This window comes from Gracilimonas tropica DSM 19535 (assembly GCF_000375425.1).
In the GTDB taxonomy this organism is placed as follows: domain Bacteria; phylum Bacteroidota; class Rhodothermia; order Balneolales; family Balneolaceae; genus Gracilimonas; species Gracilimonas tropica.
Window position 1 is genome coordinate 171,851 of record NZ_AQXG01000005.1, and the last position, 53,109, is coordinate 224,959.

At 42.7% G+C, this 53,109-nt stretch carries 43 protein-coding genes, 1 tRNA gene and 2 pseudogenes (1 of these 46 running past the window's edge); 24 read left to right on the plus strand and 22 right to left on the minus strand.

Annotated features, from left to right (window positions below):
- On the minus strand, positions 1 to 308 hold the 5' portion of the coding sequence (locus B151_RS0110380; RefSeq protein WP_026166612.1) for a porin family protein. It extends 1,417 nt beyond the left edge of the window; 308 of the gene's 1,725 nt are visible here — the first part of the coding sequence; its start codon is at positions 306 to 308; its stop codon lies off the left edge, out of view.
- Between the two features lie 261 nt (positions 309 to 569).
- Positions 570 to 1,679: a quinolinate synthase NadA gene (nadA, locus tag B151_RS0110385; protein WP_020403567.1), complete on the minus strand. Its 1,110-nt coding sequence runs from the start codon at positions 1,677 to 1,679 to the stop codon at positions 570 to 572.
- A gap of 429 nt (positions 1,680 to 2,108) precedes the next feature.
- On the opposite strand from nadA, the gene B151_RS0110390 reads away from it, so the two are divergent.
- The 6 genes from B151_RS0110390 to B151_RS20335 all read left to right on the plus strand — a co-directional run bounded on the left by B151_RS0110390 (position 2,109) and on the right by B151_RS20335 (position 13,727).
- The gene (locus B151_RS0110390; protein WP_169332208.1) at positions 2,109 to 5,105 is read left to right on the plus strand and encodes a sensor histidine kinase; all 2,997 of its coding nucleotides are present in this window, start codon (positions 2,109 to 2,111) and stop codon (positions 5,103 to 5,105) included.
- The gene (locus B151_RS0110395; protein WP_020403569.1) at positions 5,089 to 5,733 is read left to right on the plus strand and encodes a response regulator; all 645 of its coding nucleotides are present in this window, start codon (positions 5,089 to 5,091) and stop codon (positions 5,731 to 5,733) included. The genes B151_RS0110390 and B151_RS0110395 overlap by 17 nt, the downstream gene beginning before the upstream one ends.
- Before the next feature lie 181 nt (positions 5,734 to 5,914).
- Positions 5,915 to 7,267, plus strand: a complete 1,353-nt coding sequence (locus tag B151_RS0110400) for a PKD domain-containing protein (protein WP_040516873.1) — start codon at positions 5,915 to 5,917, stop codon at positions 7,265 to 7,267.
- Between the two features lie 182 nt (positions 7,268 to 7,449).
- On the plus strand, positions 7,450 to 7,809 hold the full coding sequence (locus B151_RS18480) for a response regulator (protein WP_083909899.1): 360 nt from the start codon (positions 7,450 to 7,452) through the stop codon (positions 7,807 to 7,809).
- Between the two features lie 11 nt (positions 7,810 to 7,820).
- On the plus strand, positions 7,821 to 13,295 hold the full coding sequence (locus tag B151_RS18485) for an FG-GAP-like repeat-containing protein (RefSeq protein WP_169332209.1): 5,475 nt from the start codon (positions 7,821 to 7,823) through the stop codon (positions 13,293 to 13,295).
- 24 nt (positions 13,296 to 13,319) lie between these two features.
- Positions 13,320 to 13,727, plus strand: coding sequence for a PID-CTERM protein-sorting domain-containing protein (locus B151_RS20335; RefSeq protein WP_020403573.1), 408 nt, complete (start codon positions 13,320 to 13,322; stop codon positions 13,725 to 13,727).
- Positions 13,728 to 13,859: 132 nt separating this feature from the next.
- Here the strand turns inward: B151_RS20335 and B151_RS0110420 are convergent, their stop codons facing one another.
- From B151_RS0110420 to B151_RS0110450, 7 genes are all read right to left on the minus strand, one after another.
- Positions 13,860 to 14,912: an MBL fold metallo-hydrolase gene (locus tag B151_RS0110420; protein ID WP_020403574.1), complete on the minus strand. Its 1,053-nt coding sequence runs from the start codon at positions 14,910 to 14,912 to the stop codon at positions 13,860 to 13,862.
- A 50-nt stretch (positions 14,913 to 14,962) separates the two neighbouring features.
- A complete protein-coding gene (locus tag B151_RS0110425) occupies positions 14,963 to 17,047 on the minus strand; it encodes a S9 family peptidase (RefSeq protein WP_020403575.1) in 2,085 nt (694 codons plus the stop codon).
- 103 nt (positions 17,048 to 17,150) lie between these two features.
- Complete coding sequence (locus B151_RS0110430) at positions 17,151 to 17,516, minus strand: YraN family protein (RefSeq protein WP_020403576.1); 366 nt, start codon at positions 17,514 to 17,516, stop codon at positions 17,151 to 17,153.
- A complete protein-coding gene (locus B151_RS0110435; protein WP_020403577.1) occupies positions 17,513 to 18,127 on the minus strand; it encodes a GbsR/MarR family transcriptional regulator in 615 nt (204 codons plus the stop codon). Before B151_RS0110435 ends, B151_RS0110430 begins: the two co-directional genes overlap by 4 nt.
- A 52-nt stretch (positions 18,128 to 18,179) precedes the next feature.
- Complete coding sequence (locus B151_RS0110440; protein WP_020403578.1) at positions 18,180 to 18,458, minus strand: FmdB family zinc ribbon protein; 279 nt, start codon at positions 18,456 to 18,458, stop codon at positions 18,180 to 18,182.
- A 98-nt stretch (positions 18,459 to 18,556) separates the two neighbouring features.
- On the minus strand, positions 18,557 to 19,360 hold the full coding sequence (locus tag B151_RS0110445) for a tetratricopeptide repeat protein (protein ID WP_157470894.1): 804 nt from the start codon (positions 19,358 to 19,360) through the stop codon (positions 18,557 to 18,559).
- A 99-nt stretch (positions 19,361 to 19,459) separates the two neighbouring features.
- Positions 19,460 to 19,999: an RNA polymerase sigma factor gene (locus tag B151_RS0110450; RefSeq protein WP_020403580.1), complete on the minus strand. Its 540-nt coding sequence runs from the start codon at positions 19,997 to 19,999 to the stop codon at positions 19,460 to 19,462.
- A 98-nt stretch (positions 20,000 to 20,097) separates the two neighbouring features.
- On the opposite strand from B151_RS0110450, the gene B151_RS0110455 reads away from it, so the two are divergent.
- Both B151_RS0110455 and B151_RS0110460 read left to right on the plus strand, forming a co-directional pair.
- Positions 20,098 to 20,838, plus strand: coding sequence for a segregation and condensation protein A (locus tag B151_RS0110455; protein WP_020403581.1), 741 nt, complete (start codon positions 20,098 to 20,100; stop codon positions 20,836 to 20,838).
- A 23-nt stretch (positions 20,839 to 20,861) separates the two neighbouring features.
- Positions 20,862 to 22,490, plus strand: a complete 1,629-nt coding sequence (locus B151_RS0110460; protein ID WP_020403582.1) for a M28 family peptidase — start codon at positions 20,862 to 20,864, stop codon at positions 22,488 to 22,490.
- A gap of 57 nt (positions 22,491 to 22,547) precedes the next feature.
- On the opposite strand, the gene B151_RS0110465 is transcribed toward B151_RS0110460, so the two are convergent.
- The 3 genes from B151_RS0110465 to B151_RS0110485 all read right to left on the minus strand — a co-directional run bounded on the left by B151_RS0110465 (position 22,548) and on the right by B151_RS0110485 (position 27,499).
- Positions 22,548 to 25,469: a CHAT domain-containing protein gene (locus tag B151_RS0110465; protein ID WP_020403583.1), complete on the minus strand. Its 2,922-nt coding sequence runs from the start codon at positions 25,467 to 25,469 to the stop codon at positions 22,548 to 22,550.
- 473 nt (positions 25,470 to 25,942) lie between these two features.
- A complete protein-coding gene (ftsY, locus tag B151_RS0110480; protein ID WP_020403585.1) occupies positions 25,943 to 26,896 on the minus strand; it encodes a signal recognition particle-docking protein FtsY in 954 nt (317 codons plus the stop codon).
- Positions 26,897 to 26,905: 9 nt separating this feature from the next.
- Positions 26,906 to 27,499 (minus strand): CDP-alcohol phosphatidyltransferase family protein, encoded by a 594-nt coding sequence (locus tag B151_RS0110485; RefSeq protein WP_020403586.1) that lies wholly within the window; start codon positions 27,497 to 27,499, stop codon positions 26,906 to 26,908.
- Positions 27,500 to 27,562: 63 nt separating this feature from the next.
- Between B151_RS0110485 and B151_RS0110490 the strand changes: the two genes are divergently transcribed.
- Positions 27,563 to 28,132: an NUDIX domain-containing protein gene (locus B151_RS0110490; RefSeq protein ID WP_020403587.1), complete on the plus strand. Its 570-nt coding sequence runs from the start codon at positions 27,563 to 27,565 to the stop codon at positions 28,130 to 28,132.
- A 93-nt stretch (positions 28,133 to 28,225) separates the two neighbouring features.
- On the opposite strand, the gene B151_RS18495 is transcribed toward B151_RS0110490, so the two are convergent.
- The 9 genes from B151_RS18495 to B151_RS0110540 form a co-directional block, all read right to left on the minus strand.
- Complete coding sequence (locus B151_RS18495; protein ID WP_157470897.1) at positions 28,226 to 28,702, minus strand: hypothetical protein; 477 nt, start codon at positions 28,700 to 28,702, stop codon at positions 28,226 to 28,228.
- Between the two features lie 16 nt (positions 28,703 to 28,718).
- Complete coding sequence (locus B151_RS0110500; protein ID WP_020403589.1) at positions 28,719 to 31,808, minus strand: efflux RND transporter permease subunit; 3,090 nt, start codon at positions 31,806 to 31,808, stop codon at positions 28,719 to 28,721.
- A gap of 18 nt (positions 31,809 to 31,826) precedes the next feature.
- Positions 31,827 to 33,038 (minus strand): efflux RND transporter periplasmic adaptor subunit, encoded by a 1,212-nt coding sequence (locus tag B151_RS0110505; protein ID WP_020403590.1) that lies wholly within the window; start codon positions 33,036 to 33,038, stop codon positions 31,827 to 31,829.
- Between the two features lie 15 nt (positions 33,039 to 33,053).
- Entirely contained in the window at positions 33,054 to 34,298 is a 1,245-nt protein-coding gene (locus B151_RS0110510) for a TolC family protein (RefSeq protein ID WP_020403591.1), read from the minus strand.
- Between the two features lie 65 nt (positions 34,299 to 34,363).
- On the minus strand, positions 34,364 to 35,680 hold the full coding sequence (locus B151_RS0110515) for a sensor histidine kinase (protein ID WP_020403592.1): 1,317 nt from the start codon (positions 35,678 to 35,680) through the stop codon (positions 34,364 to 34,366).
- Positions 35,667 to 36,362 carry a response regulator transcription factor gene (locus B151_RS0110520; RefSeq protein WP_020403593.1) on the minus strand — a complete coding sequence of 232 codons (696 nt, stop codon included), beginning with the start codon at positions 36,360 to 36,362 and terminating at the stop codon, positions 35,667 to 35,669. The genes B151_RS0110515 and B151_RS0110520 overlap by 14 nt, the downstream gene beginning before the upstream one ends.
- A 61-nt stretch (positions 36,363 to 36,423) precedes the next feature.
- Positions 36,424 to 36,708, minus strand: coding sequence for a hypothetical protein (locus B151_RS0110525; RefSeq protein WP_020403594.1), 285 nt, complete (start codon positions 36,706 to 36,708; stop codon positions 36,424 to 36,426).
- Positions 36,701 to 37,117, minus strand: a complete 417-nt coding sequence (locus B151_RS0110530; protein ID WP_020403595.1) for a helix-turn-helix domain-containing protein — start codon at positions 37,115 to 37,117, stop codon at positions 36,701 to 36,703. The genes B151_RS0110525 and B151_RS0110530 overlap by 8 nt, the downstream gene beginning before the upstream one ends.
- 286 nt (positions 37,118 to 37,403) lie before the next feature.
- Entirely contained in the window at positions 37,404 to 37,616 is a 213-nt protein-coding gene (locus B151_RS0110540) for a hypothetical protein (protein ID WP_020403596.1), read from the minus strand.
- 133 nt (positions 37,617 to 37,749) lie between these two features.
- Here B151_RS0110540 and B151_RS0110545 point away from each other — a divergent pair, with 133 nt between their 5' ends.
- The 15 genes and pseudogenes from B151_RS0110545 to B151_RS20500 form a co-directional block, all read left to right on the plus strand.
- Positions 37,750 to 38,208, plus strand: coding sequence for a thioredoxin family protein (locus B151_RS0110545; protein WP_157470900.1), 459 nt, complete (start codon positions 37,750 to 37,752; stop codon positions 38,206 to 38,208).
- A 21-nt stretch (positions 38,209 to 38,229) separates the two neighbouring features.
- Entirely contained in the window at positions 38,230 to 39,372 is a 1,143-nt protein-coding gene (locus tag B151_RS0110550; RefSeq protein ID WP_020403598.1) for a PQQ-dependent sugar dehydrogenase, read from the plus strand.
- Between the two features lie 147 nt (positions 39,373 to 39,519).
- Positions 39,520 to 40,362, plus strand: coding sequence for a hypothetical protein (locus tag B151_RS18500; RefSeq protein WP_157470903.1), 843 nt, complete (start codon positions 39,520 to 39,522; stop codon positions 40,360 to 40,362).
- 106 nt (positions 40,363 to 40,468) lie between these two features.
- Entirely contained in the window at positions 40,469 to 42,871 is a 2,403-nt protein-coding gene (locus tag B151_RS0110560) for a DNA internalization-related competence protein ComEC/Rec2 (RefSeq protein ID WP_083909901.1), read from the plus strand.
- 115 nt (positions 42,872 to 42,986) lie between these two features.
- A pseudogene (locus B151_RS20405) lies at positions 42,987 to 43,302 on the plus strand (GxxExxY protein).
- Positions 43,303 to 43,438: 136 nt separating this feature from the next.
- Positions 43,439 to 43,645, plus strand: a complete 207-nt coding sequence (xseB, locus tag B151_RS0110570; protein ID WP_020403601.1) for an exodeoxyribonuclease VII small subunit — start codon at positions 43,439 to 43,441, stop codon at positions 43,643 to 43,645.
- Positions 43,646 to 43,657: 12 nt separating this feature from the next.
- Positions 43,658 to 45,571, plus strand: a complete 1,914-nt coding sequence (gene dxs / locus B151_RS0110575) for a 1-deoxy-D-xylulose-5-phosphate synthase (RefSeq protein WP_020403602.1) — start codon at positions 43,658 to 43,660, stop codon at positions 45,569 to 45,571.
- Positions 45,572 to 45,588: 17 nt separating this feature from the next.
- On the plus strand, positions 45,589 to 46,227 hold the full coding sequence (locus tag B151_RS0110580) for a hypothetical protein (protein WP_020403603.1): 639 nt from the start codon (positions 45,589 to 45,591) through the stop codon (positions 46,225 to 46,227).
- A 15-nt stretch (positions 46,228 to 46,242) separates the two neighbouring features.
- On the plus strand, positions 46,243 to 47,244 hold the full coding sequence (gene queA, locus B151_RS0110585) for a tRNA preQ1(34) S-adenosylmethionine ribosyltransferase-isomerase QueA (RefSeq protein WP_020403604.1): 1,002 nt from the start codon (positions 46,243 to 46,245) through the stop codon (positions 47,242 to 47,244).
- A 117-nt stretch (positions 47,245 to 47,361) separates the two neighbouring features.
- Positions 47,362 to 47,435 (plus strand) — tRNA-Arg (locus B151_RS0110590).
- A 358-nt stretch (positions 47,436 to 47,793) separates the two neighbouring features.
- The gene (locus B151_RS18510; RefSeq protein WP_020403605.1) at positions 47,794 to 48,093 is read left to right on the plus strand and encodes a helix-turn-helix domain-containing protein; all 300 of its coding nucleotides are present in this window, start codon (positions 47,794 to 47,796) and stop codon (positions 48,091 to 48,093) included.
- 171 nt (positions 48,094 to 48,264) lie between these two features.
- The gene (locus tag B151_RS0110605) at positions 48,265 to 49,503 is read left to right on the plus strand and encodes a site-specific integrase (protein WP_026166616.1); all 1,239 of its coding nucleotides are present in this window, start codon (positions 48,265 to 48,267) and stop codon (positions 49,501 to 49,503) included.
- A 155-nt stretch (positions 49,504 to 49,658) separates the two neighbouring features.
- Entirely contained in the window at positions 49,659 to 50,453 is a 795-nt protein-coding gene (locus B151_RS0110610) for a hypothetical protein (protein WP_020403608.1), read from the plus strand.
- A 199-nt stretch (positions 50,454 to 50,652) separates the two neighbouring features.
- Entirely contained in the window at positions 50,653 to 51,075 is a 423-nt protein-coding gene (locus B151_RS0110620) for a hypothetical protein (protein WP_020403610.1), read from the plus strand.
- Positions 51,076 to 51,169: 94 nt separating this feature from the next.
- A pseudogene (locus B151_RS20500) lies at positions 51,170 to 51,391 on the plus strand (T9SS type A sorting domain-containing protein); the annotation flags it as partial.
- Between the two features lie 12 nt (positions 51,392 to 51,403).
- Here B151_RS20500 and B151_RS19580 read toward each other — a convergent pair.
- Positions 51,404 to 53,109: BspA family leucine-rich repeat surface protein (locus B151_RS19580; protein ID WP_157470906.1), on the minus strand; the 1,706-nt coding region annotated here is incomplete at its 5' end.

Sequence of the window (53,109 nt, forward strand, 5' to 3'; positions counted from 1 at the left end):
CTTTGGGGTGGCGCGGGACGGTCGAGCTCGGTAACGGAAACATCGGCAACGGCTTCATCACGGTTCTCAATGAAGGGCATGCGATTGGCATCAATTTGATATACGCGGGGCTCGGGATTAAAGCCAAGAATGGATTGGCGCCTTAAACCCGGAAAGCGCGCACGGAATTCACTTCGTATCTCAATATCCTGTGGATTGATTTCCGGCAATAGCGAACCATCCCCTCCGCCCTGTGTGGCCTGGGCAGAAGAAATAGCCGGTAAGAATAATAAAACTAAAAGGGATAAAAGCGGTGTAGATCTCATCATTGAACTGCGTTTCTTGAATGTACTAATTTTTGAAGGAAGGTTTAAGGATTAGCTAACGAAAAGATGTACCGGGAATTACAGGGTGTTGTTCCTTCGCTGGCTGCCGAATTGGAAGGCGGATGAGGCAGTTGCTGCGGATAGTCACGGATTAATTATGATTGGGAGCTACAGACACTTAGTTGAAGTTTATCTGTGAAAATCTGCCCCATCCGTGTCATCCGTGTTCTATTCCAAATACCAATCGAACGAGGATTTATAACACTAAGAGCGTTCCAGCATTCGATTTAGGGCAAGTACGGCGTATTCCGCTACTTCATTTGGAACCGTGATTTGATTGACCACTTCGCCCTGCTCCAGCTTTTCAAGCGACCACAACAGATGCGGCAGGTCAATGCGGTTCATCGTCAAACACGGACACATAAATGGATTCAAGGAAACAATCTCCTTATCGGGATTTTCCTGTGCGAGTCGGTTTACAAGATTCATTTCAGTACCGATGGCCCACTTGCTGCCCGGCTCTGCATTTTCAATCGTGTTTATGATGAAACTGGTAGAACCGTTCAGGTCTGAATTTTGCACCACCTCAAACGTACATTCGGGGTGAACCAGGATTTTCATGTCCGGCTCTTGCTTGCGCAGGTTTTCGATGTGCTTCACATTGAACTTTTCGTGAACCGAGCAGTGTCCTTTCCAGAGGATCACTTTCACGTCTTTGAAATCACCTTCGTACTCAAACTTGCCTTCCAGCGGAGCCCAAACAGCCATGTGTTCTAATGGAATTCCGAGATCGTAAGCGGTATTTCTTCCCAAATGCTGGTCGGGCAAAAACAGGATTCGTTCTTTTTGAGTGAACGCCCATTCCAGCATTTTTTTAGCATTGGAAGATGTAACGGTAGCGCCGCCATGTTTTCCTACAAACCCTTTGATGGCGGCCGTCGAATTCACGTAGGTAAGAGGCAAAATGGTATCGCCCCAAATTTCCTGCATTGTTTCCCATCCTGCCTCCGTTTGGTCGATATCGGCCATGTCTGCCATGGAGCAGCCGGCTCGCATGTCGGGGAGAATTACTTTTTGATCTGGCCCGGTAAGCATATCAGCGGTTTCGGCCATGAAGTGGACTCCGCAGAATGGGATGAATTCAGCGTCCGGTTTGGTAGTACAGATCTGGGCAAGCTTCAGGGAATCTCCACGGGCATCAGCAAACTGGATGACTTCATCTTTTTGGTAATGATGTCCCGGTATAAAAAGCCGCTTCCCAAATTTTGCTTTAATCTCCCGGACACGGCCTTCCATTTCTTCAACAGAAAGCTCGGAATAGCGTTTAGGGAGAGAAACTTCGGACTCAATGTCTAATATGTCTAATACTTCCATAAGTGTATGATTTGCTGAGGAGTCAAGCTAACACCAAAAGATGAAGGTCGGTTCCTAAAGCTGATTTTAACCAGATTATTAAGCAACCATAAAGGTAAGAAAAAATTCAGTGAATATATGTTTGAGTAAACTGCTTGTATAGTGTTAAAGTATACCGGCCAACTTCACTACTGAGGAAAAAGCTTTTGATTAAAGCGTGTAAGGTATAACCAATAAAAAAAGGTCAGGAAAGCTAAATCATTGGTGTACTGTCGATAACGCCCATAAAGTATATATAACGGGCCCGAAGGTTCTTGTAGAAAAGAAAAAGCTTTGTATTTTAGCACGTTCTATTTTGTTAGTGTAAAATACATGGTTGGCTCAAATAAAGGAAAAGTAAGCTTCTCAGTGCTTTCTGTAGTTATTCTATGGATAAGTTTTTGTTCAATCTTGAGCCATGCTCAGGGCGTCAAATTATCTGCAAATAAATCAACAGAAAATTTTGAGAAAAACTTTCAGGACTACGTTGTTACCCATTTCGGTCTGGAAGATGGCCTGCCTCAGAGTTCAATAAATGACATTATTCAAACAAGAGACGGTTATATCTGGTTTGCAACATTTGGGGGGTTAGTACGATTTGACGGTCATTCCTTTACCACCTTCAATCGGTCTAATACACCGGGGTTGGAATCAGAACGGTTGCTTAAAATATTTGGAGATCGAGAAGGCGGAATATGGTTGGTTCCGGAAGATACCCAAACCAGCATAATGCATTTTAAAAATGGAGTATGTACAAAATACAATTTTGGAAATGAGATAACCGTAAACTTTGGAATATATGAGGACGACCGGGGAAACATTTGGGTAACGGCCCTTGAATCGGTTTTTAGATTTACGGGCAATGGATTTGAAAAAGCTGAAATTAGTCAAGATCCCGATTTGGTGGAAAAGGCTTTGCAAGATTCAAAAGGGGTTTGGATCGGTGATGAAAATTACATCCTAAAAACAACCGGACAGAAAGTAGTAGAAGTATATGATTCCATTCCGGGAAATCAATCAAGAATTGTTCAGGTTATAGAACATCCGTTAAAACCAGATAAACTGTTGGTTGGAACTAGTCAAAATGGAATTTTTGAACTATCGAAAGAAAAGAACAAAGTATCTCCTGTCAAGTATTCACTGCCTTATGACTATTTTCTCTCGTTCAGGACGGACCAAAAGCATAACATTTATGTAATGACCGCTGAGGGGGTAATTTATTGGGATGAGGAGAAGTTTAAAATATTTGATCCAATTGCCCCCCAAAAAGATGTAAAGCGGAAGATCGTCTATCAAGACAATGAGGGAAACTATTGGCTGGGAACGGAGGGAGATGGCTTATATAAATTTAAAAAGTCTATTATTTCCATGATAGATGAAAAAGATGGTCTGGATAACGGGAAGATGCTGTCTTTTACCAAACTTAGTGATGGAACCATACTGTTTTCGACAAATTGTGGGGGGATCTTTGAGTGGAAAAATGGAAGGGCTTCAAAGTCAACACTACATTCATATTACGAAAGTGCATGTAATTGGTCCGTATTTCAGGATTCTGACGATAGAATATGGGTTGGAGGAGCGGTTCCTTTTGTAACGGAGGCACTTGATAAGCCCGGTAAGGAATTGGGGGCTGAGCAAGGATACAACGGCTTCGGGGTTTTTGCGATCACCGAGGATTCCGAGGGCAATAGATGGGTTGCCTCATCTAATGGGCTTTATGTTTTTAATAATGAGGATGTGGTTACTGAGGTGTACACCGTCTCTGACGGGTTGTACTATGATCACGCCAGCTCATTATATGAAGATAAAGACGGAGTAATGTGGGTGGGGACAAAGGGTGGCTTAAATACCATAAAGAATGGAAAAGTTACGAAGATCAGATTGTTAAAATACGGAGAGCAGGATGTTTCCGAGCCTTGGGTTAGAGCCATACATAGGGATAAAGATGAGCGGGGAGGTATGTGGTTTGGTACCTATGGCAATGGTTTGTTTTATTGGAAAGATGGAGTGCTCACCAATATCACAACCCGAGAAGGGTTATTTGATGATATTGTATCTCATATTGTGGAAGATGAAAATGGATATTTTTGGATGGGCAGCAATCGAGGAATATCCCGTGTACATAAATCTGAATTGTTAGATTTTATTGAAGGAAAGATTGAAGAGGTACATGCCTATTCTTATGGTAAATTAGATGGGATGAATTCAGCAGAAACAAATGGTGGGTTTCAACCAAGCACCGTTATGGATTCATTAGGGAATATTTATTTTCCCACGGTAGATGGCGTAGCCGTTGTCTCAACCACAGGGGTGACTAAAAATGAAATTCCACCTCCGGTCTATATCGAACAACTTAGAACCAGTGAAGGAATCCGCCCATTTTCACCATCGATTACCCTTCCTTACGACAATGCTTTTTTAGAAATTAACTATACGGCTATTAGTTTTAGAAGACCCGGGGAGGTACAGTTCAAATATAGGCTGAAAGGCCTTGGAGATTCCTGGATCGATGTAAAGAACCAAAGAGTGGCTCTTTACTCTAACATACCCCCGGGGGAATATACTTTTCAGGTGATAGCGAGCAATCATGATGGAGTTTGGAATTATGAAGGAGCTTCTTTGTCCGTCACGGTGATTCCTCCATTTTGGCAAACCTGGTGGTTCTACATCATTTTTGGGGCTTTATTCATATCCATGGGATCGGGAATATATTATTACAAAGTAAATCAACTTAGAAAAGAAAATGAGCGAAAGAAAAGGTTTTCGGAACAACTGATAGAGTCTCAGGAAACAGAGCGGAGAAGGATTGCCAAGGAGTTGCATGATGGTTTGGGGCAACAGATTCTGGTTATAAAAAACCGGGCCGAGCTTGCTCAAAATCACATTCATAAACCGGAGGAGGTTGCAAACCAGTTAAAAGAGATCATGCTAAGTGCAATGAGTTCCATTGGAGACGTTCGAAATATTTCGCATGGGTTACTACCGGTACATCTGGAAAAATTTGGACTCAAAGAAGCTATTATGAATTTGTGTGATCAGCTTCAAAGGACTTCCGCCATAGAATGGAGCTACCATGTTGATGAAATTGACGGCCTGATTCCAAAAGACAAAGAGATCAACTTTTACAGGATCATTCAGGAAGCTGTAAACAATATTTTAAAACACGCGAATGCAACTGAGGCATCGGTGTTAATCAAACGAACGAGTACCGGAGTTAATGCGCTTATTTTGGACGATGGAAAGGGGTTTAAGTCTAAACAAAAAAATTCCTTAAAAGGACTCGGTTTGTTGGGAATGGAAGAAAGAATGGAAAGTTTAGCCGGAAAGCTGGAAATAGAATCTGAACCTGGAAATGGAACCGTAATACGAATATTTATCCCTTCTGAGCAGTATGAAAAAACAGTATGATATTTTAATAGCTGATGATCATTCATTAATAAGAAACGGCCTGCGGCAAATGCTTGATTCCGAGTCTGCATATCGTATCACTGAGGTGAATAATGGTAAGAACGCATTGCAGCTGATTCGGGAGAAAAAGTTTGATATGGCCATCCTGGATATTGAAATGCCGGAGATGACCGGGTTTGAAGTGGCCCAGAAGGTTCATAATGAATCTATACTGATCGATATTATATTTCTGACCATGTTCAAGGATGAGACGTTGTTTAATAAAGCGATGGATATTGGAGTGAAGGGGTATGTTTTGAAAGAGAACACGGTTTCTGAAATTCAAAAATGTGTTCAAACAGTATTGTCTGGATCTTACTATTTAAGTCCGGCTATTTCTGAATTTTTGATCCGACGTAATACCAGGCTCACTTCTGCGGCTTCAGATAAAAAGGGAATCCATCTCCTGACGCCCTCAGAAAAAAATATCCTAAAGCTTGTTGCTGACATGAAGACCAGTCAGCAGATTGCCGAAGAACTGAGCATCAGTGTAAAAACGGTGCAAAATCATCGGCATAATATTTGTAACAAACTGGATCTCAGCGGAACCCATGCCCTTCTTAAGTTTGCCGTTGAGAATGCCTCATAGCCCGTTCTGAATTTTAATTTCGTTACGTGTAGGCAGTAATACCCATACGATTGAGTAGCCCTTCCTATTTATTTATCAGGACAAAATATGGAGTTTGAGTCTGTTGGGGCATAAAGCCCTCTCTTCTATTTGATCTACGTTGACTAGAAGGCTTGACTAACTTCAAATTGGGTATAATACAATGAAATCAATTCAATTCCCTCTGATAAGAGTGTGTTTGGTGGTACTGGTATCCGGACTGATATTAAGTGCCTGTAAAAATAATTCTGTTTCAAATACAGAAGAAGAAATAGAAATGGCTGTGGCCTCGATGGACATGCCGGCTTTATCAAACCAAAGTACAGAAAACTTATTTATAAGCGATGGGTCCGTAAAAACCTGGGATCCTTTATATCCGGATCAATCGGATAATGCTTACTACGATTGGCCAGCCAATATTTGTGTGGAAACTCCCCGTTTCGGCTTGGATGCCGGTTGGGTAAACGAAAAAAATGCTTCCGTCATATCTCAGGTGGCTACTTTTGAAAAGTTTCCCGGATATGGATTTGAAGCTGAGTGGGTCAATGCTTGGCCAAGTCTGTCATCCAGTGGATCTGGTGGGCCAAGTTTCGGGGGATGGAATAATGTTTCGTGGACCAAATATTCAACTACTATTAATGGAGACGCCGGAGACTATGTTGTACAGTTTGTTGCGGACAACTGCTCTTGGATATATTTAGATGGCAATCAAATTGGATTTCAGGATGCCAATTTCACTAATAGTGGAAATAACGGGAAATATCCACTTACCCTGGATGGAACCGACCAAGAGCTTTCTTTCATTATTTTTGATGGAGGCGGGGAAGCAGGTGGTAAGTTCCGATTAGAGACCTTGAGTTCATATACTGATAACGGCGGCTCCGAAGACGACTTCGGAATTCCTTCTAATTCAGCTCCTGTAGCTGATGCCGGAACAGATCAGACGCTGGAAGCGACCGGTCCCACTACCTTTGTGACGTTGACTGGTTCCGGAACTGACGCTGATGGGGACAATCTGACCTATAGCTGGTCTGATGGATCTTTAGGATCTTCAACAACTGTAAGCTTGGGGGTCGGGGTACATTCTTTTACGCTAACTGTCGCCGATACAGACGGTGCAACCGATACCGATGAAGTGATCGTAGAAATCACCGATAATACAGCTCCTCTGCTTTCTTACAGCCAGGAAACCCACAATATTTGGCCTCCCAACCACAAGATGGTGCTGGTTGTTACAGGAATCTCTGCAACAGACCTTGTGATCGGTTCAACGGAAGTAGACATAACCGTAAGCAGCAGCGAATCTTCTAACGGAAAAGGGGACGGTAATACTTCCACTGATTACCGAATTGAGCCGATGCCAGATGGGACCTATGATGTATATGTACGAGCAGAACGAAGTGGAAAAGGTAATGGAAGAACTTACACCATAGTTATGGCATCAACGGATGGGAATAACAGCACTTCACAAAGTTTGCAAGTAGAGGTTTTGAAGAGTCAGGGCAGAGCCAGGTAATCTTTTGATCCTGGTTACAGTGATACCTAAAGAGAAGCCTGATCGCGGGCTTCTCTTTAATCCATAAAGAAAGTTTTTTCTCTGCCCGGTGGTTATCTGTTAGCATCAAATTTTGTTTTCATAACCCATATTTCCACTGTCGGGGTACAACCTTTCTCTTATATCTATCTAAAAAATTATCAATGAAAATAATGATTGTAGAAGATCATGCAGATATGCGGCGCATGCTGAATAATATAGTAACAAGTGCTTTTAATGAACCGATGGAGATCATCGAATGCAGGGATGGGGGTGAATCTGTAAGAGCTTATGCGGCTCATCATCCCGACTGTGTGTTGATGGATCTACAGCTAAAAAATATGAATGGGTTTCGGGCGATCGAAAAGATCTATGAACATGATGCAGAAGCCAAGGTGATCATTGTAACCAGTTTTGACACTCCGCTGTTCAGGGAGCGGGCCAAGGCATTACACACCAAAGGCTTCGTCTGCAAAGACCGGCTTTCCGATTTACAACAACTACTACACAACATCTCAATTTAATGGCAATTACTATGAAACAACTGTTACTAATAACTACGTTTTTGGCTTTAATGGCTGGGGCGGCTATTGCGCAGACACCGACCATATCGTCTTTATCGCCTGCTGCAAATTCGGTGAATGCAGCCACGGATACAGATATTCAAATAACTTTTAGTACTGAAATGGCTACAGGATCTTTTTTGGATAGCACATACGTTATAGTACGAGGATCTCTCTCGGGAAGGCATGCAGCGACGTCAGCCTCTTTTGATGGTTTAAAGCGAACAATAACCTTTGACCCTGAAAAGGACTTTATAGCAGGTGAGAAAGTAACCGTGCGGCTTTATGAAGGTTTGGCCAATGATGACTATACAGCAACTTTAGGAGATTCCTACGAATATTCATTTACCGTAGCTGTTTCGGATTCGGGCGTTGGATACTTCTCTGGCGACAGCTATTACTTAAGTTCGGGATACTCATTCCCTACAAAGGGTTATCCTGCTGACTTTGATCAGGATGGTGACGTTGATATCATATTGTGGAAAGGTGGATCTGAAGGGTTTAAGTTGCGAAGACAAAACAACCCCGGTGATTATGTTGATATAGGTTCCTATTCAATTGGAGGAGTAAGCTTTAATGGTCTAAGTTTTGCAGATGTAGACAACGATACAGATATAGATCTTTTTGTGACTACGGACAATCAGGGCAGCACATATGCCTACACTTATAAAAATAATGGTGCAGGTGCGTTATCACTTGGTTCATCCATTAATGTAAGCAACTTTAGCCCAAGCGGTAGTAATCAACCAATCTCCGCAGATGTAGATAACAATGGGTTGATTGACTTTATTCCTGTAAATGAGGAACAATATTCTGGGGTATGGCCATTTTATCAGCAACCTTTAGATACGTTTACTGAAGCCAACGATGCATTCTCCAGTGTTCGGGCAAGGTTTGTGGCAACAGGAGATCTGAACGGAGATGGCCAAGTTGACTTTGTTATGGGCTCTCAGGTTCATGACTCTGTTGGGGTTTTATTATCCTCTTCTCAATATGCGTATGACACCAAAAACTATTATACCATGGGGAGCTCTCTCCGTGGAGTAGTTACGGGAGATGTTGACGGAGATGGAGATTTGGATATAGTTGTAGGAAGTGGTAGCAATATCAAAGTGCTTTTCAATGACGGTTCAGGATCTTTCAGTGGTGTTACTACCACAAGTGGATCAATCACAGCTAAAACATTTAATATAGGTGATATGGATGGAGATGGTGATTTAGATCTTATATTCTTAACCAGCTATAACTCGGGCATCATTGCATTTAATGATGGCACGGGAGATTTCAGCATTCAGTCATCCTTTACAAATCCTGGGGGTACAAGTTCATTTGGGTTAGAAGTATTTGACGCTGATGGAGACGGTGATTTGGATATAGGTGGAATGAATCAACAAACGGGGTCATTCCGGATTCTTAGAAATGGAGACATATCTACACCAACTACGGCTGTTTCATCTATGTATCAGAATTCAAATGATGGAGTTTCTGCTTCAATTGGGTGGTCAGGGGGTAATGGAACCAGTACTCTGATTTTAGTAAAAGAAGGAAGTGCAGTAGATGCTACTCCAGTTGATGACACTAACTACTCAGTGAATGATACATTGGGGAATGGTTCAGAAATTGGAACTGGAAATTTCGTGGTGTATGCGGGTAGCGGGAGCTCTGTTTCTATAAAAGGACTTCAACCCAACAAAACATATTATGCCAAAGCTTATGAATATAATGGAGCGGGAGCCACAGTTAGATATAAGACAGATATTGCTCCAACAACCAGTTTTACTACAAGGTCTGCTCCTACTTCAGCTCCTTCTGGCGTAGAAATCAGTGCGTTGAGTACTTCTTTTTCAGTTTCCTGGAGTAATGGGAATGGACAAGGCAGAATTGTACTGGTCAAAGAAGGAAGCGCAGTAGATGCTGTTCCTACAGATAGTACTTCGTATACAGTAGATGCAGTATTTGGAAGTGGAGACCAGCTTGGTACGGGCAATTATGTTGTATATGAAGGAACGGAAAGCTCAGTAACGGTAACCGGTCTTACTGCAGAAACTGCTTATCACGTTGCTGTTTTTGAGTATGATGGAACTCCTGGGGCGCAGCGTTTTTATACCGATGAAAGCGGGATTCGCAATATAACCACCAAACCAACCCCAACCATCTGGAGCAAAAATGATAGTACGTTATCATTCACGAAAGCTAACTCTGCAGATTGGACTCAGGCGGTTAATCAGGATAGAGTTACTGACAATTTGTGGTTAACCAGAGCAGATAAAGCAGGGTTATTTAATATTGCAGATGAAATTGAATACAACAGTGGCGTTTCCCCATCCGGGACACAATGGGCATTCGGAACTACAGATAGTATTGCTTCTCTGACATTTAGTGATTGGGAAACTACCATTGATGCTAGTCCACCGGATATGGTCGGTGAAGATATGGTAGTATACATTGAAGCAGATAACCTTTATTTCGATATAACATTTACAGATTGGGGGCAAGATTACGATTCAAATGGAGCCCGAGGTTATTCTTATACCCGTGCTAAAGGCCCTGAACCCGCCGGGATCTCGCAGTCTTTCCAGGATTCAGCAGGTACAGCTTATCGTTTTGATGGTGGAAATACTTATGAGTATTATTTTGAAGTAAATACATCAGACCCAATTTTTGGGAATAGTTTTACCACTGAAATGTGGGTAAAACCTGATACAACTAATCTGGAGCAACTTTTCTTAACATTATACGGCCCTAAGATTGCGATGGGTATAAATAGCTCAAATCAATTTTTCGCTTATCATACTCAGGAAAATATCAGTGGCCCAACGATTACAGTTACCGGAACTACATCTATTACAAAAGATCAGTGGTATCATGTAGCGTTAACAGGGACAACAGGTGGAAACCTTACCTTATATGTAAATGGGGTATCCGAATCTTCCGCATCAATTACAGACGTATTTGTAGATGAGTATTACTGGTATATTGGTTCCGATTATGACGAAAGTTATTATTTCTATGGTGATGTAGATGAACTCCGAATTTGGAAATCTGAACGAACAGCATCAGAAATCAGGTCCTTCATGCACCGACCTTATGAAGGTTCTACCGGACGACTTGCTGCTTACTGGCAATTCAATGAAGGTACCGGCGGTAGTGCATTTGATGCTATTAATAACTTCGAAGCAGAATCTTACAATGCCTATGAAGAATCCTGGGTAGCATCTGATGCTCCTCTTGGAAATGGTACTGCAACCGAAACCAATGCCTTCCAAACCGGTACCACAACCATTGGTAACGCATCACTTTCCATGGCCGACGGCTTCGATAATCCCGTAGATGTTCAGGTAACAGAAGTAAGCGGTGATCCCAACCTATTCCCAACAGGATTTACATCTGGCGTAGGAGGCAAATACTTTATCATCAACTTATTTGGTGATCCGGGTACCTTTAGTGCAAATCTTACGCTGAATTATGGTTCCGGCACATTGACCTCCTCAAATCCTGCTGAGTATAAGCTCTTTAAGAGAAGTTCAACATCAACCGGTGAATGGACGGAAATTGCAAGTGCTGCTACTTCAGTAGATGTGGGTACCGGCGCTGTAACCTGGACGGGAATCACCTCCTTTAGCCAATTTATGGCCGTAATTGACGAGGTCGAATTCGATATCCAAATTGCCGATGGCGCAGACGTAGTTTCTTACAACGACAGTACGTACGAATTTGCCTCCACGTTCTTTGACCTGACGGGCGATTTTGCAGACTCTGCGTTAACCATCAATTCAAAATCTACTTTAAGCGGTGACCTGTTCCTCGATCAAAACGAAAATGGAACCTATGACGATGGCACCGACAATATGTTGACTGCCGGTTCAGAATTTAGCTACACTCCAAGTGGCAGCACTAAATTGCGATACAATTCAGCTGCGGCCGGATTTGAAACCGCTGTAATCAAACTACAGCTTGGAGAAGCAGCCGATTCCGTATCACTCGATTTCTTTACCGTGGAAGGCGATCCGGAAATTGCTGGAAATAGCGGGGAGAATGGTTGGTATCTGCTCTCTAACCCGTTTACTACAACGGTCGGCAATCTTCTTAGCAATATTTGGACACAGGGAGCCATCAACTCAGACGCTCCTTCCGGAGATGTCACTTTATATAGATTTGTTCAGGACAGTGCGCAATATTTGTCGATAACTACAGATCTGGATACCACCAAATTAGCTGCCGGAGAAGGCTTGTTAGCCTACATCTTCGAAGATGATGACATTCTCGATGGCGAGGATGACGTGGATGGTGGCTGGCCTAAAACGCTTACCAATTATGGAAATCCATTTGGAACGGATGTAAGTATCCCGGTTAAAAATGTGGACCATGACGGCGTATCGGGAACCACCGGCAGCGAAGGTTTTGTGTTGCTGGGGAACCCATACGGCTGGCCATTATCTGCTGATTCCGTGATTTCCAAACTCAAGAAAGTCGATGAGTTGGCAAACAGCTATGTTTATCGCTGGAACCCAACTGCGAAAGTATATCAGCTGTTATCGTCGGGTTCTATAGAGCCATATGAGTCGGTATTTGTTCGGCTCGTAAACTCAGGTACCTCGGGATCACTAAGTTTTAACTATGATGATGCCGTACTTTCTCCATCAAAAATTACTACACCTAAATTATTTGAGCTGGAACTAAGTCATGACAAAGAGGGGCTGGCTTCCATTTCAAATCTGAGATTTGGTAAAGGCGGTCAGGTAACAATTGACCCATACGATGGATACTACCTGGGCTCTTATGCAACTAAATATGCAAATCTATACACATTAGTTGGTGATCAACCGCTGACGATCAACAACCTGCCCATCGATGAATCCTTTGAGAAGGAATTTCCAATATACCTGGATGCTACTGTATCTGGGATCTTTAAACTGAGCTGGGCTAAAGACCTCATTCCGGACGGAATGGATGCAAGTCTGGTACATGTGGAAACAGGTAAGGCATTTGACCTGAATGCAGGAGGCTCATTTGAGTTCAATGTGGGCAAGAGCAAGTTTTCATCAGGCGCCAGTACAATGGACCCGATTGCCTCAACCAAAGTGATCAAAAAAGCTAAGCAGAACAACCTCCAACCAATATTTATGTTGGTGATGAACTCAAGGCTTGGAACTTCTAACGAACTGGACCTGGGCATCCCAACAGAAGTAGAACTTTACCAAAACTATCCGAATCCATTCAACCCGGCATCTGTAATACGATTTGGAGTGCCTAATGCAAGTAAAGTTAAACTTGAGGTATTTGATGTTCTGGGCCGTAAAGTTATGACATTACTCAACAATGAGACAAAATCTCCCGGCCGATACAATGTTCAGTTCGATGCCAGAAGCCTTTCTTCAGGTATGTATATCTATCGCTTGGTTGTAGGCGATAAAGTGATGACCAAGAAGATGACCCTTATTAAATAATTAGATCAATTAAGGAATCTGAAGGTGAATACTCAAGATCGAACCTGCCACTTTTGTAATGCCAAGCAAGACAGCTTAAGGCCTGTTGGCAGGTTCATTGTTGAGTTACAAGGTATTGAAGTGGATGGAATTGAAAGAAACGCTTGCCAAAGTTGCTTTCAGAAAATTCATCTGAAAACCCAAGAAAAAAATTTAGAAAAAGGAATTGCCATGAAAATAAAAGAAGCGTTAAAAAAATTATTAAGCAGAATTGTACCAATGATACTTTTTATGATCGTATTGTCAACATTAACTGAGGCCCAAAGTTTGCCGGGACCTCCGGTATTTCCCAGTACTCCAAGTGAGGCTCCGATAGATGGTGGACTTGGTTTGTTGGCTGCCGCAGGCGGTGCTTATGCATGGAAAAAACTGAGAGATAAGAAGGTAGAATGATCTTGTCAAAATCTGAAAACCCAAATATTGTCGATATTTCAACTATTCAATAATTAAAAAATGAACCGAAGTTTTTTCATGACTTCGGCTCATTTTATTGGTTATCTAATTTTAGAGCGGTCGAAGGTTAGGTTAATTTCTTAACTCAAATGAATCCCCTTCGGTTATGAGCTTGAAATTTACTCCGCGATTCTCCGGTTTTTGAATGGCTTCGGCGAAATCATTTGCAGGATCTTTCATGCCATCATCTGCAAGAGGAAAGGTTCCATAATGCATTCCAAAGCTGATTTCAGCTCCCACATCTTTATGAACCTGGATGGCTTCTTCAGGATCGACATGTACCGGGCTCATAAACCAACGGGGTTTATAAGCTCCAATCGGGATCAGCCCAACCTTGATGTCGTACCGTCTACCAATCTCTTTAAAGAAATCCCCATAACCGGTATCTCCGGCAAAATAGACTCCTCCTGCCGGAGTATCGATCACATATCCCGCCCAAAGGGTTTTATCGCGGTCAAAAAGTCCGCGGGCGGAAAAGTGCTGGGCTTGAACCGCATGAACGGTGATATCGCTATCAATGGGCTTGGATTCCCACCAGTCTAGGGTAAAAGTATTGTTAATCCCTTCCTGATTTAAAAGAAGATCTACGCCGAGTGGAACTACAAAGCGGGGACTGAATCGGGAATTTATGTTTTTCAGGGTTTCAATATCCAAATGATCATAGTGGTTATGACTTATCAAAACCAAATTGATGGGCGGCAAGTCCTCAAACCGGATCCCGGGAGGTCTGAATCGCTTAGGGCCGGCAAAGGAAAACGGACTAACACGATCACTCCAAACCGGATCTACCAATATATTGACGCCAGCTGTCTGAATTAGAAATGTAGAGTGATTGACGTAAGTAATGACCATGCCTTCAACGACAGCATCGGCCGGTTTAGGGGCATAAGTTATTTCAGATTCAGGAATTTCTTTCCATTCACCCTGTTCGCGCTGTAAATACCATTTCATTACATCAAAAAAGCCTTTTGAAGGCACATCTCCGGGGTTCACAAATGTGGTGCCGTTAAAATGTGTTGATTTTGGACCCTCGTATCCCGGTTTAGAAACGGCCCAGCCAATCGAAACGATCGTAGCGGCCCCAAGCACTAAAAAAGCTGAGATCCAGATCATAATTACTTTCATAAGGTTCAATGTTGAGTATTTACAGCAAAAAAAGAGACCAAAGGCTGAATTTATTCATCCAAAGTTTTCAGGTGTTTCTGAAAGAATTCGAAGATTCTGCGGTATTCATCGTACCATGCATCTTCATCCTGAAAGCCATGTCGTTCCGTTGGATAAATCATTAGTTCGAAGTCTTCATTCCCAGATTGAATAAGGCGCTCTATGTATTGCACGGCATCCTGGAATCCTACATTATTATCTATAAGCCCGTGAAGCAGTAAAACCGGTTTTTCTAAGGAACCAGCATAAGTAAGCGGGTTACTTCTTTTGTAGTGTTCGGGATGCTTCTCCGGATCTCCAAGCCGGGGTAAGGTATACCATGGATTGGTATAATAGTAGTTTTCCCACTTCGTAACCGAGCGTAAGGCAGCAGCCGCATCAAAATGTTCGGGAGCTGTTCCTACTGCATAAAGCGACATAAAGCCTCCATAACTTCCCCCATAAATACCGACACGGGAAGTATCCGCCTTGTCAAAATTATCGGCAAGAAATCCTAATCCGTCAATGATGTCCTTTGTCTCATATTTGCCCATCCAGTTTGTGACATCTTCGCGGAACTTTCGTCCGTATCCCGTACTGTGCCGGTAATCCACTTCGATCACATAATATCCTTGATGGGTTAAGAACTGGTTAAACATATATTCACGCCAGTAACTGTTCGACCATCCCTTGTAAACGTTTTGAAGAGAACCGGCACCATGCACAAAAACCACCACAGGGTTGCCATTCGGGTTTCGCTTGACCGGCCGCAGTACCGACATGGATAATTTCGTTTTTCCATCCCGGCCGGTAAATCGGACATAGTCTTCTTTCTGCCAGTCATATTCATGAAATGAATCTGGCACGGTGTTGGTAAGTTTGGTCTCGCGCTGGGGAATCTTGGTATCTACTACGTATAGCTCAAAAGGTTCATTGAAAAAAGTCTTCTCATAAACGATGTAGCGTTTGTCCGGGCTAAGTCGAAAATCTCTTCTGTAGCCTTCCTCTGAAGTCAATTTAACCGGCAAATTCGAATTCAGGTTTAACTTGTAAAGCTGACGTTCGCCGGGATCCATTTCCGTAGTTGCCATGGCGATGGTTTTTTCATCCAGCCAGGTGGCCCAGGGGATATCATATTGGCCAAATGTATGTTGTTTAAAGCCAGAGCCGTTGGGATTTACGGTGTAGATGTGATTCCAGCCATCACGCTCGCTTTGTATCATGAGCTTATCGCCTACGGGGGCAAACTCCAAATTCGTATTGTAAAGCCATCCGTCTGTTTTATCCTCAAAAACAGTGGTGCCCGACAGCGTGTTTACATTGTAAATCAGCACTTTTCGGTTTTTCATGGGAGGATCGATGAGGTCAAGCGCAACGTAATTTCCGGAACCGGACACATCCGTATCAATGTATCCCTTTTGCGTATAAATGATCTCGACATTTCCGGAATCAACATCCGCTATAGAAATAATACGAACAGGGATTCCCCGCTGAGTTTCCCCTTTCTCTACATATTGTCCCGCATATTCAGGAAAATAATATGTTCTATATCCGGAACGGTCACTTTGTGAAAGCACCAATTTATTCCCGGCCCAATGTTCTACTGTATAACCGGGCCGCTCTTCTTTACGATCTGTAATTTGTTTTATGAATGCCTCCTGAACTCCTGAAACCCAAACGTCCCCATCTTTCACAAAAGCAAAGCGGGAGCCATCGGCATTCCAAACGGGACTGTACTCAAAGTCTTTGGAGGCTACGATCACCCGTTCATTTTCAAAATTTGCATTCGCCAGAACCAGGTCTCCATTGCGAGAAAACAAAACGTGCTTGCCGTCAGGGGATAATTCATAATTTCGTACAATCTCATCAGAAGCTTCATGCCGGTTCTTGCCACTTAAGCCTACCTGAAAAAGATCTCTGTCAGAAGTAGCGGAATCACTCCAGGTATAATAAACCGTTTTTCCATCCGGAGAAAAATGAGAAAAAGCAGGTCTTGCTCCGGGAATAAAAGGTTCGTGAAAAATATCCTTTAATGTAAGTTTATCAGGAAATTGTTGTGCAGATACCGTGGGAAGAAATATAAAAAGGGCCAAAAAGCCGGTGATCAATTTTCGCATAAAACAAAGGATTTAAATTTTTGGACTGAGAATAAACAGTTTGAGCGAGAAAAGATGCAAAAGTTGGTTTCGTTCGTAAACCGCGAATTCGGTGAGCAAGCAGTTACCGAAAGGCATCTTCAATGTGTTTGAAATCCGGCGCTTCATTTTTGCTTTGAACGATCCCAACCACATCAAAACGCATAGGCGATCCATCCATTTTGCGCTCATACATCCAGGCTTCGGCGGCTTTAAATACATTTTTAACTTTCTCTTCGGTAACATATTCGATGGGGTGACCAAACTCTGTGGAGGAGCGATATTTCACCTCCACAAACACAATGGCCGTATCATCATAGGCAACAATGTCGACTTCCGCATGTTCAAAGAAATAATTTCGCTCCAGGATCCTCCACCCTTTTGATTCGAGATAAGCACAGGCCAGATCCTCTCCTTCTTTGCCGATGTCGCGTTTGGTTTTAGGGCTCATTTCTTAGCATTCTTTCCGGTGAGAGATTCTTTTACTTCTACCAGTTTAACAAGCTGTTTCAAGAATCTAAGGTTCTTTTTGTTGATATATGGAAGCAATGCATTGGTGAATCGTTCAAACATTTCCAGAAACTCCATATAATTCTCAATGCGAACCTTAAACTCTCTGCTTTCTTCGTCTTTAAGTCCGCCGGACTCTAAAGTGGCGATACATTTTTCCAGGTTTTTTCGGATCGGGGCTATTTCCCGTTGTTGCCGTTCCCGTATGATGGTCGAGACGATCTTCCAAACATCGGTTTCAGCAGAAAAATAATCCTTGCGGTCTCCGGGAAAGCTTTTTTTGTGGATCAACTCCCAATCAAGGAGTCGCCTAAGATTCATGTTGGCATTGCCGCGGCTAATGTCGAGCGTATCCATGATGGTATCCGTATCAAGCGGATGGGATTCAGCATATAGCAAAGCGTGAATCTGCGACATGGTTTTGTTGATTCCCCAAGCGGATGCCATTTCGCCCCAAAGCAGGACAAATTGGTCTAAAGCTTCCTGATATGCCTGACTGTGTTCCATAGATTTGGAATATCCAACATCCCATAACGAATATCCAATAGCCAATTAATAAAAGATGTTCGATTTTATCACTTGGACTTTGGAATAAAGGATTTTCTTAAGAAGGTGTTTCCGTTTTTTCAGCAGTTGGGGATGGCGTAGAATTAGTGCCTTTTTCGGAAGTTCCGGATGATGAAGAGGAAGCGGGTTTTCGTCCGTTGTCTTTATAATCGGTTACATACCAACCGTCTCCTTTGTAAACAACACCGCCGCCTCCGGAAATAATTCGCTTCACCTTTTGGCCGGTATCAGGACAGGTTGTCAGCGGGTCATCGCTCATTTTTTGGATGACCTCAAAAGTGGTTCCGTCTTCGCGTTTGTATTCGTAAGTAGGCATGCTTTAATCATTTAAGTTTTAATTCGATGCATACCCATCAAAATGTGTGCCAAAAGGAGTTCTTTTATTGATGCCTGACGAAATGTTCAGGGATATAATCAATCAAGTTCAGGAGTGGAAAATTCTTCATAATCTGTTTCACCGAGATCATCGGCAAGTTTCTTCAGTAATCTGAAGGCCGGACTTCTGAAAATACCATCCATCTGGTAGGCCTGATAAACGGCTTCTTGCGCCTCTTTCAGTTCACCGGTATTAACCAAAGCATTTCCAAGAAACCAATACGCTTTTTCAGTGATCATACGGCTGTCTTCAACTCGTTCCAGTGTTTCACGAAAAGCGGAAATAGCTGAAGGGTAGTCTCCTTCATTGTAAAGCACAATCCCTTTGTTAAGGTAGGCTTTTGAGCCATAAGGTTCCTGTGAATGGTTTTGGATCACGATTTCAAACAGTTCCAGTGCGCGGTCTTCATTTCCGGAAACGATCGCTTCAAAACCCAGATTAAGTAATGAATCTGCAGTTGTGATCTTCAGTTCTTTAGCCCTTACGCCATCTGAAGTTTCAACTTGACCGGGATCAATGCGTTGCACTAAAAATTGATCTATTTCGGTGGGCGTCTGAATCCTGAAAAATTGTGTGAGAGCAATAATAGCTATAACAGCAGCTGCAGCAGCGTGCCATGTCCATTTTGGTAATTTATGAATAGCTGAAGATGAAGAACGGGCATTAGAATCAGATGCTTGCTGAATTAACTCCTTTACATTAACCTCGAGTTCGAGGATGTCTAACAGCTCGGGGTTTTGGGCAAATTCATTCCATAAGTCCTGTATTTCTTCTTCACTCAGCTTCCCTTTTATATAAGCGTCAATTTTATTTCGTAGTTCGATTTCTCTTGAGTTTTCCATGGTTTCAATTTTCAATTACCCGGTACCTCAGAATGTATTTTAATACATTCTGCACCCGTACAGTTAGAGCGATGAAAACACAATTCCTTACACTTTTTTTTAAAATTTTTTGTCGAAACATTTTTTAAGTGCATTTATAACCCGGTGTTTCTTGGTCCAGGCGTTGTTCACGGACATCCCAAAGTGGTCTGCTACTACGGAAGTTTCGTAGGCCGGATGCTGAAACCAATATTCAATAAAATTTCGATAATCGACCTTCAGCGTGTCTATACACTGTTTCAGGATCCCCATTTTCTCTTTATCAACCAAACGATCAAGCTGATCGGCCGGGCCGGAATGATGTTCGGGAGGTTCCTCGTAATTCATTTCCCGGTCTTTGGAAAGTTGCTTCAGGTACTCATGTTTTGCTGTTGTAAACAGGTAGTTTATGAGGGCGTCGGGGTGCGATAATTCGTCTTCCCGGATTTTTTCTATCGCAATAAGTAGTGTATTTTGTGCGCAATCCTGAGCATCATGGATGCTCGCGTTCAAACGAACCATGAGAAATTTGATGAGAACAGGCGTAATCACATTCACTTGCTCGGTGATAACAGCATCATCATTTTCTTGTACTGCATCTACGAATTTTGAGTAATCCATACCCTTGTATTTGCCCAATTTATATGAAGCTCTAAAATAACATTCAGCAACAAAAAGAAAATAAAGAATTTGAGTTTTTAACAATGTAATTTCAGTGCATGTATCGTGTTCAGTTAAACAATTTTGAAGGCCCGCTAGACCTGCTCCTCTTCTTCATAAAAAGAGATGAGTTAGATATTTACGATATTCCTATCTCCTACATTACCCAACAGTTTTTGGAATACATACATGTTTTAGAAGACCTGGACCTTGATGTGGCCAGCGAGTTTATTTTGATGGCTAGTATGCTGATGTCTATCAAGGCTAAAATGATGTTACCCCGGGAGGAATCAGACGATGAAGAACTGGACGAGAGCGATCCCCGATACGAGCTCGTACAAAAACTCCTGGAATATAAACGGTACAAAGAAATGTCCATTAAAATGGCGGACATGGATGATGAGGCTCGAAAAAAATATATGCGAGGTTACCCGGAAGCAGATACTGTGGAACAACAGGCAAGCGGTGAAGCACTTCAGGATGTAACTATGTTCGATCTTATTGCCGCGTTCAAAAAAGTACTGCAGGATATTGAACGAAATAATGTAGTGCACCACGTAGAAAAAGTGAGTACGACCGTGGAAGAGCAGGCAGAATTTGTGCTGAATAGTCTTCAGGAAAGGGGACGTCAATCTTTTATGGAAGTTTGTTCCACACTAAGGAATAAAATTTATGTAGTGGTGACTTTTTTAGCGGTATTGGAGATGATCAAAGAACAACAGATCAACTTATTTTTGGAAGACGACCCGACTGAATTTTATATCGATCTCAAACCTGTGGATGAGATCATAGGAGCTTAATATAAAACGAAACAAGTAAATTCATGATTCAAAGAAGTTTAATAATTACGTTGGCTGTAGTCCTTTCGGCTTGCAGTGTGTTCAAGGGAAAACAAGAGCCTCCAAAGAATACATATACGTTTTCCGGGGAAATAACCAAGGAAGGCTTATACAATGACCTGGCCGTGCTTGCACATGACTCCCTTCAGGGACGCGAAACAGGAACCATTGGTGAAGAAAAAGCAGCCCGGTTTCTTGCCAAACGATATAGCGAAATGGGATTGCAACCCGTGGGCGACGATAATAGCTATTTCCAATATTACGATTTGGTTCGATCTTCTGTAAATAAGATCAGCTATAAACTGACTGACACAAGCGCCGATTCTGTGGTTGACGAAAGTACCCACAGTGCAGACCAGGGAGGCAACTTTGTGACGCTTTTTGGAGGCAATGATGCTTTGTCAGGCGATGTTGTTTTTATTGGCGCGGGGATGGTGAATGAAGCGGAAGGCATCAACCAATATCCCGAAGATGTCAGTGGAAAATGGCTGATGGTGATGTACGATCGCGAGCATACCAATATGCAAAACCTGCAATCAGCCCTTTCTGAGGGAGGTGCGGTTGGAGCATTGCTTGTTGTAGGAACCGATACTGCAGATTTTCAACAAGAAGTTGAAAGCCGAAAAGAAAGTTTTGGAAGAGGTGGCGGATTATCACTTAAATATCGCCAAACAGAAAGTGGAGGAACATCGCCGGCATTTAATCGCGTGAATCCAATGCTTGCAGCAAAAATGTTGGGTCTGAGTTCGCTTGAGGCGTTGGCTGAAACCCAGTCTAAGATCATTGCGGAACCGAATGCCTTTGAAGCACGTGCATTAAATTTTGAACTGGCTCATAACCCGGAAGTCAATGAAGAAACGGTTCAGACCAAAAACGTGGTGGCTTTTTTGGAGGGTTCCGATCCTGAGCTGAAAGATGAAGTTGTAGTGTTGACCTCTCATTACGATCACGTAGGTATTGGCCGGCCTGATTCTACCGGTGATAACCTCTACAACGGGGCGGATGATGATGGAAGTGGAACCGCTGCAACTTTGAGCACTGCCGAAGCCATGATGCAAGCCAAAGAAGCAGGCGTTGGGCCAAAACGCAGTGTTTTATTCATGAATGTTTCCGGGGAGGAAAAAGGACTTCTGGGATCACGATACTATTCTGACCACCCAATTTTCTCAATCGATAACACTGTTGCAAACATTAATATTGACATGATAGGGCGGGTTGATCCTGAACACGTTGCCGATAGTAATTATGTATATATTATTGGAGGCGAGATCATTTCTTCACAAATGGACAGCCTCACCCAGATGGCAAACCTGATGGGGCCGAACCTTACACTGAGCGACCGGTATAATGACCTGGAAGATCCAAACCAGTTTTACCGCCGTAGTGATCACTGGAACTTTGGACGACTTGGTGTGCCTTTTGTATTCTTTTTTAACGGAACGCATGAAGATTATCACCGCCCACAGGATGAAATTGAGAAGATCACATTCGGTCCTTTGACAAAAAGAACCCGGCTGGTCTACAATCTGACGGCATTACTTGCTAATTCTCCCAACCGCCCGGTGGTAGACAATCAGGCCTTTATTGAAAAAACGCAGGTTCAGCCGCGCTAGTAACATAGAAACTGCAAAGTTATCTAAAACGCCCCGCATAAAATGTTGGGGCGTTTTTTATTTCCCGATCAAAATGAAGGGTGCCCAATGAACCGGGTGATTGTAATAGGGGTGATCGATGAGGGTTAGCTTAGCATCACGAATAGCTTTTGTCTTATAATCAATAAGGGGGTGCTTATAGAAACCAAACCACTCTAAGGTTTGGCTCCACAGGTTATACTCTTCGGCTTCATGAGTTAATAGGTGATCATAAAAAGAGTCCATAAAAACTGAAGTACTCTTATCAAAAACAGACCATAAACTTACCATGACTGCCGAAGCTCCCGCCGATAGAAATGAACGTTGCAAACCAATCAGGCCTTCGCCGGTTACTAACTTGCCCATTCCGGTATTGCAGGCGCTAAGCGTAACCAAATCGGCATTGAGCCTAAGGTTAGAAATTTCGCGGCTGTTCAGGTGTCCATCTTCTCCAAATAACGTTTCTACTTCCATTTTTTTTGACAGAAGTAACCCGCTGCGAGAAGGGTTGACTTCGTCAACATTGGCATGTGTTGCAAAGTGAATAAACCGAAAGTGACTTAGGTCGTGTGATTTAAGATTCGCTTCGGTCACATCCTCGTTCTTCAAAACCTTAGACAGCGTAAAGTTCTTGGCAATGGCATCAACTTCTAATAATGTAGAAGGTAATGAAGCAAAAGATGCCTGTGAGCTTGATGAAGATGCTGCATTCTGTTCACTTTCAAATCCCGATCCGGCAAGCGCTAGCAGGTCGTTATTGGTTAAACGGTGTGGAGCTTCAATAAAAAGATAGATAGATGCCGAGGGCAGATATTTAACCGTGTAGTTTTCAATTAAATAGCTTTTTTTGGTTTGCAGGGCCTCGAAAGGCAGGTAACTTAAGGGGCCGTCCGGAACAATGACCAGGTTTGAAATGCTCTCATTCTGTAAAACAGCCGACAAAAGCTGCTGATAAAGTGCCGCTCCCTGCGCATTAATTTCTTTGAGGGATTTTCTTTGTGTGATTGCATCCCGGAAAGAACGAACCTTATCGGTATAAAAAGTACGGCTACCTGATTGTTGAATAGAGTCGGTATATGTAGCGTAAATATTATTATGGGTGATTACCAACTGCACCAAGCCTTGGTCTGTGAAGGTGTATTCCAACAGAGCCGTTTCCGGGTTGAGAATTTCCTGAACCTGTTGCAGTTTTATAGGTTCGGGATATTGAAAATCCCGCAATTCTTTATTCCCGGCCTGGATCTCATTCAGGAACGACTGGTACTCAAACTCGGCATCCTTTAATGCTTGTCGAATGGAGGCGGTCTCCTCTCCAGGCCGAGCCGTTTCAAGCTGTCGATATAGTTGATCGATTTTCTTGGCTTTCTGCTGTTTCTTGATCAGTGTTGATTCGTCCAGCGAGGCATAGATGTTTTCTTGCGATTCGGCTAACTCATCCATTAATACCCGGGCCTTTGCGGCTTCCATCAGTTCAAAAGCCTTCTCGGGATCATTTTTTTGAGTGATATACCACGAAGCAACTTCATTATAAAACCCGGCGTGCTTCCGGAAAAAACCGGAACGAAACGCTAATCCGGCCACATTGGTACGAACAGAATCAATAAGGTTGAAGGCTTCCTCTGCTATGATAAAGGCACTGTCTGACCTCACATGTCGGTAAGCACGGGCAAGATTCATAGTTGGAGAAATTTTCCCCGTAACCGTTTCTCCGGCTGACAAGGCATAGGCTTTGCGGTATTCCCGCAAACTTTCAAGCCTTTTTTCTTCCGTTTTGTAAATCCTTCCCCTTAACGAATGAGAGAGAATTTGGGAGTTGTTAAAGTTATGGGCTCTGGAAATAGTTTCCGCTTCTGCAAGGTATTGTTCCGCGTGTTGGTACTTTTCTTTGTGGATATTGAGATTGGCCAGGTGCAAATAAAGGTTGGTGAGCGTGCGGGGTGCATTGGTTTGGTGTAGCCGCTCCAGGGCTTCTTCGTAAAAGGCAGTTGCGTTATCCAGGTCATTATTTTGGATGGCTACCCGCGCCAACCGTAAAAGGTTGTTGGCAATGGAAACCGGGCGTTCGGTTTGGTAGTTGGCTTCCAGGGCATCGTTGTAATATGCGAGGGCGCTTTCATAATCCCCAGAGCGTTCATACAAGCTGCCGATATTGTTCAGGGTTTGGGTGATGTCGAACGGGTTCTTCAGCTGTCGGGATATCTCCAGCGATTTTTGGTAGTAGATGATGGAGCTGTCGCGCTTTCCCTGATTTTCAAAGTTCCAGGCCAGGTTGTGATACGCGATATCCAGCAAGCGCGGTTCTCCTAATTGTTCGCATAAGTCCAGGCTTTTCCGGATATAGGGCTCGGCTTGGTTATACATACCCAAATCCATGAGTGAAAGGAAGATTCCATTTAGCACTCGAGAAAGCTTCCGCTTTTCATTCATCGTTTCAAAAATTCGCCGGGCTTGATGTTGGTATTGAAGTGCCTGTTCATAATTACCCGTCTCGCTAAAAGTATATGAAATATTGTTGTGTAGGCTGGCTATATCTAAGGAGTCTCGACTGCCTTTTAATAATTCCAGTCCTTCTAAATAATAATTTTTAGCTGCATCATATTTTTCCAGGTTTCGATATGCATAGCCGATAGCTTTTTTAATGGCGGCTTTATCTTCATTCGTTAGTCCCTGTATTTGAACTTCATCCAACTCCAGCAATACCCTCAAACCTTCTTGTACAGCTCCTAATGCTACTAAAGTTGAAGCATAGTCCTCTTTGGCCATAGCCCATTTCAGGGAATCTCTCTCTTGCAAATAAAGCCGCATGGCTTCTTTCCGCAATTCTGCTGCCTCAGTATAATTACTGTCAGAAAATTTATCATCTCCAAGCGACATTAACGAATCGGCAGCAGCCGTTTGTGCAAAACTGTTTCCGGACCAGCTAACAAGTATTATTATGGCTAAAGTAAGCGTATAGCGCATGACGGGAAAAACTTTTAGATCTTATTGCTAATTATCCAATATATAGTTTTTTTGTTGTTTAACCCCAAATTAACAACAAATCAATATGAACAAGAGATTATACGTAGGCTTTAGTCAAATGAGGGATAATGGTGATGATGAAACGGATGATGGAGGAGGTAAAGGCGGTTCCGACGGTAGTAAAATAGATCCGAATGCCTGAATAAGTATATAAGCCAAAAATTTACTGTCAAAACACATGGGCAGTTCTGGAAAGTTGACCCCGTATTTTATCGGCAAAAGCGTTCTTTTTTGGGGCTATGCCTATTAGATAAATCCCTTTTTTATCGGCTGTTGCCGAGAGCCTTTTAACGTGGCCTTCAATAATGCTAATATCAAGGAATGAGCTATAAGTAAAAAGAATGTGGGCTTTATTATTTTCATTAATTTTTGCCCTGATTTCTGGCGACACCCTCGCTTCCGCAAGTTATCTTCTACTCCCCAAACAAAGCGTTCACAAAATCGGCTCGGTCAAAAACCTGAAGGTCCTCAATCTGCTCTCCTACCCCAATATATTTCACGGGCACGCTTAATTCGTGAGAAACACCGATCACAATTCCTCCTTTGGCTGTACCGTCTAATTTGGTGAGGGCCAAGCCGGTTATGTCCACGGTTTCGGTGAAAGCTTTGGCTTGCTGCATGGCATTTTGCCCGGTGGAAGCATCCAGTACCAGAATCACCTCGTGCGGAGCATCTTCTACCACTTTCCCCATCACCCGCTTGATCTTGGCGAGCTCTTCCATCAGTGCTTTTTTATTGTGAAGGCGACCGGCGGTATCGATAAGAGCAATATCGGCTCCGCGGGCTTTGGCCGCTGCAACCGTATCATAAGCAACGGAAGCGGGGTCTGCATTTTGTCCCTGTTGAATGATAGGCACATCCGCGCGTTCACTCCAGATCTTTAATTGATCAACGGCAGCGGCACGAAAGGTATCGGCGGCGCCCAAGATCACTTTTTTACCGGCTTTTTTATAGAGATGAGCTAATTTTCCGATGGTGGTGGTTTTACCAACTCCATTCACCCCTACAACCAAAACGATGTGTGGTTTTACAGGAAACTCAGCTTCAAATTCAGCCGGTTTATCGGGAGCATTATCCTCCAAAAGGTTGACAATTTCCTCGCGGAGCATGGCTTGAAGTTCGTCTTGAGTGACGTACTTATCTTTGGCAACCCGTTCCTCAATTTTCTTGATGATCTCGATGGTGGTTGAAACGCCCACATCAGAAGTGATCAGTATCTCCTCCAGTTCATCCAGGATGGCATCATCAACCGTATCTTTGCCAACGAATGCTTTTCCGATCTTATTCAGTAAGCCGTCACGGCTCTTTTCGACGCCTTTGTCGAGCTTTTCTTTTTTCTTTAAACCTAATTTTTCGAGAAATCCCATACGTGTAAATCAGTTGAATTCTGCTCCGCTCATGATCAGGCGGTAGCGGTTAAAATAATCGATCCAGGAAATGACCATCAAAGTTACGGAACTGGCCATTAAAAACATGTGTACGTTGGCGGCCTCCGGGAAAAAGAATACGGCGATCCAATATAATGCAAGTACATTCACAGAGATCTTTCCGGACATAATGGCCATGGCTACTTTATCGTATTTTTTCTTGATGAAATAGGAGCCGGCCATGATGCTGATATCGCGAGCCATGGCAAATAACAAAAACCATAGCGGAATCCATCCGATCCAAACGGTATAAATAAAAAGTACGAGTGCGCAGAGTTTATCGGCGATGGGATCTATCATTTTCCCGACTTCAGAAATAGTATCTGTTTTACGGGCGATGAAGCCGTCCAGATAATCCGAAATCACTCCATAAAAGATCAGGATTCCCATAAACTCCGTGATCCGGAAATCATTGATATAATGAAGGTAAACGATGGGAAAGGCTACAAAAATTCGGGAAAACGAGATCATGTTAGACCAGGTCATTACCCGGCCGGAAACCTCAACTTTTTTGCCGTCTATATTTTGAAAACTTGTGGCCAAACCTTGTTTTTATTTGCGATATTGGATACTCAAAGTTACAGTCATTAAGCCTCTAAAACCACCATGAACGACCATAAATTATTGGTAGAAGAAAAGCTAAACTCAAAAGAAGTATTTAAGGGGAAATTGCTACATGTATTTTATGATGAAGCAAAACTTCCGGATGGCTCAGTTTCTTCCCGCGAGTGGATCAAGCATCCCGGTGCCTGTGCAGTAGTTCCGGTGTTTGAAAATGGAGATCTCATGATGCTTCGCCAATTTCGCTACCCCATGAGCCAGATATTTTGGGAAGTTCCGGCCGGTAAAATTGACGCCGGTGAACCCCAAGACCAAACGGCTCTGCGCGAACTGCAAGAGGAAGCAGGCGTTGCCACCGACGATTTTGCCTATGTAGGCCACTTTTATCCCGGCATTGGTTACTCTGATGAGATCATCCATATTTACGTAGCCTGGAACCTGGAATCCGTTCCCCAACAGGTGGATGAGGATGAATTCGTAACCCGACAGCGCATTTCTTTTCAACAGGCCGTGGATATGGTTCATTCCGGAGAAATAAACGATGGCAAAACGGTGATCTGCTTATTAAGAGCATGGGAATGGTGGAAAAATAACAATCCCTTTGAGTTGCCTTGAATAGGCTTTATCGAAGCGGCTCAGCGAGCCACAATGCGTACAACGGTTCGCTGAGCCGATATAGTTGAGCATAAAATGAGGCAATAATTTCAGTTAATCATCATCCCATTCAGAACCGGATTGAACCTGTTCGGTATACGCCTCGGGGTGGCGAATCTTTCCTCCTTCATATGCTACATACGCCAGAACTCCGGCTGTAAGGAGTGCTGTTAAAAGAATTGTATAGTGGAGGCCGGTTTCAAAACGCAGGTTTAGTTTTTTTGAAGCTAAAGCCCCGATGCTGAGAAATCCCATGAGTACCGCAAACCACATGGATAATTCAGCGGCTTCCTCATGGTCGTGAATGGCATCTTCAGAGACGGTGGCTATTTCCTCAACGATGTCCTCTGCTGATTCTCCTGTTTCCAATGCTACATAACTTCCCAAAGCTCCGATAATGAATAGAATAAAGGCAATATTTCGAACCTGAGTGTTTTTCTTGAACATTCCCCAGCCCAAAATTACAATGCCGATGAGTGTGGTAAAAATAGGCAGGTGATTAACGATAAGGTGTAGATGTGCTGCATTCATGATGCGCTCCATTAAGTTAGAATTCCTGTTGTTTGTCCACTAATTTTTTACCCTTTTCCATCCAGTGGTAGATGGTGGGAAGTACCAGCAAGGTGAGCAGCGTAGAAGTGACCAACCCGCCAATTACAACAGAAGCCAGCGGGCGTTGAACTTCAGAGCCCGGGCCCACATTGAAAGCCATCGGTAAAAATCCAAGGCTTGCTACTAATGCGGTCATCAGCACAGGCCGTAACCGGTCGGTGGCGCCCTGAATGACGGCTTCTTTAAGCTCTTTTCCTTCTTTTCGTAAGTCATTGAGGTGTGAAATAAGTACGATGCCATTCAAAACAGCTACGCCAAAGAGTGCCACAAAGCCAATGCTTGCAGAAACTGATAGATACAATCCGCGGAGCCAAAGAATGAAGATGCCACCGGAAAGAGCGATGGGAAGGTTCAGGAAAATGAGCATGGTGAAACGGAATTTGCCGAACATCATATACAACAAGCCAATAATGATGAGCAATGAAATTGGGACTACAATGAAAAGGTGATTCATGGCACGTTGTTGATCCTCAAAAGCTCCCCCGTACTGAAGGAAATATCCGGCCGGAACCGTAACATTAGCATCGATGGCTTCCTGTAAACTGGCTACGTAGGTGCCGGTATCAATATCACGGATGTTAATACCGAGGACTGCTCGTCGCCAGCCGTTTTCACGGGCAATTTCCCGCGGACCTTCTTCTGCATAAATGTGGGCAACTTCTTTAAGGGGAATGTATCCACCGTTGGGAAGCTGCAGCGGCACATCCATGATCTCCTGAAAAGTATTTCGAAGGTGTTCGGGCAGGCGAACGATGATGCCAAACCGGCGTTGCCCTTCAAAGATCTGTCCGGCTTCACTTCCGCCAATTCCTGTTTCAATGACGTGCTGCACATCGTTTACATTCAGTCCGTAAGAAGCTACGGCTTCGCGATCGATCTCAATATTGAAATAAGGCTGACCACTGCTTTGTTCTAAATAGTGATTGTCGGTTCCCTCCAGGTTGTTTAGAATGCCGGAGATATCCCGGCCAACCTGATCCAAAACCTCAAGGTCTTCGCCAAAGATCTTGACGGCAATGTCGGATTTAACGCCACTGGTTAGTTCATCAACCCGCATGGCTATAGGTTGCGTGAAGTTGTAGGAGAGCCCCGGCTCGGTTTCTAAATAAGGGCGTATGAGATCTACAATATCATCTTTTTCTAAGCCGGATCTCCATTCCTCTCTGGGCTTCAGCACTACCCAAACATCGGTTTGGTGAACGCCCATCCAGTCGTTGGCTAAGTCGGAACGGCCGGTTTTGGGAACCACAGTCTTGATCTCCGGAATATTAGCTTTTAGCTTGCCGCCCAGCCAGTTGGCGTTTTTTACGGATTCTTCCAGGGTGACTGATGGCATGCGAACCTGTTCGATCAGAATGGAGCCTTCATCAAGTTCCGGCAAAAATTCGGTTCCTAAAAATGGAAGGACAGCCAGTGAGGATAGAAAAACCAAGATAGCCGCTCCAACGGTGATCGCCTTTTTGTTCAAACTCAATTCAAGGAATTTTTGATATCTTGGACGAAGCCAATTGATCACATAGTTTTTTCGAAGCTTTACGCCATTCTTAAAAATCATGGCCGACATGGCGGGAATGTAAACCAATGCCAATATCAGTGAACCAAACACAGCAGTAGCAACGGTGATGGCCATTGGACGGTACAGAATGCCTTCCATTCCGGAGAAGGTCATGACGGGTACGTACACCATCAAAATGATGAGCACCCCAAAGAAAATAGGGCGTGCGACCTCATGAGCAGCTTCTCGTATTACAACGATCTTTGATTTTTTTGGATCTTCATGATTGAGCCGGTGAACAATATTTTCCACCATTACAACTGAGCCATCCACTACCATCCCAAAGTCGATGGCACCTAAACTCATCAGGTTGGCGGCCAACCCAAGCTGATCCATCCCAATAAATGCAAATAGCATGGATAAGGGAATTACGGAGGCCACGATCAGGGCTCCTGAGATTTCCCCAAGAAGCAAAAGGAGCACGGCTATTACGAAGAATCCGCCTTCTACGAGATTAGTTACAATGGTGTCGGTAGTGCGGTCTACCAAATCAGATTGATCGTAGAACTTTTCGATGTAAACTCCTTCCGGTAAGCTCTTGTTGACCTCATCAATTTTTTGATCAATATCTGCGATCACTTCTCGTCCGTTTCCACCCCTCAGCATCATGACGATCCCGGTTACGATCTCTCCTTTTCCATCCTGGGTAACTGCTCCTTGTCGCAGTTGTTGTCCCAATTGCACTTCGGCAACATCCTTCACATAAATCGGCCGGTTATCCAGATCCTTTACAATGATGTCCTCAATATTCTTGGCACTGCTGATCTGCCCAAAACCGCGAATGATATACTGTTCACGATTATGCTCCAGATAATTGCCCCCTGATACACTGTTGTTGTTTTCGATGGCAGCTGTCAGGTCTTTCAATCCAATGCCAAAATTCCGGAGCTGATCCGGGTCCACCTGCACTTCGTATTGCTTTACAAAACCACCAAAAGAGTTGATCTCGGTGACTCCCTTTACGGTTTTAAGTTGAGGTGCGATCAGCCAATCCTGAATGGTTCGGAGTTCGGTAAGGGATTCATCTTGTCCGCGAACCACGTATTGAACAATCTCACCAAGAGCGGTTGAAATGGGGCCAAGTTGTGGGGCCGACACACCGTCTGGCAGTTCATTGGCAATGCTTTGAACCCGCTGACTAACCAGTTGCCGGGCAAAATAAATATCAGTACCCTCCTCAAATTCGATAGTCACCGCAGAAAGGCCAAATTGAGAAATGGATCGTACTTCTTTGATATCTGGCAACCCGTTCATGGCCGTTTCGATCGGGTAACTGACCAAGCGTTCCACATCATAAGGGGAATAACGCCCTGCTTTGGTGATCACTAATACTTGTACCGGGGTTACATCAGGCTGGGAGTTGATAGGGATATCCTGAAGCGAAAAAATACCGCCTGCAGCCATAAGAAAAACCAGCGAAAGGGCAACAAATTTTTGACGAAGGCTAAAATCAATGATGTTGTTTAACATGGTGGCGCTCCCTTAAAATTAGTCTGCAAATTGTTCGAAACGTTCCAGGGCTTTCAGGCTGAAGACCTGAGTAACAGCTACTTTTTCACCCGGCTCAAGCCCGCTGTTCAGTATGGCATGTTCGGCGGTCATTCGGGATATTTCTACGACTCTTTTTTCATATTCCGTTTCCGAGCGTTGCACAAAAACCGTTGCATTCGCCTGTTCAAATTGAATGGCTGAAAGTGGAATGCTAATCATGTTTTCGGTGGGATTGGCCTGATAGGTGAGTCGGACACTTTGCCCAACCAAAGGCCAGTTTTGATCCGTTTTTACGATAGAATTAAGCACTACCGATTTATTATACTGATCCAGGGCGGGATTAATGGTAGTAACCGAAGCACTTAACGTACGTCCGGAAAGGTCATCGCCGGATCGCTCAGAGATTGTAAGGTTTGCCCCCGGTTGAAGAAAAGAGGCGTCTTCCGGAGAAACAAACCCCCGTACCAGCACTTCAGTGTTATCGATGATATCCAAAAGCTTGTCATAAGCATTCACGGACTCTCCCAGGTCGATCAAATGTTCGTTAACCACCCCATCAATGGATGCGTAAAGCGTGAGTTTAGCATTGGGCTCGGAAGTGAAGGGATCCCAGAAACGCATTTGTTGTTGAGTGATGCCAATAGCACGAAGCCGGGCCAGGGCGGCGCTTTGCTTGGTCTTTGCAAGCCGGAGGTCAGCCTGGGCCCGCTCCAAATTTCTCAGGGGACTGATCTTATCTTCTGTCAGAACTCTAAGTCGTTCAACTTGTTGTTCCTGAAAAGTGATTTCAGCGGTCGCTTCCAGGTAATCGGCCACCAAGTTAGCAAACTCCAGGCTTTCTAATTCCAGTAGCGGATCGCCCTTAGACACTTTTTCGCCCTCATGTGCAAAGATTGCCGCTACCCGGCCATCAATGGGAGCGCTTACTACAGAGATTCGCTCCGGCGCTGCAAAAACCTCTCCGGGAGCATCAATAGCAAAAGTGATTGGGGCATCGGAGACCGTATAAGTCTCAATATGGAGGTCAGTCGCTTGCTGGCTACTCAGCGTGATGATCTGAGCGGTTTGTTCACTTCTCAAAGAAGGGGGTGTGCCTGTATCCTCGATATTAGCCGGGCCTGTATCTTTGGTACATCCTGCACTAATCAATAGCGGAAGGGTTGCCAGAAGTAATTTCAGAGAAGGAATTATCGGTATTATTGGTTTCATAACTATTCTCGTGTTCTAATTAAAAATGATGTCGGATTGCAGAAAGCGCTCCAGATCGATCACAGTGAGGTAGTAATCGCGAAGCGTTTGGAAATAAGATTCCTGTGTCCTCAGGTAGGTTCGTTGTGCTTCAAGCAGGGTGAGCAGATCCAGTTCGCCAAGGCTATATCCCTTTTGCGTCATTTGAACCAATTCAAACGATTTGGCCTGTATATTTTCCTGAAACCGTTCGATGTTATTTTTGGATGATTCATAGCTGTGCCAGGTTTGTTCCGCTTGCTTCTTCATGAGGAGCCGGGCGTCCTCATACTTCCATTCAGCAGCGCTTTCAAGGGCATTGGCTTGTTGCACCTGTTGGCTTTGCCGGGTAGCAAACCATAATGGAATACTGACGCCGACCTCAAATCCGTAAAAATCAAAACCATTGCCAAAGTCCTGCCGGTAATAGCTTGCACTGAGGTTTGGCAAATAAGCACTCTTGGCCCTTTTCTTACCGAATGTTGAAGCTTCTACTTCTTGCCGGATCTGCCTCAGTCGCGGGTGTTCATCCAGGCGGTTCATGACCTCTTCCTGATTGATCTCAACGATCACATATTCCAGCGTATCCGTAAAGCCGATATCGTAGGTTTGTTCTTCGGGATCGAGGCCAATGGTTTGAAAAAGATCGTAGCGCGCATTCATAATGGCATTAAAAGCCGATTCCAGACTGTTTCGGGCTTCCTGAAGCTGCAGATCGGCCTGCATGGCATCAATTTCAGAAGACTCGCCCATGTCGGACCTGGCTTGCGCGGCCTGATGAAGATTCTCAAAAAGATCGACCCGTTCCCTGGCAAGTGCTCCCGACTTCAAGGTGAATGCAAGCTGTGCATATGCAGCTTTTACATCCGCTTTTACCTGATATTTCAGATCTTGTAATTGCAGCTCTAATGAGCGGGTAAGAGCTTGCTGCTGCTTTACTTTGAAATAGCTGTTCAGGGGGAAATCCATGCTTTGCGAAACCGACCATCTTTGCTCAGAAAACGACTGATTTCCGATGCCTTCTTTGAAGTAGCGAATCTCCGGATCGTAGAGGCCAATGCTGAGCGTCTCTTCTTTTTTTTGAGCCCTGATCTGATATTGCAACCGGTTGATCTGCGGATTTTGCCGGTACGCTATTTCAAGTGCTTTATCTACACTCAGGGCAGATAAGCCGGACGTATCAGTGGAAATGGAAGAGACTTGTAAAAAGGAAAGAACCAATGTGAGAACGGAAAAAAACATGGCAATCAACTTTTGGCATTAATTTTTATGCCAAGCTAATCACCAATTCTGTAGAGAAAATGGATTTAGAAATGAATTGAAAAAGTAACGCCTTTTCCTTCATTATTGGAAGCAGTACACCGAAAGCCATGCAGTTCACACACGCTTTGAACGATGGAAAGCCCCAGCCCGGGACTGTTCCCTGAATCATTCATCTTATGGCCTTTCTTAAACCGATTGAACACTTCATCGATCAGGTGATCGGGGATTCCCGGTCCTTCATCCCGAACGGATAACACGGAAGCGTTAGACGGATCGCGGCCCATAAAAATGAGAATATTTCCTCCATCGGGCGAAAATTTTATCGCATTTTGAATGATGTTGTACACTGCGGAATGAACAAGCTCTCTGTTTCCACTGAGGCCGATCTCTTCCCTTTTATCAAAATGGATCTTCAGTTTTTTGAGGTCAATGAAATCGTGAAGTTCATTCAGCGCTTTCTCAACGATCCCGGAGATATGAATGTCATCATCAAGGCTGAACTGTTTGTTTTCTACCCTGCTGATCAACAGGAGTGCGTTGCTAAGGCGGGTTAGCCGAACGGCGGTTTGTTGAATTTCATGAACCCGCTCAATGTCTTTTCTTTCAAGGTTTTCGGGATCGGAAAGGATCTTCTCGGCCTTTTGGCGAATAATGGAAAGCGGGGTAAGCAGTTCGTGGGAAGCGTTTTGTATGAATTTCTTCTGATCCTCAAACGAAGATTTTATTTGGCCAAGCATATTATTGAGCGCACCGTTGAGCACTTTTATTTCGTAGGTGTTGGCTTCAGGAAAGGGTTCTCCAACCTGTGTTGGTGATGAGATCTGTTCCAGCCGGTCTACGGTACTATAAAAAGGAGAAAGAATGCGCCCGAATACATATTGATTCACCACATACAGCAGTATCACCCATATAAACAGAGCCGCCAACACACTTAATAATATCGTCATGCTGATCTTCTCCCAGGCAGCCACTTCCTCGTAGATCTCGAGTACAAAAGGTTCGTTATTAACGGTTAAGGTAGTGGTCAGTTTGCGATAGGCTTCCGGTAGCTGAGAAACCTCTGCATACCGGACGGTATCAATGGTGGTGAAGGTGTTTTTAATCGAAGATGTGTTATTTGGGAAAGGTGAAATTTCCACCCATTCGTAGGAACCGAGGCCGCCCAGGCGCTGAATCTCGTCGAGGCTCTCCGGTTGTTCGCTCAGCTGTTTCTGGATGTCCGTTTTGTGCTGCATCAGGTGGAAATCCAACTCGTCATAGATCGTAGAGTTGACCACATAATACATGCCGAATCCGGTAACGATCAGCATAAAAAAAGACAGCAGTACATTGCTGATCAGGATCTTATTATTGAGTTTCATAGGCTTTTACTTTGTAACCAACACCATACACGGTTTCAATAAGGTCAGGAGCGCCGGATTCCGCCAGTTTTTTTCGGATGTTCTTCATGTGGGAATTGATGAAATCCAATGAAAAACGGTCGTCTATTTTGTTTCCCCAGATATGCTCCGCCAGCGCAATTCGGGTGATGGTCCTGTTCTTGTTGAGGAAAAGGTACCGGAGCATTTTATACTCTGTATCGGTGACATCAACCGGGCGGTGGTTGAAGCTTACCTGAAGGTGATCGAGGTTAACCGTCAATTTCCCGATAGTGATCTCGTTGTCGCTGATCTTGAATTTGCGCCTTAGCACAGCATGAATACGTGCCCGGAGTTCCGGCATGGCAAAAGGTTTAGACAAATAATCGTCGCTGCCGAGTTCCAGGCCCTCTACACGGTCTTCGATAGCTCCGCGAGCAGTTAATATAATGACGGCGGTATCCATTTCGTGGTGGCCAGATTTCTTGATCATCTTAAGCAGATCAAGCCCATCTCCGTCAGGCAAGGTGAGGTCGAGCAGTACAATGTCATAAATTTCACCTGAAAGCAGTTCGCGGGCATCCATAAAGTTGAAAGCAGTATCTACCGTAAACTGCTCATCCAGCAACTGTTCTTCCAGTTCCTCATTCAAAAGAAGCTCATCTTCAACGATCAAAGCACGCATAATAATCCCGTAATTGATTCCGTCCTTCTAATCTAAAACGGAAAAATGTACAGAATATGAATTAGAACAATCCTTCCTCTTTAGCCAGCTCAAACATGCTTTCGTGCAGGTTTTCATTATCCAGCTCGCCACGCATGCACAGTTCAGCGACTTCAATTCCATTAAGCATCAGGATGCAGCCCATTTCATTAAGGGTGGCATCAAATTTCATGGGATTGGCTTTGCTGAGTTTTTTCACATCAATTCCATCGGGACTGATCTTCTTATTTACCAATATATAAAATTTGTCGTCAGAAGCATCTCCAAAAGAGAACTCCTCTAATCCGGTGTCTTTAAGTTCAAGCATGTTGGTCTAAAAAATCTCTGGCTTTAATGATTTCAGTAATTTCGTCGGTTTCCCGGTCAATAATACGCACCTGGAACAGGCTGATAATAGCCTGTTCGTTTAAGGTGGCAATCACTTCTTCAATGGTTTCGCACTCTTCCGTTTCACTCACCAGGTCGTTGATGCCCTGCACAATATAACGGTACTGTTTACCGCCTTTTTTCTTTTTCTGGGTTGAACCGGACTCAGGTTGGGGTTCATCAAAATACTCGCGAATGGCTTCTTCGGTAACGTACCAGCTTACGCCCAACTTGCGTCCGCGAAGACGGCCTTCTCGTAAGTACGTGCGGAGCGTCATCTTGGAAATTCCGAGGAGTTCATGCAGATCATCCACCGAATACAGCGTAAGATCTCCGATTGTTCTTGGCATTACAGGTGTAAATTATAAGATGAAAATTTGTTTTTATTCTCCCTTAAACTAAGAATAAAATCACATTAGTTGCTATTACTTATACAAAAGAAATTAGATTTGGCCGAGGTGTCATTCCCGCCGTATATTGGAAGCAGTTACTCAAAAAACAAAGCCGCTAACCTCAAAAAGGTTGGCCTTTTTTATGCCTTTCATTTACAGTTTTTTTGCTCATCTCATCTCTCCTCTTCAAATGATTTCAATGTGTTTCCTTAGATCTGGAGTAAAGTAAGCCTTTAGAATTACCTTAATTTTTATCCTCTTCTTCACCCGCATTTTTGTAAGCTTGGGTGATCCGCTGATTCATAAGCCGGCGATAATTCTTAAATTCATATTCGCTGACCGTAAATTCGGAACGGTATTCACCGTCAAAACAGGAAACCGTTAGTTTGTTGGGCTTCTCGGATTCAGTGATGGTCACCTGAACTTTTCCCAATTTATAGGAGTCAATTTCTTTCATGCGCAGTTTTTTTTTAAAGAAGGTAAAAAATTCTGTTTTCAGCTATGGAAATTTAACGTCATTTAAATTCGTTCATTCCAACCTCATCCCAACTTTTCGTATTTTAAACATTAAACCTAAAACAGATGTTGCTATGCAGAAGAAAGTCATCATTATTGCAGTTATAGGTGCATTTCTTGGAATATTCTTGTACTACTCGCTTGCGAACGTTAAACCGACGGTGAATGATAATTCACCGGACTGGATCCCTATTGAGGAAGCTCAACAAATGGCAGCTACATCCGATAAACTTATTTTTGTGGATGTTTTTGAGATCGGGTGCAAATATTGCCGGGCCATGGACCGGGAAGTATTTCCCGATTCTACAGTGCGGCAGGTTTTGGATGCTAACTATATTCCGGTTCGTATTGATGGGAACTCTGAAGAGCAGATCACATTCAATGGAGAGCAAGTGACATCAAAAGCATTTGCCCAAAGCAAAGGCGCTTATGTATTTCCCACTTCCCTGATCCTTGATGACCAAGGAAACGTTATCAAGAAAAAAACAGGTTATATGGGCGTGGATGAATTCAGACAATTTTTATATCAATAACAAAAAATAAACTTTGAAATAATGAGGATCGATACAAAATTTTCGCAGATGTGGATAGTGGCAGTACTGGCTTTAGTTGCTGCTGGTTGTAATGCTCAGTCGGGCAGTAATGAAGGCGGTGCTTCTGATTTACAAGTTAAAGCGGAGCAGGTGGTAAGTGGAATTCAAATAGGTTGGGGTATTGGCTTTCTTCCCAATGGGGATATTTTGGTGACCGAGAAGTCTGGAACACTTTACAGGATCAGCAATGGAGAAATCGCTGCTGAGATCACCGATGGAATTCCTTCAGATCTTGAAATAAATGGACAAGGTGGTTTTCTGGACGTTGAACTACATCCAAATTATGAAGAAAATGGCTGGATCTATTTTTCGTATGCATCGAATGAAGGCGGCGGAGAAGGCAGTAATACGAAGATCATTCGCGCAAAACTTGAGAATGATGCGCTCACCTCAGTAGAAACCATTTATAAAGCTGCTCCAAATTCAACCCGAGGTCAGCATTATGGGTCACGCATCGTATTTGATAATAATGGGTACCTGTTTTTCTCAGTTGGGGATCGTGGAAACCGGGACGTCAATCCCCAGGATATCAACCGGGATGGCGGTAAAATCTATCGCCTGAAAGATGATGGCAGCATTCCGGAGGATAATCCATTTGTCGGCAAAGACGGCCTGGATGCCATTTATTCCTATGGGCATCGCAATCCCCAGGGAATGGCTTTGAATCCTGCAACCGGTGTGGTTTGGGAGCACGAGCATGGGCCTCGCGGCGGTGATGAAGTCAATATTATTGAGCCCGGTAAAAATTACGGCTGGCCGGTGATCAGTTATGGAATCAACTACAATGGAACGGAGTTTGCCGAAGATACCGTGATGGCCGGAATGGAACAGCCTGTAACTTATTGGGATCCATCTATTGCACCTTCAGGAATGGAATTTGTAACCAGCGATAAATATCCCGGATGGCAAGGAGATCTGTTGGTGGGGTCACTTAAGTTTTCTTACATCGCGCTCCTTGATGTAGAGGGCAATGAGATCGTTGGAGAAAAGAAACTGGTGGAAGGAACCACCCGAATTCGTGCGATTGAAGAAGGTCCGGATGGATATATTTACCTGACCTCTGAAGGAAGCGGATTATACAGACTGGTTCCGGTAGAAAATTAATGGGCAAGAAATTGAGCTTCGTTGCTCTATGCTATGTAGAGTAAAGAAGTTCAATCTTGTGACTCTAAAACCATCGAAAAACTGCCAAACTCTTATATAAACACATTTAAGATAAATCACCCCGGCATTCGGCTCAGAAGCCTGCGTGTGCCTGTCATAATTTTATTGAGCGCTTTATTCTTTTCCGGGTGTTTTAATTCCGGCTCTTCCTACAATAAAAATTTTCGGGATGATAATTTTTGGCCACGGAAAACGCCTTCTGTACAAGGGCAGGATTTTATCAGTAAGATCAGAGATCTGGATCCGCCCCAAAGAGAGAAGGAGATATTTGAGCAGGTTGTAAATGGTAACGTGCCTTCATTTTTAAAACAATTCGAGAAGGTTCATTTATCCGCCAAATTGAACAGTGGGAAAATCGCGAAAGGAATAATCTATGTGACCCCGGATTATGTTTCAGTGGGAACAGACCAAGATTATGTTCGCGTTCCGATGACACCGGCCACAGCAAAGAAGATAGCCGACTCGCTCCATTGTTTACTTCCAACTGCAAAAATAGTTGACGGGATCTATCGCCAGGCCGAGACTAAACTCTCACCAAAACCCATGACGCCCGGCCCTGAGATGACCTCGATTCCATACTTCGCTGAACATAATCGCATGATCAATGCTCAGCTCAAAAAAGTTAATGACGACGGACTGATAGCCGGGCACAAAAAAGATATTGTCATCAGTTCCAGGTTAAGAGAGAAACCGGGCCGGGTGGCTATTTATGGATGGCACCGTAAAAATGGAGAGCCGATCCAACCCTTAAGTACGGTTCACGGCAGTAAATATGTTGATTACAGTCATGGGGTCCGTCTTATATGGTCTTATATGAAAGTGAATGGGCAAATGCGAAAAGTGTCCGACGTGCTGGCTGATACCCTGTACTCATCCTTAATAAGTTATGAGGGACCTATAGAAAAGGCTGCAGACCTGCTTATTGAATAGTCAATTCATAAGCTCATAATGTGTTAACCTAAGAGTTGTTCATGTACATTAGCTAAGGCGGAAAATTTTTTTTGTAAGGAATTGATTTCTCATCGCTCTTACTCATATGGAGCGTAGAGGTTCATACCAGTTTCCCTTTAGCAGATATCCTGCGATCAGAATTGCTCTGTTATTGATCACGGGGATATTGCTGTCCCATTATTATTCCCTTTCTCTTCTGAAATCTGCAGTAATTTTTGTCATTCTTCTGCTGTTTTTTGTATTAGCAGAATGGAGGAGTTCAGTCAGAGTCTCTATTGCCTCATCAAGAGCAAGTGCGCTATTGTTTATGGGATTGATCATCGGCTTTGGAGTAATGCTAAAGTCATTGCACGATAAAAGCGAGAAGTCTGCTACCATAAGATTATTATCATTGAGTGAATGGGATGAAATTGAACTGTTTGGACAAATAAAGTCCATCTCGTACTCCGGTTCAGGTAAAGAGCGATGGGATGTAAGCGTGGATTCTTCCAAAGTTGCCGGAATCATTTCGCGGGAATCTTTTAAAGCGCGTATTCTCGCGGATGAGGTTTCAGTCAAAGCAACTTTGGGGGATCAGGTATTCTTATCAGGTATGCTGATCCCTGTTTCAGAACAGAGAAATCCGGAAGAGTTTAACTATAAGCAGTACCTGAGATCACAGGGTATTTCCGTACAGGTTAAAGCACAGGAGATCATTCGGCTCACCCCAAATAATGATTTTCTGGAATGGATCTGGTGGCGTGAGCGGGCACTTGAGTTGGTGGATATGAACTTCAACGAGGAAACAGCACCCATCGCAAAAGCATTACTGATAGGATTTAAGCAAGAGCTGGATTCAGCGTCAAAGCAGGCATTTGCAAGGGCGGGACTGTCACACATTATGGCCGTTTCAGGCTTGCATGTGGGTTTCATAGTAGCTCCATTTTGGGTGATCATCCCCTATTTCTGGACAAAGAAATACGGCCGGGAATTGGGTCTACTGATCCTGGTACTGTTATTATTTTGCTATGCAGGAATTACGGGTTTTTCGGCATCTGTTTTGCGAGCTTCTGTAATGGCCTTGTTCCTAAGCGTGGGAAAGCTTTACCATCAGCTAAATAATTCAATGAATTTCACTGCCGCTGCTGCTATTGTGTTATTAATAATAGATCCGGGAAGCCTTTTTGAGATTGGTTTCCAACTTTCTTTTGCTGCAGTAATGATCATATTATTAATCTTGCCAACCCTCCAAACGGCGTTGCCTTACTGGTTGCGCACTCGTTGGTTTGGGAAACCGGTGATGGTCGTCATTATTTCGCTGGTGGTACAGTTTGGGTTATACCCGTTACAGGTATATTACTTCGGGGAAATATCACTGATCAGCCCCATTGCGAATGCTTTATTCGTGCCCCTTCTTGGAATCGTTGTGCCGCTGTCGTTAGTAAGCCTTTTTATGAGTGTGTTAATGCCGGCAGCCGGTTTTATTTTGAACTATCCGTCGCTGTTATTCCTGGAAGGAATGGCGAAATTTGTGGGAATGGTTTCAACATGGGAATGGGCCTGGACAACTGCCTCATTAGGATCGGATCTGTTATTTGTATTCTGGATCTTTTTAGTGGGAAGTGTGGCGGCATTTCACATTTCAGCGATGAGGTGGAAAATGGTGATTGGTGCTTTATGCTCCATCGTATTGATCCTGTCTATTCATACCTGGGATAAATTAAAGCCGGCTACTTTTACCGCTACTTTCTTTGATGTAGGTCAGGGTGATGCTGCATTATTGACCACTCCTTCCGACCGGCATATCCTGATCGATGCCGGGGTTTGGTCGCCGGGATACAACAGTGGAAAGTCAGTGATCACACCACACCTCCGGGCCCGGGGAATAGATAAACTCGATGCTGTTATCTTAAGCCATCCCCATGCCGATCATATCGGTGGAATTATAGATCTCATTGAAAACATCCAAATCGACGTGATCTATAACTCCGGTTACGAATACGATTCCAATCTTTACAAAAACTACTTATCGCTAGCCGAAGAAATGAAGATCCCCGTAAAGGCGATCTCATCCGGTGATACCCTTGCCATTGATCCTGCACTGCTCGTACTCGTATTGGGACCGGATGGGGAAATCCACGGTGCAGACCCTAATGAGCATTCGGTGATTCTGGAAATTGTTTATGGCGCTACGGAATTTTTATTCACCGGCGATGCAGGCATTCATCAGGAAGAGCGATTATTGGCCCGTTTTGGAGACCTGCTTAACACAGATGTGTTGAAAGTTGGGCACCATGGCAGTCGAACAAGTTCAGGCAACTCATTTCTGAAACAAGCCACTCCAGAAAAGGCGATCATTTCTTTAGCTGAACGAAATAAGTTCAGACATCCCCACCGGGAAGCGATAAACAGGTTGGGGAAAACAAAAGCTGAGCTTCTATTTACAAGTTTGGAGCGGGCTGTAATTTTGGAATCAGACGGAGAAATAGTTAAGAGAATACGGTGGTGACTATGATGGCTTTGATGTTTGGGATATGCTGTGATTCTAATTCCGGTTATGAATTCCAAATAAGTATCCATCACGGAGCATCAAAAACATCAAACAAATCACAGTAGTTGTAGGGATGAAAAAGTATAAATACTCTGATATCACTGGAAAAATAATTGGGTGTGCGATGGAAGTTCACAACGTGCTGGGGAATGGCTTTCAGGAGAAGATTTACCAAAGAGCGTTGCGGTATGAAATGGAAAAAGCCGGGCTCAAGTTTGCCGAAGAATTTTGGATGCCTATCAAGTATAAAGAAATCGAATTGGGAACTCGTCGAGTGGATTTTTTTGTGGAGGAACAAAGTCAGCGTAGAACTAAAAGCCGTTTTAGAACTGGAGAATGCGCACATCGCACAGGCAATGAATTACATGGAAGCAATCTTCAGGGATTAAAAGGCTCAAAAGATCATGTATATCACAGATCCTCACAAACATCGCTCCCATCACAGTACATTGTGTCTTTTATTGAGAAAACCGGTATTATTCAGGGCTAATTTTTGATGAAAAAAAATTACTTCTAAAATATTTAATGGCAGAAAAGGAACGACTTAGCTTCGAAGAGGCTTTAAACAAATTGGAATCCATCGTGGAACAACTTGAAGACGAAGAGATTACATTAGAGGATTCTGTGAAATTGTACGAAGAGGGTGTCAGGATGTCAAAGTTTTGTACTGAAATTCTGGAGCAAGCCGAGCTTCGTATCGAACAAGTAAATGACGAAGCTAAGTCACAATAATTGAATAACATTATGGAGAGCAACAAACCAACACCGGGACCACTGCTTGCCAAGATCAATTCCCCGGCAGATCTTAAAAAATTAGACGCCGATCAACTTCAGGATGTATGTGACGAACTGCGTCAGTATATCATTGACATTGTATCGGTTCATGGCGGTCACTTTGGGGCAAGTCTTGGGGTTGTTGAGTTGACTACCGCCCTTCATTATGTATATGATACCCCAAAGGATTTGGTAGTTTGGGATGTAGGTCACCAGGCTTATGGCCATAAGATCTTAACAGGTCGGCGCGATGAATTTCACACCAACCGCCAATACGGGGGTATTTCCGGATTTCCAAAGCGTTCAGAAAGTGAATATGATACGTTTGGCGTAGGTCATTCAAGTACCTCTATTTCTGCCGCTTTGGGGATGGCGGTCGCACGCGATCTGGATCAATCCGACAAAAAAGTGGTAGCTGTAATTGGTGATGGAGCTATGACCGCGGGACTGGCATTTGAAGCCATGAACAATGCCGGCGCTATGAACAGTGACATCCTGGTGATTCTGAATGACAACAACATGTCTATTGACCCGAATGTTGGGGCGCTGAAGGAATATCTTGCCGAGATCACTACCAGCAAGACTTTCAACAAAATGCGAGATGAGATCTACGACATGCTTGGGCATTTCAAGTCGGCCGGTGAAAAAATGCGTAAGGCTGCCTCGAGATTGGAAAATGCGATGACTGCTGCTCTCACTCCCGGCTCTCTTTTCCGTGCTTTGGGTTTTAAATACTACGGCCCAACAGATGGTCATGATGTGGACGGCCTGCGCCATATGCTTGAAGATCTTAAAGAAGTGAAGGGGCCGAAACTTCTTCACATTGTAACGGTGAAAGGAAAAGGTTTTTCCCCGGCAGAACGAGAACAAACCAAGTGGCATGCCTCCAGCAGTCCGTTTGATAAGATCACCGGAAAGTCTTTATCTGCACCGATCAAGTCTAAGCAAGCGTCTAAGTATCAGGATGTATTTGGAGATGCGCTGGTTGAGCTTGCAGAGAAAGATGAACGTATTGTAAGTATGACTCCGGCAATGCCAAGCGGATCCAGTCTGTGGCCGATGATGAACGCCTTCCCTGAAAGAGCTTTTGATGTGGGGATCGCGGAACAGCATGCCGTCACTTTTGCGGCCGGTTTAGCTGCAGAAGGCAAAAAAGCATTTTGTGCGATCTACTCCTCTTTTCTGCAACGCGGTTACGACCAACTGGTACATGATGTAGCCATCCAGAAATTACCGGTCGTATTTTGCATTGACCGTGCCGGACTGGTAGGAGCTGATGGCCCAACGCATCACGGTGCTTATGATATAGCCTATATGCGGGCCATTCCAAACATGGTTATTTCATCCCCTTTGAATGAGCAAGACCTGCGGGATATGATGTATAGCGCCTCGAAATATGATGAAGCTGCCTGGGCTATTCGATATCCCAGAGGAAGAGGTACGGGTATGGAGACCTCTGACTTTAAGCCTATGGAGATTGGGAAAGGAGTTCAGCTCAAAGAAGGTGAAGACGTCGCCGTGCTAAGTCTTGGGCCATTGGGCAATTATGTAACAGAGGCTGCCAACCGGTTATCCAAAGAAGGGATCGAGATCGGGCATTTTGATATGCGTTTTGTTAAACCATTGGATACGGAACTCATAGATCAGATCTGCAGGGAGTACGACCATATCATCACCTTAGAAGATGGTGCTAAGATGGGCGGCTTCGGAAGTGCCGTGGCTGAATATATATCCGAAAAAGCCGAGCGCCCTACGCTCAAGATCATGGGGATACCAGATCGTATCGTAGAGCATGGCACACAGGAAGAATTGTATGATGAGATAGGCATTGGTATTTCCGGAATTATGGAAACAGTAAAACAGCTAATCCCAACAAAGGTGTAGTTTTGAATAAGTTCTTTATGTTAGTACTGCTGTTGCTGTCGGTTACAGTAACAGGATGTTTTAATCAGGATACCATTCCTGTATATAATAATGTGGATGGTCAGGTATTGGAGAATGGAGAGCCTGTTTTTGGTGCTCGTATCCATTTCAGGAATAATTATGATCCCGGAGGCTTCACCCAGCAAGCTATTGGTGACAGTGTTTCCATTTCATTCAGAACCAACATACAAGATGTATATGAGGCAGGACTGTTTCGCTACTCGGCTGATTCCAGTTTTGTGATCTTTTTTAAAGATACTCTTGAAGCCGGTCAGCATAACATCCAAATCCCGGATTCTCTTATGAGCAACGGGGTGTACGGATATGAAGTCTTTTCTGAGACAAGATACCTGGGGGCGAGCCTGTTTTTAGTAAATAAACCGGATTCTGCCCTGATCGGAACCTATCCGTTGACCACCACCAATTTCGAGGGTAATTTTTCTTTAGATGCTCAAAAAATGGCATTGGGCCAACGTTTTAACTTCTCCGATGGAAATCGGTTTCAGATCACAGACAGCATTCAGATCATCGTGGAAAAGGATCGACAGATTCGTGCTATTAAATCGGTGAAAGTGAAACCGGATGCCGAGAACTTCTTCGAAATAACGCTCGACTAAGATATTCTTTCTTTCATGAAGTACACCCTTTCGGATTTCGACTACGACCTGCCCGAAAACCTGATCGCACAATCGCCGGCTCACCCAAGAGATCATGCTCGTTTATTAGTATACGACCGGCACTCGGGCAAGATCACCGACGATCATTTCTACAACCTGGGAAAATATCTTCCTAATGAAACCACTTTAGTCGTTAATAACAGTAAAGTGGAAAAGTGCCGGTTGTTGTTTCAGGATGGGAAGAAAGAGCTTTTTGTAACATCCATCAGAAATAATAATACCGTGGAGGCGATGGTGCGTCCCGGTAAAAAATTCAAAAAAGGAAAGACGGTTGAGCTGACAGAAGGAATTTCAGCCAAAGTTACACACATTGCCGAAGACGGGTTAAGAACGCTTGTTCTTTCCTGTGATCTTGACGATCCGGCACTCGAGCCATTCAAATACACACCCTTTCCACCCTATATTGAGCAGGATGAAACCCTCTCGGAAGAGTACCAAACCGTGTATGCGAAAGACCTGGGAAGTAAGGCCGCTCCCACCGCAGGACTTCACTTCACCGCTGAGTTATTGGAAAAGCTGGCAAACTCAGGGGTGAAAAGATCAGAGGTAACCTTGCATGTCGGTCTGGGAACCTTTGCGCCCGTAAAAACAGAAAACATAGAAGAGCACGACATGCACAGCGAATGGTTTCAGCTTTCAAAAGAAACCAGTGCAGAGCTGAATGCAGCCCGGCATATCACCGCAGTGGGAACCACCAGTATTCGGGTACTGGAAACCGCTTCAGGGACTCCCCGAAAATTTAATCCTCAAACCCGGGAAACCGATATTTTTATCACCCCCGGTTACGAATTTAAAGCCACCGATGCAGTGATCACCAACTTTCACCTTCCCAAAAGCACCCTGTTAATGCTGGTAGCTGCCTTTATCGGGTTTGATGAGATGAAACGAATATATGAGCATGCAATTAAAGAGAAATATCGTTTTTACTCATTCGGCGATGCCATGCTGCTGCTGTAAAAATAGATCGCCGATTTTAGATGTTTCTGAATCCAACTCTTCTTATATTTGATGCCCTTTTGAAATAGACATCCGTTCAGTGTTCACCCTTCGGTGTTCCTTGCTCGATGTTCAACTGCGCCCGTAGCTCAACCGGATAGAGCGTCTGACTTCGGATCAGAAGGTTGAGGGTTCGAATCCTTCCGGGCGTACAATAAGCAGAGTCTAACCAATTTAAAAATAGTTGGTTAGACTTTTTTTATTTCTGTTCTGTACAATTTTTGTACAAGAACCCCCTCCGATTGCTAATTTTGGAAGTTTATTCCAGTATAATTGGTAATTAATATCAGTGCCTTTCTTTTGCTTTCAGCAAATAAAATTCCCCTTTTTACGCACAGGTTTTAAAACTTATTATTTAAAATAAAAAAGTAATTTAAATAAAGTTTTTTAAGGTAGTCAAAGTGCAAATCCCGTCTTTAAAAGCCATTTTAAAAATTTTAAGTTAATTAATTAAAAATTTATTAGAAGGCTCTAATCTCCGCCGGTTCTGTTACCTCCTTACTTTTTGGTATGCAAAATGGCGAAACAAATATCACAATAATCTCAGCTGCTGATTTACGCTCCATCGTAAACAATGCTGTCACAAAAGCCCTTCGTACCGAATCAGAGTTAAGAAGTAAAAGTGACCGTTTTAAGTGGGTAACAAATGACAGGGCTGCCGAATTACTTGGTGTTTCAAAACGTCAACTAAAATACTACCGAGATCAGGGGTACCTACCCTACTCCCAGCTGAATCGTAAGATTTACTTCAAACTTGCGGATCTCGATAATTTTTTAAACCAAAATTACAACGGAAAAAATCATGAATAAAAAAAGCGAACTGCCAACTGCGATAATTAAAGTTAGGAAAAGAATGAAGTCGGAGGAGAGGTTAATTGTGTATCTCTATGATCTTCCTGATTACTTATTACAGGACGAAACCTGTGAAATTACAATCCACATGGGACACCAATTCTTGAACAGATTAACGGGGGAGGTGGAATGATGTTTTTAAGTCAAGTATCTATTATTTATATTCTTATAGGAATAATGGCGACAATTAAATCAGTACAACGATATCATTTAAAGTCAGATGGCACAAAACAAATTGCCATTCGCATATCCCATCTCGGAGAGAACAGATTCGTTGACAGTGGTTTTTCTGTAGAGCCAAAGCATTTTAAAAACGGCGAAGTTACAAAATCCTTCAACGGTTGGGCTAAGATAAACCAACGGTTGAAAAACCTTGAGAACCAGTATTGGGATAGAGTATTTGAACTCGAAAAAATGGGTGATTATAGTGTTGATGAAATCGTTAACACCAAAACCCCTACAAAAGAAAGTGAGACATTCATATCGTACGCCAGAGACTACAACAAAAAATTTAAAATTCAGAATAGCCCGAATTCATTTAGGCGTCATAAAACAGTTATTAATAAGTTGGAAGAGTATTCTGGAAGTGATTTAAAATTTAGGCAAATCACTTCCACATTCCTCAAAAAGTATATCGCCCATCTTCATGACATTGGCAATAATCCTAATACCATTAACGGCAATTTAAAATTTATTCGGTCGGTATGGAATGATGCTCAAAAAAATGGAGTGCATTCGATTTTTCCTTCTCCTTTTTTACACATTAAGCTTCCAAAGAAAAAAACGACAAAAGAGCGATTAACTCCTACTGAACTAAAAAAGCTTGAGGGCTTGAAGCTTAAAAAGGGAAATTGGAACAGACTGGCACGTGATAGTTTCATAGCATCGTTTAATCTTGGTGGAATTCGATTTGCAGACTTCTGTTGTTTAAAAAAGAGCAACATTGAGGATGGCAAACTCACATACACTATGAATAAGACGGGACAACGCTTAGAAATAGAATGCTCCCCACAACTATGCAAATTGATTGATTACTACCACGGATCAAGAGAGGTATTGTTATTCCCACTTATCGAAGATGATGACCTCAAATTGGAAAAAACTGAATTATTTAAAGTCATTAGTTCGAAGAATACCTTAGTTAACAAGGCTTTGAAGAGAGTGGCAAAAAAAGCCAAAATTAACAAACGGCTTACCTTCCATATAGCGCGGCATAGCTTTGCTGATATTTCTCGTAAGGGCAATATTTCTATATATGACATCTCAAAGATGTTGGGACATGCCAACATCGGCATCACAGAAAATTACCTTGATAGCACCGATCAAGAGAGAATGGATTCTGCCTTTCGTAAGGTGCTTAATTATTAAGACTCTTTAATTAAGAGAATCTAACCCGAAAAATTAAATCTTCGGGATCACTCTCTAATATTTACAAGCAACGGTTCTGAAAATAACTTTACAAAGCGTGAGTGAAATCACCTCTGGCTATTACTATATCTAATAAATAAAAAATAATTATACATATGAATACTGATTTACATAAACACTACTCCAAATTCCTGAATACTATTAATTGGGATTATTTTGTTAGCATGAGAAAATATCGAAATACATCTGCTGAAAGGTTGTTATCCATAATCAGTAAATGGGTTTATAATTCTAAAGCTATTGAAATAGCCTTCACATCTATCGAAAATGATATAATCCCTGGTAATTTTCACTCACATACTTTGGTGAAGCTCAAAAACATAAAGTTTAAATACCATCAATTTAAGCTAGAGGCTGAAAAATTTGAGAAGGAAATGGACTATGATTCAACTCATGTTAATTCAAACGTGAAAGTTTCAGCATACTGTAGCAAATATATCACAAAATATTCCACCTATGATTTTCTTTGCTCCAAAAAACCATTAGAAGTGTTAAAAGAGGAAATGAATGAATTTATTCGGTTAGCTTATTATGCTCGAAGGGGAGATTTAAAAAGGGCGTATGTGAATTTTGAATTGGGTAATTACTTAACAGAGCGATGGGAAGTAAATAGTTTAGAGGTTAACTCGTTGGTTGGGTTTTTATATAAATGTGGATCCCAAACACTTGAAATGATATTGAGGGATTTAATTAGGTTTGTACGTCTAAATCCATACGGAAATTCAAAACCACTGGATTTACAAAATCTTGAAATTGAACCAACCAAAAACAAAATGAACTTAATTACTGAAATACTCAAAATTCTATCCGAGAATAATTATTTATGTTCTGATTTGGATCAGTTTTTAAGACCCGAAATTAATCCTTCACATTCATCATACGCAGCTTAATTCGGTTATTTATTTTTAACTGGGATTTAAGTTTCTCATTTTCATATTTGGTTAACATTTCCTTCCACTCTTCCTTGGTAAATGTTTTTGTGTATTTCGCCATTATCCGTTGCTTTTCCTTCTTGGATAATGATTTTTTTTTATTCATAATTATTAATTAATGTTTAAAGGGCTGTAAATATAAACAACTGGATTCATTATGTATGAAGTTAAAATTGAAGACAATTATGTAATACTATCTGGGGAAAATGGAGTTCATAAAATCACAAAGGATAATATTTCCGGGGTATTTATAAATCTTATAGAAGAGGAATCAGGATACTTTTTGATTTTTTTCCTTTTTATAGGAGTACTAATATTTTGGAGTATAATTTTAAATTTATTCTTTCCCCCTACTTTCTATGAGAAAATTTCTGGTGAATATAGCAATACAATCTTTGTTATTATCCTTGCTTTTATTTCAATGTTTTTAATCGACAAAGTATCACCAGAAAAGAATAAACATTATTTTATCTCTATTAAAACAATTAATGGAGATAGTTTTGACGTAGAATCATTTCCTGAGTTTAACAAAGAAGTGGCAGATAAATACTATAATAAACTTTGTGAAAAATTACTTTAATATCTCTACTACATTAAATTTTAACATTATTGAGAGAAGACAAAGATAGAGTGATGACTATAAACTAAATAAAAACTTATCAAATCCTTTTAATCCAAAGACTACCATTACTTTCAACATCACATCAAGTACATTTGTTACACTTGAGGTATTTAGGGTGACAGGAGTTAAAATCGATACGTTGATCAGTAAGAAAATAACCGCAGGAAGTCAGAGCATAGTTTTTAAAGCTTCCCATCTCTCAACGGGTGTGTATTATTACAAGATTAAAACAAGTGAGTTTAAACAAGTTAAAAGCATGATGTTAATTAAGTAGTTATTAATTCAATCATTTTATCAACATCAACTTCTTAGTACTAACAAACTTACCAGCTTGAATTCTATATATATACAATCCCGAAGCTAAGCTTGACGCATCAAAGGTGGTAGTGTGCCATCCTGCCGATTTTCGGTCATTAACCAATGTGGTTACCTGTTGTCCGAGCATATTGTAAACTGCAATATTTACTTTAGATGACGTTGGGATTCCGTAGCGTATTTGCGTTTTAGGGTTGAAGGGATTAGGGTAATTTTGATGGAGAGTGAGTTCAGTGGGTAAAGTTTCAGTTTCTGTGGACAGGCCGCCAAATATGGAAAAACTGAAAGTCTCTGACCAATTCGATTCTCCAGTTTCGTTTTTTGATTTTACTCTCCAGAAATAGGTCTCATATCCAAACAATTCATTTTGTACTGTAAAAGTGGTATCCGAATCATTCAGTTCTTGCTCCGATACAATCAGTGTAGTATCAATCATCATTTCTTCAAAAGCTTCGTCCTCTGCAAAGTGTAGGATATATTCGGAAGCTCTTTCTGAACTTGACCATGTTAATATAGGAGGTTTGTCATTGTGAATAGTAGATTCATTTTCAGGTGATAACAAACTAACTACATTCGGTTCTGCAAAACGAGTAGTAAATGAACCAATATCACTCCATTCTCCAACTCCTCCAGCATTTTCTGCTCGAACTCTCCATGAGTATTGGGTACCATTAGATAGCTCTGGAACAGTGAAAGAAGTATCCGTTAGTGATTCATTTACGATTATTGAGGTGAATTCATCTGTAGAAAGTTGAACTAAAAAAGAATCAGCATGAATATCATTATGCCAAACAAGAGTTGGTGAGATTTTTACATTTTTAGAATCATTTACCGGTGTAACAAGTTTAATTTTTCCAACAGGTATTGCTTCAGTAGTAAAACTCCAAATTTCACTCCATTCACCTGTAAGGTTTTTCGTTTCATTAATTCCTCTTACTCTCCAATTGTATTCAAATTCGCCTTTTAATGAATCACTAATTGTAAATGAGGTATCAACGAGTATTGTGTCGATTACAACGGGGTCAAAACCCTCAATAATTTGGAGCTTATAATTGGTTGCATTTGAATCAATTTGCCAGCTAAATGTTGGAATGATTGAAATATCGCTTGAAGAATTGTCGGGTGTATTAAGAACAATTTGGAATGGTTTGTAAGGGCAGGTTCCCCAAATAGGTAAATAATTTTCCTGTAAAGAAGAGCCCTCAGCAAATTCAGTAGGTTCTGTTTGTATTTGTTCTACACACCAATTACTTAAATCTCTATTCATTGAGGCAGCACCTCGAAACATATAATCCATGTTTGATACTGAAGAGACATTCCAATTACTTATCTCCCCGTTGAAAGAAGTAGCGTCTCTAAACATATTGTTCATATTTGTGACCGAAGAGACATCCCAAGTATTGAGAGCTTTATTAAAGCCTGTAGCTTCAAAAAACATACTCTCCATACTGTTAACTGATGATACATCCCAGTTTTTTAGATCACTATTAAAATAATCTGTTCCACCAAACATATATGCCATATTCTCAACATTTGAAACATCCCAATTACTCAAATCTTGATTAAAGTCATCCGCATTCCCAAACATTCGTACCATACTTGTTACTGATGAGACATCCCAAGAACTTATATCCTGATTAAATACATAAGCATCAGAAAACATGTGATCCATATTAG

Bases quoted from the DNA above. Each gene is read 5' to 3' on its own strand.
- B151_RS0110605 (WP_026166616.1), top strand. From the start codon at position 48,265: ATGATGTTTTTAAGTCAAGTATCTATTATTTATATTCTTATAGGAATA.
- B151_RS0110440 (WP_020403578.1), bottom strand. From the start codon at position 18,458: ATGCCTACTTACGAATACAAACGCGAAGACGGAACCACTTTTGAGGTC.
- B151_RS0110505 (WP_020403590.1), bottom strand. From the start codon at position 33,038: ATGAAACCAATAATACCGATAATTCCTTCTCTGAAATTACTTCTGGCA.
- B151_RS0110515 (WP_020403592.1), bottom strand. From the start codon at position 35,680: ATGAAACTCAATAATAAGATCCTGATCAGCAATGTACTGCTGTCTTTT.
- B151_RS18485 (WP_169332209.1), top strand. From the start codon at position 7,821: ATGAAACAACTGTTACTAATAACTACGTTTTTGGCTTTAATGGCTGGG.
- B151_RS0110620 (WP_020403610.1), top strand. From the start codon at position 50,653: ATGTATGAAGTTAAAATTGAAGACAATTATGTAATACTATCTGGGGAA.
- xseB (WP_020403601.1), top strand. From the start codon at position 43,439: ATGGCAGAAAAGGAACGACTTAGCTTCGAAGAGGCTTTAAACAAATTG.
- B151_RS0110510 (WP_020403591.1), bottom strand. From the start codon at position 34,298: ATGTTTTTTTCCGTTCTCACATTGGTTCTTTCCTTTTTACAAGTCTCT.
- nadA (WP_020403567.1), bottom strand. From the start codon at position 1,679: ATGGAAGTATTAGACATATTAGACATTGAGTCCGAAGTTTCTCTCCCT.
- dxs (WP_020403602.1), top strand. From the start codon at position 43,658: ATGGAGAGCAACAAACCAACACCGGGACCACTGCTTGCCAAGATCAAT.
- B151_RS0110545 (WP_157470900.1), top strand. From the start codon at position 37,750: ATGCAGAAGAAAGTCATCATTATTGCAGTTATAGGTGCATTTCTTGGA.
- ftsY (WP_020403585.1), bottom strand. From the start codon at position 26,896: ATGGGATTTCTCGAAAAATTAGGTTTAAAGAAAAAAGAAAAGCTCGAC.
- B151_RS18480 (WP_083909899.1), top strand. From the start codon at position 7,450: ATGAAAATAATGATTGTAGAAGATCATGCAGATATGCGGCGCATGCTG.
- B151_RS0110500 (WP_020403589.1), bottom strand. From the start codon at position 31,808: ATGTTAAACAACATCATTGATTTTAGCCTTCGTCAAAAATTTGTTGCC.
- B151_RS0110520 (WP_020403593.1), bottom strand. From the start codon at position 36,362: ATGCGTGCTTTGATCGTTGAAGATGAGCTTCTTTTGAATGAGGAACTG.
- B151_RS0110610 (WP_020403608.1), top strand. From the start codon at position 49,659: ATGAATACTGATTTACATAAACACTACTCCAAATTCCTGAATACTATT.
- B151_RS0110455 (WP_020403581.1), top strand. From the start codon at position 20,098: ATGTATCGTGTTCAGTTAAACAATTTTGAAGGCCCGCTAGACCTGCTC.
- B151_RS0110430 (WP_020403576.1), bottom strand. From the start codon at position 17,516: ATGAGCCCTAAAACCAAACGCGACATCGGCAAAGAAGGAGAGGATCTG.
- B151_RS18495 (WP_157470897.1), bottom strand. From the start codon at position 28,702: ATGAATGCAGCACATCTACACCTTATCGTTAATCACCTGCCTATTTTT.
- B151_RS0110425 (WP_020403575.1), bottom strand. From the start codon at position 17,047: ATGCGAAAATTGATCACCGGCTTTTTGGCCCTTTTTATATTTCTTCCC.
- B151_RS0110540 (WP_020403596.1), bottom strand. From the start codon at position 37,616: ATGAAAGAAATTGACTCCTATAAATTGGGAAAAGTTCAGGTGACCATC.
- B151_RS0110530 (WP_020403595.1), bottom strand. From the start codon at position 37,117: ATGCCAAGAACAATCGGAGATCTTACGCTGTATTCGGTGGATGATCTG.
- B151_RS0110395 (WP_020403569.1), top strand. From the start codon at position 5,089: ATGAAAAAACAGTATGATATTTTAATAGCTGATGATCATTCATTAATA.
- B151_RS0110580 (WP_020403603.1), top strand. From the start codon at position 45,589: ATGTTAGTACTGCTGTTGCTGTCGGTTACAGTAACAGGATGTTTTAAT.
- B151_RS0110445 (WP_157470894.1), bottom strand. From the start codon at position 19,360: ATGGAAAACTCAAGAGAAATCGAACTACGAAATAAAATTGACGCTTAT.
- B151_RS0110400 (WP_040516873.1), top strand. From the start codon at position 5,915: ATGAAATCAATTCAATTCCCTCTGATAAGAGTGTGTTTGGTGGTACTG.
- B151_RS0110420 (WP_020403574.1), bottom strand. From the start codon at position 14,912: ATGAAAGTAATTATGATCTGGATCTCAGCTTTTTTAGTGCTTGGGGCC.
- B151_RS0110490 (WP_020403587.1), top strand. From the start codon at position 27,563: ATGAACGACCATAAATTATTGGTAGAAGAAAAGCTAAACTCAAAAGAA.
- B151_RS0110550 (WP_020403598.1), top strand. From the start codon at position 38,230: ATGAGGATCGATACAAAATTTTCGCAGATGTGGATAGTGGCAGTACTG.
- B151_RS0110465 (WP_020403583.1), bottom strand. From the start codon at position 25,469: ATGCGCTATACGCTTACTTTAGCCATAATAATACTTGTTAGCTGGTCC.
- queA (WP_020403604.1), top strand. From the start codon at position 46,243: ATGAAGTACACCCTTTCGGATTTCGACTACGACCTGCCCGAAAACCTG.
- B151_RS18510 (WP_020403605.1), top strand. From the start codon at position 47,794: ATGCAAAATGGCGAAACAAATATCACAATAATCTCAGCTGCTGATTTA.
- B151_RS0110525 (WP_020403594.1), bottom strand. From the start codon at position 36,708: ATGCTTGAACTTAAAGACACCGGATTAGAGGAGTTCTCTTTTGGAGAT.
- B151_RS0110450 (WP_020403580.1), bottom strand. From the start codon at position 19,999: ATGGATTACTCAAAATTCGTAGATGCAGTACAAGAAAATGATGATGCT.
- B151_RS0110560 (WP_083909901.1), top strand. From the start codon at position 40,469: ATGGAGCGTAGAGGTTCATACCAGTTTCCCTTTAGCAGATATCCTGCG.
- B151_RS0110460 (WP_020403582.1), top strand. From the start codon at position 20,862: ATGATTCAAAGAAGTTTAATAATTACGTTGGCTGTAGTCCTTTCGGCT.